This window comes from Pseudomonas sp. PS02288 (assembly GCF_029959715.1).
Taxonomy (GTDB): domain Bacteria; phylum Pseudomonadota; class Gammaproteobacteria; order Pseudomonadales; family Pseudomonadaceae; genus Pseudomonas_O; species Pseudomonas_O kuykendallii.
The window spans coordinates 1-57,671 of record NZ_JASCPA010000002.1 but is presented as its reverse complement, the minus strand read 5'-3'; the positions used below and the strand labels follow the sequence as shown (position 1 = coordinate 57,671).

At 65.5% G+C, this 57,671-nt stretch carries 37 protein-coding genes; 21 read left to right on the top strand and 16 right to left on the bottom strand.

Annotation, left to right across the window (positions count from 1 at the left end):
* The first annotated feature begins 233 nt into the window (after window positions 1–233).
* A complete protein-coding gene (locus QMX85_RS01725; RefSeq protein WP_282338457.1) occupies window positions 234–1,922 on the top strand; it encodes an EAL domain-containing response regulator in 1,689 nt (562 codons plus the stop codon).
* 39 nt (window positions 1,923–1,961) lie between these two features.
* Window positions 1,962–6,824, top strand: a complete 4,863-nt coding sequence (locus QMX85_RS01720; RefSeq protein ID WP_282338456.1) for a PAS domain S-box protein — start codon at window positions 1,962–1,964, stop codon at window positions 6,822–6,824.
* Window positions 6,825–6,845: 21 nt separating this feature from the next.
* Here the strand turns inward: QMX85_RS01720 and cysW are convergent, their stop codons facing one another.
* From cysW to QMX85_RS01685, 7 genes are all read right to left on the bottom strand, one after another.
* Window positions 6,846–7,676, bottom strand: a complete 831-nt coding sequence (gene cysW / locus QMX85_RS01715) for a sulfate ABC transporter permease subunit CysW (RefSeq protein ID WP_282338455.1) — start codon at window positions 7,674–7,676, stop codon at window positions 6,846–6,848.
* Window positions 7,673–8,524: a sulfate ABC transporter permease subunit CysT gene (cysT, locus tag QMX85_RS01710; RefSeq protein WP_282338454.1), complete on the bottom strand. Its 852-nt coding sequence runs from the start codon at window positions 8,522–8,524 to the stop codon at window positions 7,673–7,675. The genes cysW and cysT overlap by 4 nt, the downstream gene beginning before the upstream one ends.
* 120 nt (window positions 8,525–8,644) lie before the next feature.
* Window positions 8,645–9,649, bottom strand: a complete 1,005-nt coding sequence (gene cysP / locus QMX85_RS01705) for a thiosulfate ABC transporter substrate-binding protein CysP (protein ID WP_282338453.1) — start codon at window positions 9,647–9,649, stop codon at window positions 8,645–8,647.
* Window positions 9,650–9,797: 148 nt separating this feature from the next.
* Window positions 9,798–10,739, bottom strand: a complete 942-nt coding sequence (gene epsC, locus QMX85_RS01700) for a serine O-acetyltransferase EpsC (RefSeq protein ID WP_282338451.1) — start codon at window positions 10,737–10,739, stop codon at window positions 9,798–9,800.
* A gap of 60 nt (window positions 10,740–10,799) precedes the next feature.
* On the bottom strand, window positions 10,800–10,910 hold the full coding sequence (locus QMX85_RS01695) for a DUF2474 family protein (protein WP_282338450.1): 111 nt from the start codon (window positions 10,908–10,910) through the stop codon (window positions 10,800–10,802).
* Window positions 10,910–11,914, bottom strand: coding sequence for a cytochrome d ubiquinol oxidase subunit II (gene cydB, locus QMX85_RS01690; RefSeq protein WP_282338448.1), 1,005 nt, complete (start codon window positions 11,912–11,914; stop codon window positions 10,910–10,912). The genes QMX85_RS01695 and cydB overlap by 1 nt, the downstream gene beginning before the upstream one ends.
* Entirely contained in the window at window positions 11,904–13,349 is a 1,446-nt protein-coding gene (locus QMX85_RS01685) for a cytochrome ubiquinol oxidase subunit I (protein WP_282338446.1), read from the bottom strand. Before QMX85_RS01685 ends, cydB begins: the two co-directional genes overlap by 11 nt.
* A gap of 744 nt (window positions 13,350–14,093) precedes the next feature.
* Here QMX85_RS01685 and glgA point away from each other — a divergent pair.
* The 14 genes from glgA to QMX85_RS01615 all read left to right on the top strand — a co-directional run bounded on the left by glgA (window position 14,094) and on the right by QMX85_RS01615 (window position 31,286).
* Window positions 14,094–15,581: a glycogen synthase GlgA gene (glgA, locus tag QMX85_RS01680; protein ID WP_282338581.1), complete on the top strand. Its 1,488-nt coding sequence runs from the start codon at window positions 14,094–14,096 to the stop codon at window positions 15,579–15,581.
* A 93-nt stretch (window positions 15,582–15,674) separates the two neighbouring features.
* Complete coding sequence (gene treZ / locus QMX85_RS01675) at window positions 15,675–17,453, top strand: malto-oligosyltrehalose trehalohydrolase (RefSeq protein ID WP_282338445.1); 1,779 nt, start codon at window positions 15,675–15,677, stop codon at window positions 17,451–17,453.
* Entirely contained in the window at window positions 17,450–19,522 is a 2,073-nt protein-coding gene (gene malQ / locus QMX85_RS01670) for a 4-alpha-glucanotransferase (protein WP_282338444.1), read from the top strand. The genes treZ and malQ overlap by 4 nt, the downstream gene beginning before the upstream one ends.
* Entirely contained in the window at window positions 19,523–22,312 is a 2,790-nt protein-coding gene (locus QMX85_RS01665) for a malto-oligosyltrehalose synthase (RefSeq protein WP_282338443.1), read from the top strand.
* 17 nt (window positions 22,313–22,329) lie between these two features.
* A complete protein-coding gene (locus QMX85_RS01660) occupies window positions 22,330–22,698 on the top strand; it encodes a DUF2934 domain-containing protein (RefSeq protein WP_282338442.1) in 369 nt (122 codons plus the stop codon).
* A 42-nt stretch (window positions 22,699–22,740) separates the two neighbouring features.
* Window positions 22,741–24,897 (top strand): glycogen debranching protein GlgX, encoded by a 2,157-nt coding sequence (gene glgX / locus QMX85_RS01655; protein ID WP_282338441.1) that lies wholly within the window; start codon window positions 22,741–22,743, stop codon window positions 24,895–24,897.
* Between the two features lie 14 nt (window positions 24,898–24,911).
* Entirely contained in the window at window positions 24,912–25,919 is a 1,008-nt protein-coding gene (locus tag QMX85_RS01650) for an acyl-CoA dehydrogenase (RefSeq protein ID WP_282338580.1), read from the top strand.
* Window positions 25,916–26,674 (top strand): PIG-L family deacetylase, encoded by a 759-nt coding sequence (locus QMX85_RS01645; RefSeq protein WP_282338440.1) that lies wholly within the window; start codon window positions 25,916–25,918, stop codon window positions 26,672–26,674. The genes QMX85_RS01650 and QMX85_RS01645 overlap by 4 nt, the downstream gene beginning before the upstream one ends.
* Window positions 26,671–27,270 carry an SAM-dependent methyltransferase gene (locus QMX85_RS01640; RefSeq protein ID WP_282338439.1) on the top strand — a complete coding sequence of 200 codons (600 nt, stop codon included), beginning with the start codon at window positions 26,671–26,673 and terminating at the stop codon, window positions 27,268–27,270. The genes QMX85_RS01645 and QMX85_RS01640 overlap by 4 nt, the downstream gene beginning before the upstream one ends.
* 180 nt (window positions 27,271–27,450) lie before the next feature.
* Window positions 27,451–27,864, top strand: coding sequence for a CBS domain-containing protein (locus QMX85_RS01635; RefSeq protein WP_282338438.1), 414 nt, complete (start codon window positions 27,451–27,453; stop codon window positions 27,862–27,864).
* Window positions 27,865–27,901: 37 nt separating this feature from the next.
* Entirely contained in the window at window positions 27,902–28,687 is a 786-nt protein-coding gene (locus QMX85_RS01630; RefSeq protein WP_282338437.1) for an endonuclease/exonuclease/phosphatase family protein, read from the top strand.
* A complete protein-coding gene (clsB, locus tag QMX85_RS01625) occupies window positions 28,684–29,919 on the top strand; it encodes a cardiolipin synthase ClsB (RefSeq protein WP_282338435.1) in 1,236 nt (411 codons plus the stop codon). Before QMX85_RS01630 ends, clsB begins: the two co-directional genes overlap by 4 nt.
* Window positions 29,916–30,908: a lysylphosphatidylglycerol synthase domain-containing protein gene (locus QMX85_RS01620; RefSeq protein ID WP_282338434.1), complete on the top strand. Its 993-nt coding sequence runs from the start codon at window positions 29,916–29,918 to the stop codon at window positions 30,906–30,908. The genes clsB and QMX85_RS01620 overlap by 4 nt, the downstream gene beginning before the upstream one ends.
* A 120-nt stretch (window positions 30,909–31,028) precedes the next feature.
* Entirely contained in the window at window positions 31,029–31,286 is a 258-nt protein-coding gene (locus QMX85_RS01615; protein ID WP_090230768.1) for a DUF1652 domain-containing protein, read from the top strand.
* Between the two features lie 123 nt (window positions 31,287–31,409).
* Here the strand turns inward: QMX85_RS01615 and glgB are convergent, their stop codons facing one another.
* The 5 genes from glgB to QMX85_RS01590 all read right to left on the bottom strand — a co-directional run bounded on the left by glgB (window position 31,410) and on the right by QMX85_RS01590 (window position 41,366).
* Window positions 31,410–33,623, bottom strand: coding sequence for a 1,4-alpha-glucan branching protein GlgB (gene glgB, locus QMX85_RS01610; protein WP_282338433.1), 2,214 nt, complete (start codon window positions 33,621–33,623; stop codon window positions 31,410–31,412).
* A complete protein-coding gene (gene treS / locus QMX85_RS01605; protein WP_282338432.1) occupies window positions 33,620–36,952 on the bottom strand; it encodes a maltose alpha-D-glucosyltransferase in 3,333 nt (1,110 codons plus the stop codon). Before treS ends, glgB begins: the two co-directional genes overlap by 4 nt.
* 61 nt (window positions 36,953–37,013) lie before the next feature.
* Window positions 37,014–39,017 carry an alpha-1,4-glucan--maltose-1-phosphate maltosyltransferase gene (locus QMX85_RS01600; RefSeq protein ID WP_282338431.1) on the bottom strand — a complete coding sequence of 668 codons (2,004 nt, stop codon included), beginning with the start codon at window positions 39,015–39,017 and terminating at the stop codon, window positions 37,014–37,016.
* A gap of 238 nt (window positions 39,018–39,255) precedes the next feature.
* Window positions 39,256–40,191: a Ku protein gene (locus tag QMX85_RS01595; protein WP_282338430.1), complete on the bottom strand. Its 936-nt coding sequence runs from the start codon at window positions 40,189–40,191 to the stop codon at window positions 39,256–39,258.
* A gap of 161 nt (window positions 40,192–40,352) precedes the next feature.
* The gene (locus QMX85_RS01590; RefSeq protein WP_282338429.1) at window positions 40,353–41,366 is read right to left on the bottom strand and encodes a zinc-dependent alcohol dehydrogenase family protein; all 1,014 of its coding nucleotides are present in this window, start codon (window positions 41,364–41,366) and stop codon (window positions 40,353–40,355) included.
* Between the two features lie 226 nt (window positions 41,367–41,592).
* On the opposite strand from QMX85_RS01590, the gene QMX85_RS01585 reads away from it, so the two are divergent.
* The 4 genes from QMX85_RS01585 (at window position 41,593) to QMX85_RS01570 (ending at window position 48,606) form a co-directional block, all read left to right on the top strand.
* A complete protein-coding gene (locus QMX85_RS01585; protein WP_090230784.1) occupies window positions 41,593–42,510 on the top strand; it encodes a LysR family transcriptional regulator in 918 nt (305 codons plus the stop codon).
* Between the two features lie 173 nt (window positions 42,511–42,683).
* Window positions 42,684–43,907 carry a multidrug efflux RND transporter periplasmic adaptor subunit MexE gene (mexE, locus tag QMX85_RS01580; protein WP_282338428.1) on the top strand — a complete coding sequence of 408 codons (1,224 nt, stop codon included), beginning with the start codon at window positions 42,684–42,686 and terminating at the stop codon, window positions 43,905–43,907.
* A gap of 134 nt (window positions 43,908–44,041) precedes the next feature.
* On the top strand, window positions 44,042–47,218 hold the full coding sequence (locus QMX85_RS01575; protein ID WP_282338426.1) for an efflux RND transporter permease subunit: 3,177 nt from the start codon (window positions 44,042–44,044) through the stop codon (window positions 47,216–47,218).
* Window positions 47,215–48,606 (top strand): TolC family protein, encoded by a 1,392-nt coding sequence (locus QMX85_RS01570; protein ID WP_282338424.1) that lies wholly within the window; start codon window positions 47,215–47,217, stop codon window positions 48,604–48,606. The genes QMX85_RS01575 and QMX85_RS01570 overlap by 4 nt, the downstream gene beginning before the upstream one ends.
* Before the next feature lie 381 nt (window positions 48,607–48,987).
* Here QMX85_RS01570 and QMX85_RS01565 read toward each other — a convergent pair whose 3' ends face one another.
* The gene (locus QMX85_RS01565) at window positions 48,988–49,425 is read right to left on the bottom strand and encodes a PACE efflux transporter (protein ID WP_282338423.1); all 438 of its coding nucleotides are present in this window, start codon (window positions 49,423–49,425) and stop codon (window positions 48,988–48,990) included.
* Between the two features lie 132 nt (window positions 49,426–49,557).
* Between QMX85_RS01565 and QMX85_RS01560 the strand changes: the two genes are divergently transcribed.
* Window positions 49,558–50,445 carry a LysR substrate-binding domain-containing protein gene (locus QMX85_RS01560; RefSeq protein ID WP_282338422.1) on the top strand — a complete coding sequence of 296 codons (888 nt, stop codon included), beginning with the start codon at window positions 49,558–49,560 and terminating at the stop codon, window positions 50,443–50,445.
* Window positions 50,446–50,495: 50 nt separating this feature from the next.
* Here QMX85_RS01560 and QMX85_RS01555 read toward each other — a convergent pair whose 3' ends face one another.
* The 3 genes from QMX85_RS01555 to QMX85_RS01545 all read right to left on the bottom strand — a co-directional run.
* Entirely contained in the window at window positions 50,496–51,968 is a 1,473-nt protein-coding gene (locus tag QMX85_RS01555) for an efflux transporter outer membrane subunit (RefSeq protein ID WP_282338421.1), read from the bottom strand.
* Complete coding sequence (locus tag QMX85_RS01550; RefSeq protein ID WP_282338420.1) at window positions 51,965–55,069, bottom strand: efflux RND transporter permease subunit; 3,105 nt, start codon at window positions 55,067–55,069, stop codon at window positions 51,965–51,967. The genes QMX85_RS01555 and QMX85_RS01550 overlap by 4 nt, the downstream gene beginning before the upstream one ends.
* A gap of 37 nt (window positions 55,070–55,106) precedes the next feature.
* On the bottom strand, window positions 55,107–57,671 hold a 2,565-nt coding region (locus QMX85_RS01545; protein ID WP_282338418.1), incomplete at its 5' end, for an efflux RND transporter permease subunit.

Genomic DNA, 57,671 nt, shown 5'->3' with positions numbered 1-57,671 from the left:
GCTGCATCAGGGGCTGGTCATTAATAACGGGCAAAGCCAGATGACGCAGCCCCTCTGATGCACGACCCGATCACATATAGACCGCAACCAGTAAATCATTCCGTCGCTCATGCCTGCAGGGCGTCGCCGAGGCCGCAGGTCATCGGCGTTTCGGAAATTCTCCGTGACGCGCCCCAGCGCTGGGCTAGCCTGTTGAATACAGGCGCCGCCACGGGTTGGCCACAGGAGAAACAATGTTCAGCCAGGAACCGGTAATACTCATCATCGACGATGCGGTCAGCGGCGTTCGGGTGCTCAGCGAAACGGTTCGTGGATTAGGCCAAGTCTACTTTGCCACGGACGGCCCGGGCGCGCTCAACACGGCGCGCCAGTGCCGTCCGGATCTGGTGCTGCTGGATATCGAGATGCCGGATATGGATGGCTACGAGGTCTGCGCGGCACTGAAGTCCGACCCGGAAATCTGCGATGCCTCGGTCATCTTCGTCACCTCCCACGCCCAGGTCGAGAATGAGCTACGAGCGCTCCGCTGCGGGGGGGTCGATTTTCTGCACAAGCCGCTCAACGTACTGGTGGCCAGGGCCCGGATCAGGGCGCACCTGACGCTGCGCAACGAAGCCAAGCGCCTGGCCAACCACGATGCGCTGACCAACCTTCCCAACCGCCTGCTCCTTCAGGACCGTGCCAATCAGGCGCTGCGTCAGGCCATCGGCACCCAGGGACGCGTGGGCATGCTGTTGCTCGATCTGGACAATTTCAAATCGATCAACGATTCGGTGAGCCATGCGGTAGGCGATGCGGTGCTCATGGAAGTTGGCCGGCGGCTCGTCAGGTCGGGTCGGGTGATGGATACCATCAGCCGCAACGGCGGCGACGAGTTCATTATCCTAATGCCGGATATCCGTAGCCTGGAAACCGTCGGAAGCTTCGCCGCCCGGCTGCTCAGTGAGATGACCGTTCCTTTCGTGACCCCCTCCGGTCGCTACACCCTCACCGCTAGCATCGGTATCAGCGTGTTTCCCGACGACAGTGCCGACATGGACTCCCTCTATCGCCACGCCGAAGCCGCCATGTATCAGGCCAAGCGCGACGGGCGTAATCGCTACGGGTTCTTCTCGTCACGCATCGAGGACAGCATCCGCGCGCGCCATCGGCTCGACCAGCACATGCGCAGCGCGCTCGAGCAAGGCGTCTTCGAGGTGTTCTACCAGGCGAAGGTCAATGTGCTGCAACGCGACATCGTCGGGGTCGAGGCGCTGATCCGCTGGCGCGACGCGGACGGCAAACGGGTGCAGCCGTCGGACTTCATTCCCCTCGCCGAGGAAACCGGGCTGATCATTCCCATCGGCCGCTACGTGCTCCTGCAGGCCTGCAAGGATGCGCGTGTCTGGCGCGAGCGGGGCCATGAGATTTGCGTCAGCGTGAACATCTCGGCGGTCCAGTTCAAGGAAGACGACTTCCTCGAGACGGTGAAGAACGTACTGGAAATTACCGGTGCCGAGGCGCGGATGCTCGAGCTCGAGATTACCGAGGGCGTGCTCGCCCGCGACGTCGACAAGTCCCGGAAGACCCTGGCCGCGCTCAAGGAGCTGGGTATTCGCGTCGCGATCGACGACTTCGGTATCGGCTACTCCAGCCTCGCCTACCTCAAGCGGTTTCCCATCGACGTGCTAAAGATCGACCGCAGCTTCGTTCAGGACATGCTCACCGAGAAACTCGACTCGGCAATCATCGACGCCATCATCAAGCTGGGACAGGTGCTGAACCTGGAGCTGGTCGCCGAGGGTGTCGAACTGCCGGAACAGGCGGCGGCACTGCGGGACAAGGGGTGCCTGGTTATGCAGGGCTATCTCTACTCGCGCCCTGCCCCCTTCGCGCAAATGAGCGAAATGTTGGAGAACGGGCCGGATATCGGCGAGCCGTAGTGCCGGGGCGGAGCCCCTTGGGCTCCCAGGAAGAGTGACGTGACCGACAAGAGCAAGTTCTTCCCGTTCTACCGCAGCGCGACCGTCACCCTCGTTGTGTGTCTGCTGGTGACCGCGGCGGCCGCATGGTGGACCGCGAAGGGCAATGACCAGCAGGCGAGCCGCGCGGTCGCGGCCCAGGCAGACCAGTGGAGCAGAGAGGTGCTCGAGCGCATCCGCCTGTATCAGTATGGCCTGCGGGGCGTGCGCGGTGCGGTGCTCACCGCCGGCGAGAACGGCATGACCCGGAGGCTGTTCCACAACTACAGCCTCACCCGAGACCTCCCCTACGAATTTCCCGGCGCAAGGGGCTTCGGCTTCATTCGCCGGGTCAGCGAGCGCGACGAGCCCGCTTTCCTGGCGCGAGCCCGCTCCGACGGCCCGGCGGACTTTTCTGTCCACCCGTTCGCCCCCCATTCCGGTGAGCGCTTCGTCATCCAGTACATCGAGCCCACCCGGCGCCAGGCCAATGTCGTCGGCCTGGATATAGCGTCGGAAAGCAATCGTCGCGAAGCGGCGCTGAGCGCCATGCGCTCCGGCGAGGTACGCCTGACCGCGCCCATCACGCTCGCCCAGGAAACCGGAAAACCGCTGCAGTCGGTGCTGATGCTGCTACCGATCTACCGCAGCGGCGTCACCCCGGACAGCGAGGCCGAACGGGAGGCACAGGCCTTCGGCTGGAGCTATGCCCCGCTGCTGATCGAGGACGTGCTCAAAGGGCTGGCCGTGGAGAGCGAGGCGCTGCACCTGAGCCTGCGGGACGTCACGGCTGGCGGCGACGGTGTGTCCTTTTACTCCAGCGCCCGCCACGCTAGCGCGGAACCAGAGCTCTTCACCCAACGATTCGAGCGCGAGATGTTCGGCCGACGCTGGCAGTTCGAGCTCAGCGCTCATCCGCGGTTCGTGGCGAATCTCAACCTGCCCTCGGTATCGCTGATCCTGCTGCTGGGTTCGCTGGCGAGCCTGATCCTCGCTGCACTCGCCGGTGCGTTCAGTGTCAGCCGCCAACAGCAACAGCGGATCGCCCATACCCAGGCGCAACTGGCGGCGATCGTCGAGAGTTCGGCCGACGGCATCATCGGCAAGACCCTCGATGGCGTGGTGACAAGCTGGAACAAGGGCGCCGAGCAGTTATTCGGCTATAGCGCGAAGCAGGCTCTGGGCAGGCGACTCGCGGATCTGGTGGTTCCGCCCGAGCTGGCGCAGGAGGAGGCCAACATCCTTGCCCGCGTTCGGCGCGGCGAGCGAGTTCCGCATTTCGATACCCGGCGCTCGCGCAGCGATGGCAGCACCTTCGACGTATCGATCACCGTTTCGCCGATTCGCAATACCGAAGGAACGGTGGTGGGCGCCTCCAAGACCGTACGCGACATCTCCGAGCAGAAGGCCTTTGCCGCGCGCATCATCGAGCTCAATCTCAGCCTCGAGGAACAAGTGGCCCGCCGCACGGCCGAACTCGAGCAACTCAATGTGCTGCTGGAGAGCGTGCTTAACGCGGCCACCGAGGTCTCGATCATCGCCACCGACTTGGACGGCACCATCCGCATCTTCAACCGTGGCGCCGAACGCCTGCTTGGCTACGCCGCCGACGAGGTCGTCGGTAAGAGCACCCCGCTCCCCTTCCATATGCCGGCGGAGCTGCACGCGCGCGCGGCCGAGTTGAGCGTTCAGCTGGGCGAACGGGTCGAGGGCATGCAGACCTTCACCCTGATGCCTGATGCCGGCGGCGCGGAAATGCGCGAATGGACCTACGTGCGCAAGGACGGCTCGCTTTTCCCGGTGACGCTGGTGGTTACCGCGATGCGTTCGCCCGGCGGAAAACCCAGCGGATACCTGGGCATCGCCCTCGACGTCACCCAGCGCAAGGCCGCGGAGCGAGACCGAGAAGTCAGCCTGGAGATGACCCGGGCTATCCTCAATACCGCGGTGAACCCGATCATCAGCATCGATGCCACGGGCACGGTGGTGTCGTTCAACCCCGCCGGCGAGCGCGTGTTCGGCTACAGCGAAGAGGAAATGCTGGGACGCAGCGTCAGGCGCCTGGTGCCGGAGTCGCAATGGGCCGCGGCCCAGGTCTTCCTAGAGCAGCTGGAGCGCCAGGAACTGCCCGGCGCGATCAGGAACCGGGACATGTCCGGGTTGCGCAAGGACGGTTCGGAGTTCCCGCTGCAACTGTCGATCGGCTCGGTGCAGATGGCCGAACGCCGGCTGTTCGTATGCATCATCAGCGACATCACCCAGCTGCGGATGCAGCAGAACGAGCTGATGGGCGCTCGCGACCAGTTGCTGCTGGCCGCCGAGGCGGCCGAACTGGGCATCTTCGCCTGGGATTTGCGGAGCAACCGGTTGCAATGGAACGAGCGGATGCTGCAGATTTACGGGCTGCCGCTCGAACTCCGTGACGAGCTGACCTATTCGCACTGGCGCGAACGGGTGCACCCGGACGACCGGGATACCGCGGAAGCCGGTCTTACGGCGCTGATCAAGCATGACGAGGCGTTCAACGCGGTCTTTCGTGCGGTACTGCCGGATGGGCAGATCCGTTACGTCCAGGCTGCCGCCCGGGTCGAGCGCGCCGCGGACGGCAGCCCGATCCACATGACCGGCATCAACCGCGACATCACCGCTCAGCGCGAACTGGAGTCGAGCCTGCTGTACGCCAGGGACCTGGCGGACTCGGCGAACGCCGCGAAATCCTCGTTCCTGGCGAACATGAGCCATGAGATCCGCACACCGATGAATGCGGTGCTGGGAATGCTGCAACTGGTCCAGCGCACCGAGCTGCTTCCGCGCCAGCTTGATTACGTGGTGAAGGCCGAAAGCGCCGCCCGCTCCCTGCTCGGCCTGCTCAACGACATTCTCGACTACTCCAAGATCGAGGCCCGCAGGATGACGCTCGAACAATCGCCGTTCGAGCTGGAAGGCTTTCTCCAGGACCTGTCGATCGTGCTGGCCGGCAACCTGGGCGAGAAGGACGTCGAGGTGCTCTACGACGTCGACCCGCAGTTGCCCGGTGCGCTGATCGGCGATGGCTTCAGGTTGCAGCAGATTCTCATCAATCTCGCCGGTAATGCGCTGAAATTCACCCTGCAGGGGCATGTGGTCGTCGCCATGCAGCTTCTTCAGCGCCACGACGCCTTGGTGCTGGTGCGGATTTCGGTGTCAGACAGCGGGATCGGCATCAGCGACGAGCAGCAGCAGCGAATCTTCGAGGGATTCAGCCAGGCGGAGGCCTCCACCACGCGCCGTTTCGGCGGCACCGGGCTGGGGCTGGTGATCTGCAAGCGCCTGGTAAGCCTGATGGGCGGCGAGTTGCTGGTGCGCAGCGAACTTGGCGTGGGCAGTACCTTCTGGTTCGATGTGGCTCTGGAGGTGCAGAAGCCCAATACGCTGCGCGCCGATTGTGCGTTGACCGATCGCCCGCTGCGCCTGCTGGTCGCCGACGACAACGCCATCGCCGCCGAGGTACTGGTGCGCATGGTGGGGGCGCTGGGTTGGTACGCCGACAGTGTAGGCGGTGGCGAAGCGGCGGTCGCCCGGGTCAACCAGGCGCTAAAGGATGGTGAGCGCTACGACGTGGTTCTGATGGACTGGCGTATGCCCGACCGCGACGGGCTTAGCGCGGCGCGCATGATCAGCCGTCAACAGGGCGACGTCAGCCCGCCGATGGTGATCATGGTTACCGCGCACGGCCGCGAGGCCCTGGTGGACGCCCAGCAGGAGGGCCACCCCGCTTTCGTCGACTTCCTGACCAAACCGGTCACGCCGGTACAACTGGCCGCCAGCATCGAGCGGGCGCTCCGCGGCATCCCGGCGCCGAACGCGTCCGGCAATAACGCCCCACGTCCGCAGCGCCTGGCCGGCATGCGCCTTTTGGTGGTCGAGGACAACGCGCTCAACCGCCAGGTGGCCAGCGAGCTGCTGATTGCGGAAGGCGCGCAGCTCGAGCTTGCCGAAGGCGGTCTATCCGGCGTCGACATGGTCATGCGCCGCGCGCCCTTCGACGCCGTGCTGATGGACGTGCAGATGCCCGACATCGATGGCCTGGAAGCGACCCGGAGGATTCGCCTGGACCCACGTTGGGCGACATTGCCGATCATCGCGATGACCGCCAACGCGTCCGATGAGGACCGCAGCGCCTGTCTGGCGGCGGGGATGACCGAGCATGTCGGGAAGCCGATCAATCTGGAACAACTGGTCGCGACCCTGCTTGGCTCGGCACCGGTTAAACGTCGGCAGGGGCCGTCGGCGACCGTCGAAAACGACTCGCTCATCGAGGCGGCTGCGTCGATCAGCGCGCGCTTTGGCGACAATAAGGCGCTGATCCGCCGGGTGCTCGTCGATTTCGAGGGGGATATGGCCAGGCAACTGCCGCTGCTCGCCGCTGCCATACAGGCGGACGACAGCGGTGCCGCCAGCGCGGTGCTGCACGCCATCAAGGGCAGCGCCGGCACGGTTGGTGCCCTAGCATTAGCCGGTCGGGTCAGCGGACTGGAGATCGAACTGGTTCACCGCGGCGCGCGCCTGACCGACCTTGTCGATGCGGCCTGCCTGGCCGAGCTAGAGCGGAGCGTGCAGCTCAGTCTCGACCAGCTGCGCGCGGTCTTTGGCGAGGAGCCCGACGACTTGGCCGAGCCGCAGACGCACGAGGCGTTGCCCGACGATGAGTGGCACGAGAGGCTGAGCGCGCTGTTGGCGCTGGTGGATAGCGCCAACCTGCGCGCCATCGATGAGGCCAGGGCGCTCCTGCCCCACGTGCCTGGCGCCTATCGTGAGGTGTTCGCCGAAGCGACGGCGCAGCTGACCCGCTATGCGTTCAAGGCCGCCGCGGCCCGGCTCCGCAGTCTGTTCCCGGAGGAATGACCGCCCGCGCGCGGTGGTCGCCTAGGCCGTTGCGGCGCGTGCCAGGTTTTCCCGCTGGCGCCATTCCATGTAGGTCTTCAGCAGCAGCGTGATCAACGCCATGCAGGCCAGCAGAGCGGCGGCGGTGAAGGCCGCGGCAGTCTTGTAGTCGTTGTTAAGCTGTTCGACCAGCAGCGGCAGCGTCAGCGTCTGGTTGATGATGGTGCCCGACACCACCGAAACCGCGCCGAACTCACCCACCGCCCGGGCGTTGGTGACCACCACGCCATACAGCAGCGCCCATTTGATCTTCGGCAGCGTGATGTGGCGGAAGATCTGCCAGCCATTGGCACCCAGGCACAGCGCAGCAGACTCCTCTTCGCTGCCCTGCGCCTGCATCACCGGGATGAGGATGCGCGCGACATAGGGCGAGGTGACGAACACCGTGACCATAAGGATGCCCGGCCAGGCGAACATCAGCTGGACGCCCTGGGCGGAAATCCACTGCCCGAGGCTGCTTTCGACGCCGTAGACCACCAGGTAGCAGAGCCCCGCCACCACCGGCGAGACGGCGAAGGGAATGTCCACCAGGGTCGAAAGCAGCTTGCGACCGCGGAAGTCGTAATGGGTCAGGCACCAGGCCAGCATGATGCCGAAGAGCATATTGATCGGCACCGTGAGCACGGTGACGAACAGCGTCAGGCCGATGGCGTGAAGCATGAAGTCCTGCGAGAGGTTCTCCACCAGCAGGTCCCAGCCGCCGCTAAGCGCCTTGCCGAAGATCAGCGCCAGCGGAACGATGAGGATCAGTCCGACCAGCGCCAGGCCGAGGACGATGAGCAGCCGTTGATGCCATTGCGTGGGCTTTTTCATGAGGTCTTGCGCTGCCAGCGAAGCAGGCGCCCTTGTACGAGCTGGAGAACGAAGAGCAGCGCCAGCGACGCCAGCAGGATCACCGAGGCGATGGCTGCCGCGGCCGGATAGTTGAACTCCTGCAGGCGGACAAAAATCATCAGCGAGGACACCTCGGTTTTGAACGGGATGTTCCCGGCGATCATGATCACCGCGCCGAACTCGCCGAGGCTGCGGATGAACGCCTGCGACGAGCCCGTTACCAGGGCCGGCACCAGGGTCGGGAACACCACGTAGCAGAAGGTCTGCAGCTTGCTCGCGCCGAGCGTGCGCGCGGCTTCCTCGTATTCGTTGCCCAGGTCCTGCAGCACCGGCTGCACGGTGCGCACCACGAACGGCAGGCTGGTGAAGGTCATCGCCACCACGATGCCGGGATAGGCATAGGAAACCTTGAGCCCCAGCGGCGCCAGCCACTGGCCAAGCCAGCCGCCGGGCACCAGCAGCGTCGCCAGGGTCAGCCCGGCGACCGAGGTGGGCAAGGCGAATGGCAGATCGACCAGCGCGTCGACCAGGCGCCGGCCGGGGAACTCGTAGCGGGTGATGATCCAGGCCAGCAGCAGGCCGATCAGCGTCGCCGCAAGCGTCGAGTAGAACGCGCCGCTGAGCGTCACCCGGTAGCTGCCGAGTACGCGCCGATCGGTGATCGCCTGCCAGTACTGCGCCCAGGACATGTCGCTGACGTACACCAGCAAGGCGGAAATCGGGAAAAGGATGACCAGCGACAGGTAGAAGGCACTGAAGCCGAAGCTGGGTGCGAATCCGGGGATGGTCGGGGATTGGAAGAAGAACAGCGCAGTCTTTCTAGTCACAGGAGCCTGCCGGCGGAACGGCGTTTTAGTCGACGGGATCTGGCGAACGATCGGGGCGCGCCGCGAGGGCGGCGGCGCTCCGCTGCAGGCGCGCCACGAGCGTGGCGCGCAACGGTCGGTTTACTCGGCCAGGAGCTGGTCGAGGATAGCATTGGCGGCGAAGTGATTGTTCTGGATGTCGGTCCAGGAGCCCAGCACCTTGGTCGGATCGATCAGTTCGACCTTGGCGAACTGCCCCTCCGTCGCCTTGACCACCGACGGCTCGTGCACGCGCAGGTGGTAGGACGCGATCAGCGTCTGCACCTCCTTGCTGTACTCGAAGTTGAGGTACTCGGTGGCCTGCTTGCGGGTGCCTTTCTGGTCGACCACCTTGTCCACCACGGCGACCGGGAATTCGGCCAAGACGCTGATCGGCGGGATCACAACCTCGAAACCCTCGGCCTTGAATTCGTCGCCCTTGGCGATGTTCACCACTTCCGACTCGAAGGTCAGCAGCACATCGCCCTGCCCGTTCTGCGCGAACGCCACGGTGGCGCCACGGCCGCCGGTGGGAAAACTCTCGACGTTGTGCAGCAGCTTGCCGACAAACTGCCGGGTCTTGGCATCGTCACCCTTGAACTTCTCGTTGGCGTAGAGCCAGGCGCCCAGGTATGTGTAGCGCGCGTTGCCGGACGTCTTGGGGTTGGGGAACACCAGTTTCACATCGTCACGAACCAGGTCGTCCCAGGTCTTGATGTTCTTCGGATTGCCCTTGCGCACGAGGAAACCGATGGTGCTGTAGTACGGCGAGCTGTTGTTGGGGAATTTCGACGCCCAGTCCTTGCTCACCAGCCCGCGTTCGGCGAGGACGTTCACGTCGGAGACCTGATTGAAGGTCACGGTGTCGACCTTCTTGCCCTGGATGATGTCCTGCGCCTGCCGGGAAGTGCCGGCGAAGGATTGATCGATCTTCAGTTCTTCGCCGGTCTGCTCTTTCCAGTGCTTGATGAACAACGGGTTGATTTCGGTGAAGAGTTCGCGTGCCACGTCGTAGGACGCGTTCAGCAACGGCGGGCTGTCGGCGAGCGCGGCGGCGCTGCCGAAAGTGGTCGTCAGGGCAGTCGCCAACAAGAGTTTCTTCAACATGATGCTTCCTTTCCTCGCACGTTTAGCCCGCCGTGGCGGATCGAGTTCTAGTTCGCCAGCGCGATGGATGCTGGCGTGCTTATTCTTTTTAAAGATTTTACCGATAAATGCTAATACTAAAAAAGAATTAGCTTGGGCATAAGGTCCTTCAGCAATCGCCGCCTACCTGGCTCTGCAGGTTCGCCTGGGTGACGTTGCTGTCCGCCGGCACGCTGCGGGTCAGCCAGACGTTGCCACCGATGGTCGAGCCCTGGCCGATGGTTATGCGCCCGAGGATCGTCGCGCCCGCGTAGATCACCACATCGTCTTCGACGATCGGGTGGCGCGGCTGGCCCTTCTGCAGGTTGCCGGATTCGTCGGCGGGGAAGCGCTTGGCCCCCAGCGTGACGGCCTGATAGATGCGTACCCGCTGGCCGATGATCGCGGTTTCGCCAATCACCACACCCGTGCCGTGATCGATGAAGAAACTCGGGCCGATCTGCGCGCCTGGGTGGATGTCTATGCCGGTCAGCGAATGGGCGATCTCCGCGACTATCCGCGCCAGCAGCGTAAGCCCGGCCTTGTAGAGGTGATGGGCGAGACGGTGGTGGATGATCGCGAGGATGCCGGGATAGCAGACCAGCACCTCGTCGACGCTGCGCGCCGCGGGGTCGCCCTGGTAGGCGGCCAGCACGTCGGTATCGAGCAGCCGCCGCAGCGCCGGCAACGCGGCGGCGAACTCACGTACCAGTTCAACCGCGCGGGCGCTCTCGTTGATCGCCTCGTGTCCATGCTGGCGGGCCTGATAACGCAGCTCGCGCTGCACTTCCAGGCGCAGCGCGTTGAGCGCGACGTCCAGCGTGTGGCCGACGTAGAAATCCTCGCTTTCTTCGCGCAGATCGGTCGGCCCTAGTCGCATCGGGAACAGCGCGCCGCTGATCGCCTCGATCACCTGGGCGACCCGCTCGCGGGACGGCAATTCGCGGCATTGCTTGTCGTTGGCTCGGCCGTGGCTGCTGCGCCAGTCGATGCGCGCGCTGCGCAGCTCGCCGACGATGCGCTCGAGTTCCCAATGCAGGGGCCGCGAAGCGTTGGAAGAATCCTGGTTCATCGCATGTCGTTCCAGTCAATCGGAACGCCGATGTTAACCCCAACGCCGGCCGCTTGGCTCTCAGTCGATGCCCATCGCCAGCCGAATGCCGTAGGCCATCAGCGTCACCGCCAGCACCCCGGCGCACCACAGGCCGACGAACCAGGCCAGTCGCTTCAGGCGGCCGGGCATCAGTGATAGCCCTCGCCGACGTTGATCTTCCCGCGGAAGACCCAGTAGCTGTAGAAGGTGTAGGCGAGGATCACCGGGACCAGGATCAACACCCCGACCAGGGTGAACGACTGGCTTTTGGCCGGTGCCGCCGCCTGCCAGATGGAGATGTCCGGCGGCACGATGTTGGGCCACAGGCTGATGGCCAGCCCCGTGTAGGCCAGGAAGATCAGCACCAGGGTCAGCACGAACGGCTGTATCTCCCTGTGCCGGATGACTGCCCGGACCAGCGCGAACACGGTAAGCGCCACCAGCAGTGGCACCGGCAGGAAGTAGAACAGGTTGGGCAAGGTGAACCAGCGCTCGGCGATGGCGTCGTGCGCCAGCGGCGTCCACAGGCTGACGATGGCGATGGTCGCCAGCAGTACCAGGGTCAGCGGGGTCATCAGGCGGAACATTCGTTGCTGCAGCTCACCGCTGGTCTTCATGATCAGCCAGCCGCAACCGAGCATCGCGTAGCCGGCCACCAGGGCCAGCCCGGTGAACACCGGGAACGGCGCCAGCCAGTCCAGCGGCCCACCCGCGAAGCTGCGCCCCTCGACCGGAATGCCGTCGATGAAGGCACCCAGCACCACGCCCTGGCTGAAGGTCGCCAGCACCGAACCGCCGATGAAGGCCTTGTCCCACCAATGCTTGCTGCGCTTGGCCTTGAAGCGGAACTCAAAGGCCACGCCGCGGAAGATCAGCGCCACCAGCATGAGTATCAACGGCAGATAGAGCGCGGTCAGCACCACCGAATAGGCCAGCGGAAAGGCGGCGAACAGCCCTGCCCCGCCGAGCACCAGCCAGGTTTCGTTGCCGTCCCAGATCGGCGCCACGGTGTTCATCATCACGTCGCGGTTCTCTTCCTCGCGAATGAACGGGAAAAGGATGCCGATGCCCAGGTCGAAGCCGTCCATGACCACGTACATGAAGATGCCGAAGGCGATGATGCCGGCCCATACCAGTGGAAGATCAATGCTCATCGCGGTCTCCTTTGCCTGACTGGCGTTCGTCGCCGTCGATGTCCGGTTCGGCGCCGGACAGCGGCCGCATCGGCTGTCGCGAATGACCAGGACCGGCGTCTTCCACGGGCGGCGCGTCGCCCAGCAGCTTCGGTCCCTTGCGCATCAGGCGCAGCAGGTAGGTGATGCCGACGCCGAAGACCAGGAAGTAGACGACGAAGAACAGGCTCATGCTGACGCCCATCTCCTTGGCTCCATGCCCGGACACCGCATCGCTGGTGCGCAGCAGGCCGTAGATCACCCACGGCTGACGACCGACCTCGGTGGTTATCCAGCCGGCGAGAATCGCGATGGTCCCGGCCGGGCCCAGCAACAGCACGAAGCGGTGGAACCAGCGCGACTCGTACAGTCGCCCGCGTAATCTCAGGTAGGCGCTCCAGACGCCGGCGAGGATCATCAGCAGGCCCAGCCCGACCATGACGCGAAAGCTCCAGAACACGATCAGCGAATTCGGCCGGTCTTCCTTCGGCCAGGCCTTCAGTCCCTTGATTTCGCCGTCCCAGTCGTGGGCGAGGATCAGGCTGCCGAGGCGCGGAACGCCGAGTGCGAAATGCGTGGTCTCGGCTTCCATATCGGGAATGCCGAACAGCAGCAGGGGAATTCCGCGCTCGGTTTCCCAGTGTCCCTCGATGGCGGCGATCTTCGCTGGCTGGTGCTTGAGCGTATTCAGGCCATGAAAGTCTCCTACCACGGCCTGCACGGGCGCCACGATCAGTGCCATCCACATGGCCATCGAGAACATCCGCCGGATACCGGGTTCGCGATTGCCCTTGAGCAGGTGCCAGGCGCCGGTGGCGCCGACGATGAAGGCGGTGGCGATGAACGCCGCTATCGCCATGTGCGCCAGGCGATAGGGGAACGATGGGTTGAAAACGATCTGCCACCAGTCCGCCGGCTCGAAGATGCCGTTGACAATCGCGTAGCCCTGCGGCGTGTGCATCCAGCTGTTGGACGAGAGAATCCAGAAGGTCGAGATGAGCGTACCGATGGCCACCATCAGCGTTGCGAAGAAGTGCAGCCCGCGCCCAACCTTGTTCCAGCCGAACAGCATGATGCCGAGGAAGCCGGCCTCGAGGAAAAACGCGGTGAGCACCTCGTAGGTGAGCAACGGGCCCATGATGCTGCCGGCCTTCTCCGAGAGTCCCGCCCAGTTGGTGCCGAACTGGTAGCTCATGACCACGCCGGAGACCACGCCCATGGCGAAGGTGACCGCGAATATCTGTAACCAGAACCGGTAAAGCTGTCGGTAGCTTTCGTCGCATGTACGCAGCCACAGGCCTTCGAGCACCGCTAGGTAGCTGGCCAGGCCGATGCTGAACGCCGGGAAGATGATGTGGAAGGAGATGGTGAAGGCGAACTGGATACGAGCCAGTTCCAGAGCGTCCAGGCCAAACATTGCAATCCTCTCGGGCACGGTAGGCAGGGTCGCCTACAGGTCGGAACGTGGCGGTATCTGTCGTACCGCTGGACGGAACGCCTCAAGGGCGATCGACGTAGGCTTAGTTGTGACGGGGCAAGTCGCGCTTTAGTTTGCTCTTGAGGGCAGTATTAACTGCGTCGGTTCGTCGCAGAGCATTAAAGACCATGCGCCAAAGGGTGTAACGGTGTTTTACAACGCATGTAGCCGCCTTCGAACAGGCTGCCGGGCGACCGAGATCGAGGTCCGCTCCCGGCGTAACAAGCCGACCGGCGGTAGGGTGCTTAAGGGACGTGTTCTGATGTTAAAAAACAGCGTTGAAATTCAGATAGATAACGTTTTTTCTCGCGTGTTTTTCATGCTGGCGGCCTAGGGGTTTAGCGAGGCCATTTCAGATTGGCGCGCGAGCAACTCCTTATTCCGCGAAATTGATGCTTCCGCGCAGAACTAAAGATTGCTGTCCGGGGTCAGGATAACTAGGCCGTGCAACGCACCGATAACAGCTGGCGTCACGGTCAATTCTGATTTTCGCAGTCATTCTAATAGTGTTGCCGAACCCGGACCTGCTGCGATTCTTGCATCGCTGCGATGAAGGTTGCGTGTTTCGTAGTTGGGGAATGCGACCCTGCCAGGTCGCTGCTGGATTTCATCGGAGGGCTACACATGGGTGACGCGGCATTGAAAACGGTGTTTAGAAGCATGGCCAGGACGGCCGGTGTGCCTATGGTTATCCGACCGACACTTGAGGTCCGTAGTATTCAGGACAGCAAGAAGAAAGTGCTCTTCGTTACTTCGGAACTCGCCGACCTCGTCAAGACGGGTGGCCTGGGCGATGTTTCCGCCGCTCTACCTCGGGCTTTGTCGAACCTTCACGATGTTCGCGTTCTGATTCCGGGCTACCCTCAAGTGATCAACAGCGGCCATACCATTCGGGTGATCGGCGAGGTCAGCGGGCATGCCGCCCTGCCGCCGAGCAAGATCGGCCGGATCGATCTGGACGATGGCCTGATCATCTACGTATTGCTCTGCCCGGAGCTATACGACCGCGACGGCAGTCCCTATGGCGACAACAACGGCCGCGACTGGCCGGACAACCACATCCGCTTCGCCCGCCTGGGCCTGGCCGCCGCAGAGTTTGCCGCTGGTGCAGCAGGTATTCGTTGGTGCCCCGACCTGGTGCATGCCAATGACTGGCCCGCCGGACTGGCGCCGGCCTACATGCACTGGCGTGGCCAGAAGACCCCCAGCGTCTTCACCATCCATAACCTCGCGTACCAGGGGACACTGCCGTTCGAGTGCAGCCCGGAGCTGGACATCCCCGCCTCGGCCTGCACCCCGGAACGCATGGAATTCCACGGTCGCCTGTCCATGCTCAAGGCCGGCATCGCTTACGCCAGCCACGTGACGACGGTCAGCGCCACCTACGCCCAGGAAATCACCACCCCCGAATTCGGTTGCGGGCTCGAAGGCTTCCTCGCCAGCACCGCGCGTTCCGGTCGCCTCAGCGGCATCATCAATGGCATCGACGAGAGCTGGGAGCCGGAAACCGATCCGCACCTGGTTCAGCGCTTCGCCCTCCACGATTGGGAAGGCAAGGCGGTCAACGCGCAGCACGTGCGCGACCTGTTCGGTCTGCAGCCCTCCTCCGGCCCGTTGTTCGCCGTGGTTTCGCGCCTGGTCTATCAGAAAGGTCTCGACCTCACCCTGGAAGTCGCCCACGACATCGTTGCCGCCGGTGGCCAGATTGCCATCATTGGCCGCGGCGAGCCGCACATCGAGAACGCCATGCGCGATCTGGGCCGGCGTTATCCGGGGCAGATCGGCGTGCACATCGGTTTCAACGAAACCGACGCCCGCCGCATGTTCGCCGGGAGCGACTTCCTGTTGATGCCCTCTCGCTACGAGCCCTGCGGCCTCAGCCAGATGTATGCGCAACGCTTCGGTTCGCTGCCGGTCGCGCGGCGTACCGGCGGACTCGCCGACAGTATCGAGGACGGCGTCACCGGTTTCCTGTTCAACGAATCGACCATCCATAGCTATCAGGAGGCAGTACAGCGCGCGCTGCATGTCTTCGCCCAACCCGGGCTGCTCAATGCCATGCGCTGTCGCGCCATGGCATCACCCTTCTACTGGCATCAGTCGATCGCTCCTTACGCCCACCTCTACGAACAGTTGTTGGAAGGTCGTAGCGAGGCTGCAGCGGTCAACTGAAACCACCATCTCCGGCACTCCGGTAGCCACCTGTGGATGCGTCGATACGCTGAAACCGTTGGCTACCGCCATCGCCGGTAAGGCGAAAATGCAATGGCTCCCGAAGTGATCGACAGCGGGCGGCACGGCGCCGTGTTGCTCGAACAAGGCAAAACCCGCTTTTCCCTCTGGGCACCGGACGCCCGCAGCGTGGCCGTCGAACTGGACGGCGGACATCGTCATCCGCTGGAGAAATCCGCCGATGGCTGGTTCCTCGCCGAGCTTCCGGTAGGCGCCGGTACACGCTACCAGTACCGCATCGATGACGACCTGCTGGTGCCCGATCCCGCGTCGCGGGCGCAATCGGGTGACGTCCATTCGCCGAGCGTGGTGGTCGACCCGCAGGCCTATGCCTGGCAATCCACCGACTGGCTGGGTCGCCCCTGGCGCGAGACGGTGCTCTACGAACTCCATGTGGGACTGCTGGGCGGTTACGCCGGCGTCGAGAAGCACCTGCCGCGTCTGGTCGAGCTGGGCGTCACCGCGATCGAGCTGATGCCGCTCAACGAGTTTCCCGGCGCACGCAACTGGGGCTATGACGGCGTCCTGCCCTACGCACCCGAGGCCTCCTACGGCACGCCGGACGAGCTCAAGCACCTGATCGACACGGCCCACGGGCTCGGCCTGATGGTCTTTCTCGATGTCGTCTACAACCACTTCGGCCCGGACGGCAACTACCTCGGCGCCTACGCCAAGGACTTCTTCAACCACGACCTGCATACGCCATGGGGCGACGCCATCGACTTCCGCCGCAGCGAGGTGCGCGACTTCTTCATCGACAACGCGCTGATGTGGGTGAACGATTACCGCTTCGACGGCCTGCGCCTGGACGCCGTGCATGCGATCTCCGAGCGTGACTTCCTCGTCGAGCTGTCCAAGCGCGTGCGCGCCTCGCTGCAACCCGGCCGCCATGTGCACCTGGTGCTGGAAAACGAGAACAACGCCTCCAGCTTGCTGGAGAACGCTTTCGAGGCGCAGTGGAACGACGACGGGCATAACGTCCTGCACGTGCTGCTCACCGGCGAGCACCAGGGTTACTACGCCGACTACGCCAGCGACGCCACCGCCAAGCTGGCCCGCTGCCTCGGCCAGGGCTTCATCTATCAGGGCAACGCCAACCGTCACGGCAAGTCGCGCGGCGAGCCCAGCGGCCACCTGTCGCCAACGGCCTTCGTGCTGTTCCTGCAGAACCACGACCAGACCGGCAACCGTGCCTTCGGCGACCGTCTGGTCGGCCTGGTGGAAGAACCTCGTGCACTGCGCGCGGCGACCGCTGTGCTGCTGCTTTCGCCGATGATCCCGATGCTGTTCATGGGCGAGGAATGGGGCGCGAAGCAGCCCTTCCTGTTCTTCACCGATCATCACGGCGAACTGGCCGAGGCGGTGCGTGAAGGACGCCGTGGCGAGTTTTCCGAGTTCGCGGAATTCAACGACGAACGCAAGCGCGCGCTGATTCCCGATCCGAACGCCGAAAGCACCTTCGAGGCGTCCCGTCCCGATTTCGCCGCAGTCGGGGAACCGGAGCATGCCGAGTGGCATGCGCTGTACAAGTCGTTGCTCGCGCTGCGCCATGCGCAGATCGTCCCTAACCTGGCGCAGGCGAAGATGCTCGGTGCCGAGGTGGTCGGCGACAAGGCCGTGGTCGCGCGCTGGCAGCTGGGTGAGCGGGTGCTGCGCATCGAGCTCAACCTGGGCGCCGAGGCGCTGTCGCTGGCGGATTCCTGCGCCGCTTTCGAGCCGATCCACGAGAGCGTCGACAGCGCCTTCGACGCACGCGCACAGGGACAATTGCAAGGTCTCGCGGCCTTGGTCTTCTGGGAGAACCGAACATGAGTGCCCTGCTTCACAAGCTGGCCCGCGCCGCCGGCGTGGCGATCGACTGGGTGGATGCCGACGGCCGTGCGCAGAGCGTGACCGACGAGGTCCTGCGTTCGGTGCTGGGCGGGCTCGAGTTGCCCGCCGAGGACGACGAGCAGGTGCTCGACAGCCTCGAAAAGCTCCGCCGCATCCTCGGTTCGGGCAACCTGCCGCCGCTGCTCACCGTCGATCGAGGCCAGTGGCTCGACCTGTCCCACTACTTTTCGCCCAACGCCTTGTGCGAAGTCGAGCTGGAGAATGGCGGGCGCCTCGCCCTGCACCTGAGCGACCACGGCTGGCTGCCGGCGCTGGACGAAATCGGCTATCACACGCTGCGTTTCGCCGGCGAACAGTGCGTGCTGGCCGTGGCGCCGCAGCGCTGCTTCAACATGAGCGATGCCACGGGAAGCCGTCATCCACGTGCCTGGGGCATCGGCGTGCAGCTGTATTCCCTGCGCCGCGCCGGCGACGGCGGAATTGGCGATACCCAGGCGCTGGAGGTCCTCGCCCGCTCGGCTGCGGCGCATGGCGCCGACGCGCTGGGCATCAGCCCGGTGCACGCCATGTTCAGCGCCGACAGCAACCGCTACAGCCCCTATTCGCCGTCGAGTCGTCTGTTCAACAACGTGCTCTACAGCGCGCCGGGCAGCATCCTCGGCGAGCGAGCGGTACGCCAGGCGATAGAGTCGGCCGGGCTGGAAGCCGAAATGCAGCGCCTGGAGCAGCTCGAACTGATCGACTGGCCCGCCGCTGCCGCCGCTAAGCAGCGCCTGTTGCGGGCGCTCTACGAGGATTTTCGCACCGGCGGAAATCCCCTGGCCGAAGACTTCGCCAGCTTCCGCCGGCATGCCGGCGAGGCGCTGGAAAACCACTGCCGCTTCGAGGCGCTGCACGCCTTCCACATCCGCGAAGGCGACATCTGGGACTGGCGTCACTGGCCGCAGGAGTACCGCAACCCGCACAGCGCCGCTGTCAGCGACTTCGCCCGCGAGCACGCCGAGGAAATCGGCTACCACGCGTTCTGCCAGTGGCTGATCGACCGCGGCCTGGATCGCACGCAGACTGCAGCGCGCTCCGCCGGCATGCACATCGGCCTGATCAGCGACCTCGCCGTCGGCGCGGATGGCGGCGGCAGCCAGGCCTGGAGCCGGCAGGCGCAGCTGCTCTCGCAGCTCACCGTCGGCGCGCCGCCGGACATCCTCAACCGCTCGGGGCAGAGCTGGGGCATCTCCGCCTTCTCGCCCTGGGGGCTGAAGGCGCACGGATTCTCCGCCTTCATCGAGATGCTGCGGGCGAACCTCGCCCACGCCGGCGGCATGCGTATCGACCATGTCATGGGGCTGCATCGCCTGTGGGTGATGCCCGCCGGCGCCAGCTCCGATCAAGGCGCCTACCTGCATTACCCGGAAGAGGACCTGCTACGCCTGCTGGCCCTGGAATCGGTGCGCCACCATGCCATTGTCCTCGGCGAAGACCTCGGCACCGTGCCCGAAGGCCTGCGCGAGCGCCTGGCCGCGCGCGGCATCCTCGGCATGCGCGTGCTGCTGTTCGAGCAGGACCACGGCCAGCGTTTCTTCGCCCCGCAGCAATGGCCGGAGACCTCCATCGCCACCACCAGCACCCACGATCTGCCGCCGATCCCGGCGTGGTGGAAAGGCGGCGACATCGAATGGCGCGCCCGCATCGACGGGCTCGCCGAGGACAAGCTCGAAGAGCAGCGCCGCGCCCGCGCCCGCGAGCGCGAGGGCCTGCGCGCCGCACTATCGCTCGCCTGCGATTTGCCCGCCGATGTCACGGCGCAGTCCCCCGCGCTGGGTGACGCCGCGGCCGCCTTCATCGGCCTGACGCCCGCGCCGCTGGCGTTGCTGCCGATGGAGGACGTGCTCGGCCTGGAAGAGCAACCCAACCTCCCCGGCACCACCGACGAACACCCAAACTGGCGACGCCGCTGGGAAGGCGACTGCGCCGACCTGCTCGACGCCCCGGTACCCCGCCAGCGCTTGCTGGTTCTCCACAAGGCCCGCCACCAAACGGAGCAAAACTAGATGAAGCCACTCAGCGCCACGCTGCGCTTGCAGTTCCATAAAGGCTTCACGTTGGACGATGCCGTCCCGCTGGTCGACTACTTCGCCAGCCTCGGTATCAGCCACCTTTATGCCTCGCCCCTGCTTACAGCCCGCCCTGGTTCGATGCACGGCTACGACGTCGTCGACCCCACCGCGATCAACCCGGAACTCGGCGGCGAAGCCGCGCTGCATCGCCTGGTCGCGGCGCTGCGCGAGCGCGGCATGGGGCTGATCCTCGACATCGTGTCCAACCACATGGCCGTGGGCGGATCGAACAATCCCTGGTGGCTCGACGTGCTCGAGTGGGGCACCCGCAGCCCGTACGCGCAGTTCTTCGACATCCAGTGGAATTCGCCCGATCCGTTGCTAGAGGGGCAGTTGCTGGTGCCCTTCCTGCGCTCAGACTACGGCGAAGTGCTGCAGGCCGGCGAGATCGTCCTGCGGTTCGACGCCGACAGCGGCGCGTTCTACGCGGAGCACTACGAGCACCGCTTTCCGATCAGCCCGCCCAGCTATGTCGAGCTGCTGAGCGGCAGCGGTAACCCCGAGCTGATCGCGCTGGGCGCGCGCTTCGCCACCCTGCGTGAGCAGGAAAATCCCTACCAGTGCGCCAAGGAACTGCGCGCCGAGCTGGCCGAGGCCGCGAGTCGGGGCGATGCCAGCGAGGATATCCAGCGCATGCTGGCGCGCTTCGACGCCACCCAGCCAGAAGGCTTCCAGCGCCTGCATGCCCTGCTCGAACGCCAGCACTACCGCCTGGCGAGCTGGCGCACGGCCGGCGACGACATCAACTGGCGGCGCTTCTTCGACATCAACGAGCTTGGCGGCCTGCGCGTCGAGCGGCCGGTGGTGTTCGAGGAAACCCACGCGAAAATCTTCGAGCTCGTCGCCGACGGGCAGATCGACGGCCTGCGCATCGACCACGTCGACGGCCTGGCCAATCCTCGCGGCTACTGCCGTCAACTGCGCCGGCGTGTCGAACGGCTGATCGCCGGGCGCTCGTCAGAGACTGCCCTGGAGCACTTCCCGATCTACGTCGAGAAGATCCTCGGCCCCGAGGAGCAGCTGCAACGCGACTGGGGCGTGGACGGCACCACCGGCTATGAGTTCATGAACCAGGTATCGCTGCTGCAACACGACCCGGCTGGCGCGGGGGTCCTCGGCGAACTGTGGAGCCGGGTGAGCGAGCGCACGGCGGATTTCATGGAGGAAGTGCGCGCCGCCAAGCAACTGGTGGTCACCGGTTCCCTGGCCGGCGACTACGAGACGGTCGCGCAGCTGCTGCTGCAGGTCGCCCGTGGCGACCTGATGACCCGCGACCTTACGCTTGGCGCCATCCGCCGCGCGTTGCTCGAACTGATCGTGCATTTCCCGGTGTACCGCACCTACATCGGCGCCACCGGCCGCCGTGAGTCGGACGAGCCGTTCTTCCAGCAGGCACTGGAAGGCGCGCGCAGCACGCTCGGCGAGGCCGACTGGCCGCTGCTCGCCCACCTGGAGCGCTGGCTCGGCGGCGAACCGCTGCGCGACGTACCGCCGGGGCCGATCCGGGCCGCACGCAAGCAGGCCTGCGTGCGCTTCCAGCAGCTCACCTCGCCGGCGGCGGCCAAGGCGGTGGAAGACACCGCCTGCTACCGCAGCGCCGTGCTGCTCTCGCGCAACGACGTCGGCTTCGACCCGCAGCTGTTCAGCGCCCCGCCCCAGGCCTTCCACGCCGCCGCGCTGGAACGTGCGGAGGCCTTCCCGCGCAACCTGCTGACCACCGCCACCCACGACCACAAACGGGGCGAGGACACCCGGGCGCGGATCACCGTGATCAGCGAGCGTGCGTCCTGGTTCGCCGAGCAGGCGGACCGCTGGCTGGAAATGGCCGCACCGCTGCGCGCGGACCTCGCCGATGGCGCCGCGCCGTCGCGCGGTGACGAGCTGATGCTGATGCAGATCCTGCTCGGCAGCTGGCCGCTGGACCTCGATGCCGACGACGCTGCCGGCATGCAGGAGTACGCCAAGCGGATCGGCCAGTGGCAGGAGAAGGCCGTTCGCGAAGCCAAGCTGCGCAGCACTTGGAGCGCGCCCAACGAGGCTTACGAAAGCGCCTGCCGCGCCTATCTGGAACGCCTGTTGCTGCAGGACGAAGGCGCGCAGCTGCGTCGCGAGATCGCCGCGGCTGCGATGAGCATCGCCCCGGCCGGCGCGCTCAACGGTCTGGTCCAGACCTTGCTGCGGATGACCGCGCCCGGCGTGCCCGACCTGTACCAGGGCGCCGAGTTCTGGGACTTCAGCCTGGTCGACCCGGACAACCGCCGTCCGGTCGACTTCGCCGCCCGCCGCGAGGCGCTCGCCGCCGAGCGGAATCCCGCCGAACTGATTGCCAGCTGGCGCGACGGACGTATCAAACAGTGGCTGATCGGCCAGACGTTGCAGCTGCGTGCAGAGCTGCCGGAACTGTTCACGGCCGGTGATTACCTGCCGCTGGAAGTGCATGGCGAACAGGCGGTGCGCGTTCTCGCGTTCGCCCGCCGCCATGAAGGGAGGAGCGTCGTGGTCATAGTGCCGCGGCTGACGTTCACGCTGCTCGGAGGTGGTGACAATCCGGCCATAGCGCCCGATAACTGGGGAGATACCTATGTGCAACTGCCTGAAAGTCTGGCGAATCAGGGGCTGAGGGGACTTTTTGACGGTGGCGCAGTCACACACAACGAGCAGGTGCGGCTTGCCGAGGTCCTGGCTGCGTTTCCGCTAGGCATTTTGCGATCTGAACCAACGTAAAACATGGAGACTTCAAAATGAGTGCTAAAGACGAGCGTATACGCGAATTCGCCTACCAGATCTGGGAATCGGAAGGCCGCCCAGATGGTCAGGAGCAGCGGCACTGGGAGATGGCCCGCAAGCTGGCCGCCGCCGAGTCGCTGCCCGCGAGCAAGGCCAAGGCTCCGGCCAAGCCGCGCAAGGCAAGCAAGCCGAAGGCGGCACCGGAACCCGCAGCCCCCGCACCCGCTGCCGGCGCCAGCGACAAGCCTGCCCTGGTGAAGAAGCCGCGCAAACCGGCCGAGCCCAAGTCGAGCGCGCCGAATGAGTCCAAACCGGCTGCGCCGAAGTCCGCCGCGTCCAAACCCGCCAAGCCGGCTACCAAGCCAACCGCCCCGAAAGCCTGAACGTCCCTTGCAGTGCGCTTGCCATTGCGCATAGGAGAAAGCATGAGTACTGAGCGTAAAGCCGCTGCATCCGTGACCAACCCCTCGCGAATACGCGAGGGGTTGCCCCATCCTCTCGGCGCGACCTGGGATGGATTGGGCGTGAATTTCGCGATATTTTCCGCGCACGCCACCAAGGTCGAGCTCTGCCTGTTCGACGAAGCCGGCGAGGTGGAGCTCGAACGCATCGAACTGCCCGAGTACACCGACGAGATCTGGCACGGTTATCTGCCGGATGCGCATCCCGGCCAGATCTACGGCTACCGCGTGCACGGCCCCTACGCGCCGAGCGAAGGCCACCGTTTCAACCCCAACAAATTGCTCATCGACCCCTACGCCAAGCAGCTCATCGGCGAGCTGAAATGGTCGGAGTCGCTGTTTGGCTACACCATCGGCCACAAGGATGGAGACCTCAGCTTCGACGAGCGCGACAGCGCGCCCTTCGTGCCTAAGTGCAAGGTCGTAGACCCCGCCTTCACCTGGGGCGACGATCGCCCGGTGCGGGTGCCGTGGGACCATACCATCGTCTACGAAACCCACGTTCGAGGCTTCACCAAGCGTCACCCGGACGTGCCGGAAAACCTCCAGGGTACCTTCGCCGGGCTGATGCACGAGTCGGTGATCAAGTACATCCGCAAGCTCGGCGTGTCCTCGGTGGAGCTGCTGCCGATCCACGGTTTCGTGCAGGACCAGCATCTTCTCGAAAAAGGCATGTCCAACTACTGGGGCTACAACAGCATCGCGTTCTTCGCGCCGCATGCGAAGTATCTGGCGGGCAGCAGCATCAGCGAGTTCAAGCAGATGGTCGCGCACCTCCACGATGCCGGCCTCGAAGTCATCCTCGACGTGGTCTACAACCACACCGCCGAGGGCAACGAGCTCGGCCCGACGCTATCGATGCGTGGTATCGACAACGCCAGCTACTACCGGCTGATGCCGGACGACAAGCGCTACTACATCAACGATTCGGGCACCGGCAACACCCTGGACCTCTCGCACCCCTGCGTACTGCAGATGGTCACCGACTCGTTGCGCTACTGGGCCGGTGAAATGCACGTGGACGGTTTCCGCTTCGACCTGGCGACCATTCTGGGGCGCGAGCACGATGGCTTCGACGAGCGCCACGGCTTCCTGGTCGCCTGTCGCCAGGACCCGCTGCTGAGCCAGACCAAGCTGATCGCCGAGCCGTGGGATTGCGGCCCCGGCGGCTATCAGGTGGGCGGCTTCCCGCCGGGCTGGATGGAGTGGAACGACCGCTTCCGCGATACCGTGCGCTCGTTCTGGAAAGGCGACGAAGACAAGCTCTCCGAGTTCGCCAAGCGCATCACCGCCTCCGGCGACATGTACAACCAGCGCGGGCGCCGGCCATTCGCCTCGGTCAACTTCGTCACCGCCCACGATGGCTTCACGCTGCACGACCTGGTGTCGTACAACGACAAGCACAACGAGGACAACGACGAGAACAACCAGGACGGCAGCAACAACAACCTGTCCTGGAACCACGGCGTCGAAGGCCCCACCGACGATCCGGAAATCCGCGCGCTGCGGCTGCGCCAGATGCGCAACTTCATGGCCACCCTGTTGTTCTCGCAAGGCACGCCGATGCTGGTCGCCGGTGACGAATTCGCCCGCACCCAGCATGGCAACAACAACGCCTACTGCCAGGACAGCGAGATTGGCTGGATCGACTGGAACCTCGACGAAGACGGTGAAGCCCTGCTCGCCTTCGTTCGCCAGGCCATCCAGTTGCGCCTGAAGTACCCGATGCTGCGTCGGGGGCGTTTCCTGGTCGGCGCCTACAACGAGGAACTGGGCGTCAAGGACGTCACCTGGCTGGCGCCGAACGGTGAGGAAATGACAGTCGAGCAATGGCACGACCCGCACGGCAAATGCCTCGGCATGCTGCTGGACGGCCGCGCGCAGCCGACCGGCATTCGCCGCGCCGGCGCCGACGTCACCCTACTGCTGATCTTCAACTCGCACTTCGACGTGGTGAATTTCCGCCTGCCGGCGGTGCCCGAGGGCGAGCACTGGACCTGCCTGGTGGATACCAACCGTGCGGACGCCGCCGGCGATGAACTCTTCGAGTTCGATACCGAGTACGGCATCACCGGCCGCTCGCTGTTGCTCTTCGAATTGCAGAAGGTGAAGTCGGAGTGAGTGAGCGGGCTCTGCTGCCCGCAGCGCTGGGCGAATGGCTGAACGGTCGCGAGGATGGCCACGCGGGGCTGGGCGAGCTGATCGCCTGCCTGCGCGAGCTGCGACTCGCCGGCCTGGACGATCTCCCTCTGCCCGGCTCCGGGCAGACCCTGCAACGCTGGCGCGCGCTCTCCTGCGTCGCCAGCCATGACCTCAACCTGTGCAAGCTCTACGAAGGCCACACCGACGCGCTGGCGGTAATGGCCGAGCTGGGCGCGCCGGCACCTGCGGAAGATTCGCTGTGGGGCATGTGGGCGGCCGAACCGCCGCAGGCCAAGGTGCGCATCGTTGCCGAGTCCGGCGGCGAAGTGCGCCTGGACGGCACCAAGGCCTGGTGCTCGGGGGCCGACCAGCTAACCCACGGACTGCTCACTGCCTGGAACGCCAACGGGGAGCAGCAGTTGGTGGCGGTGAAGATGGACCAGCCCGGCGTCAGCACCAACAGTGGTAGCTGGCAGGCGATCGGCATGGGTGCCACGCAGAGCGTCGAGGTCAGTTTCCGTCGTGCCCATGGCGTGCTCGTCGGGGGACCGGGCGATTACCTTCGTCGTCCCGGATTCTGGCAAGGCGGTGGCGGCATCGCGGCCTGCTGGCACGGTGCGGCCCAGGCCCTGGCGGAGTACCTGCGTGGCCAGGGGCGTCGTGGCGAGCCGCATACGCTGGCTCACCTGGGCGCGGTGGACGCGGCCTTGCAGGCCAGCGCCGCGCTGCTGCGCGACTGCGCCGAGTGGATCGATCGCAACCCCACCGCCAGTGCCGAATTGGCGGTCCGCCGTTCCCGTGCCGTGTGCGAGGACGCCGCGGAGTCGCTGCTGCGGCACGTCGGCCGTGCGCTCGGCGCTGCGCCGCTGTGCCTGAACCGGCGCTACGCCCGGCTGGCCACCGATCTGCCGGTGTTCCTGCGCCAGAGCCATGCCGAACGTGACCTGGCCGCACTCGGCGAACTGGTGGTGAGGGATCCGGCGGGCAGCTGGCTGCTATGAAGGCCAATCCCATCGTCGGCAGCGGCACCTCGATCGAGGCCTGGGCCGGGTCCCGGCACCTGGCGGAAGTGGAAGAAATCGATCTGCAGCGCCTGGTCCCGACCGGCAGTCGCGCGGTGATCGTCGCGCCGCATCCGGACGACGAGGTGTTGGGGTGCGGCGGCCTGTTGCAGGCGCTGTCCCGCGCCGGCAATCCGCTGCTGCTGATTTCCGTCACCGACGGCGATGCCAGCCATCCCGGCTCGCGGCGCTGGCCAGTGGAACGGCTGGTCCAGGCCCGCCCGCTGGAAAGCGCCGAGGCGTTGCGTCGGCTGCAGATCGATGTCGACGCGTTGCCGTGGATTCGCGCGGCATTGCCCGACAGCGCCGTGGCCTCCCGGGAAGACAAGCTGCAAGCCCTCATCGCCGAGACCTTGCAGCCGGGCGACGTGGTTTTCGCTACCTGGCGCGAGGACGGCCACTGTGACCACGAAGCGGTAGGTCGCGCCGCGTCGGCGGCTGCGCGCGCGGCAGGCGCCCGTTTGGTGGAAGTACCTATCTGGGCCTGGCACTGGGCCGACCCGGAGGACCCACGCCTGCCCTGGCAACGCGCCCGCAAACTGGTTCTCGACGAGGCCATGCTCGCGCGCAAACGCCAGGCCATGCAGGCGCACGCCAGCCAGTTGGAGGGCGACCCGGACATTCATCTGCCACCGGTACTGGACGCGCATGCGCTCGAGCGCCTGTTGCGACCCTTCGAGGTGTTCTTCCTATGAGCGTGGGCGATGCCTATTTCGATGAGCTATTTGCCGGCAACGACGATCCCTGGGCGTTTCGCCAGCGCTGGTACGAGCGTCGCAAGCGCGCCCTGACCCTGGCTGCCCTGCCCCGCGACCGCTTCGCCGCGGCCTTCGAGCCCGGCTGCGCCAACGGAGAACTGAGCGCGGAGCTGGCCGAGCGCTGCGACAGCCTGCTCTGCGGCGATACCTCGGCCGCCGCCGTCCGACTGGCGCGGCAGCGTCTGGAAGGGTTTCCCCACGCCCGCGTCGAGCAGATGCGCCTGCCCCAAGGCTGGCCGGAGCAGCGTTTCGACCTGATCGTTCTCAGCGAGGTCGGCTACTACCTGGCGCAGGACGATCTTCTGGCCCTGGCCGAGTGCATGCGCTCGTCGCTCACCGACGACGGGATTCTCGTCGCCTGCCACTGGCGGCATCCCATCGACGGCTGCCCGCTGATGGGCGACCAAGTGCACCGGCTGCTGGGCGACGCCCTGCAAATGGAATGCCTGATGACCCATCTCGAGCCGGATTTCGTCATGCAGTCGTGGTCGCGCGACGGCACCAGCGTGGCCGCACGCGAGGGCCTGGCCTGATTCAGGTTCGGCGGCGCTGATCCTCGTCGCCGAATCGCCGCGCCTCCCGTCATCGCGCTCTGGCACTTCTTGTGCCGGAACCCTCCTCCTCCTGATCAGTCGGAATAACTAGGCGCCCATTGCGGGCGCAGCCTGCGCCCTTGCGGCTGCAGCGCCGGTTTTTTGCAAAGGAGCCAGCCCATGAAGATCAACCAGATCATGACCCGCAACGTGCAGACGCTGCGTCCGGATCAGAGCATTCGCGATGCGGCGACGCTGATGGCGAGGATCGATACCGGCGCCCTTCTGGTTCACGAGAACGGCCGCCTGGTGGGCATGGTCACCGACCGCGACATAACCCTGCGCGCCGTCGCCGAAGGTCTCGACGCCGACACGCCGGTACGCCGGATCATGAGCTCGGGGGTGCGGTACTGCTTCGACGACGAAGACGTGCAGCAGGTCGCCCGCAACATGGCGCACAACCAGATGCGCCGGCTGCCGGTGCTTAATCGCGAGAAACGCCTGGTCGGCGTGGTGTCGCTCGGCAACATCGCCAGCACCTTCAATGATCGCGCCCAGAGCACCGTGCTGCTCGGTGTGGCCCAGGCCCACTGAGCGCCCCGCCCCGGCAAAGACGCCAAGGAGTTCGGATTTGAATTTGCAAAGCTCTCAACTGGATGCGCACCTGGCGAGTTCGGTGCATTCGCTGAAGGTGCTGACGGTGAACACGCACAAGGGTTTCACGCTGTTCAACCGGCGCTTCATCCTGCCCGAGCTGCGCGATGCGGTGCGCAGCATTTCCGCCGATATCGTATTTCTGCAGGAAGTCCACGGCACCCATGAGAAGCACGCGTTGAGGTTTCCCGACTGGCCGGCCACCTCGCAGTATGAGTTTCTCGCCGACAGCATGTGGAGCGACTTCGCCTACGGCCGCAATGCGGTCTACCAGGATGGCGACCACGGCAACGCGCTGCTCTCCAAGTTTCCGATCCTGCGTTACCAGAACCTCGACGTGTCCATCAGCGGTCCGGAGCGGCGCGGGCTGCTGCACTGCGAGTTGCAGGTGCCCGGTCACGACGCCTTCCACGCCATCTGCGTTCACCTCGGCCTGCGCGAAGCGCACCGCCAGCAGCAGCTGGGCCTGCTCTGCGACCTGATCGCCAGTCTGCCGCCGGACGCCCCGGTGGTGGTGGCCGGCGACTTCAACGACTGGCGGCTCAAGGCCAGCCCAGTGCTGGAGCGCGGCGCGAACATGCACGAGGCCTTCGCCCAGGCGCACGGCATCGTCGCCCGGAGCTTCCCGGCGCACTGGCCGCTGCTGCGCCTGGACCGCGTCTACGTGCGCAACGCCACCACGCGCAACCCGCAGGTTCTGTCGAACCGGCCCTGGTCGCACTTGTCAGACCATGTACCCCTGGCCGTGGAGATCCACCTATGAAATTCAGCTGGCGTGATGGAAACCGCCTGCAGTTGCTGGAAAACGGTGAGGAATTCTTCCCACGCGTATTCGAGATGATTCGTCAGGCGAAGAAGGAAGTCCTGCTGGAGACCTTCATCGTCTATCAGGACAAGGTCGGTAATGAACTGCGTGACGTGTTGATCGACGCCGCCCAGCGTGGCGTACGTGTCGACATCACGCTGGACGGCTACGGTTGCGCGGACCTGACCCCGGACTACATCGCCGGGCTGACCTCCGCTGGAGTGCGCCTGCACCTGTTCGACCCACAGCCCAAGTTCCTTGGCATGCGCACCAACCTGTTCCGCCGCCTGCACCGCAAGATCGTGGTGATCGACGGGGAGCGCGCGTTCATCGGCGGGATCAACTACTCCGCCGATCATCTCGCCGACTTCGGCCCGGAAGCCAAGCAGGACTATGCCGTGGAGATCGAAGGCCCGGCCGTCGACGACATCCATCGCTTCGCGCTGAAGACCATCGCCCCCCGCGAGCATCCGAAGCGCTGGTGGCAGCGCCGCGTACAGGAGTCCATCGGGCGAACCTACAACCACAGCCGCGGCAACGCCCGCATACTCTTGGTCACTCGCGACAACGAGAACCATCGCAACGACATCGAGGAACACTACCTCGAGGCTATCCGTTCGGCGCGCAGCCACCTGCTGATCGCCAACGCCTACTTCTTCCCCGGTTATCGTGTGCTCCGGGAAATTCGCAATGCGGCCCGCCGCGGCGTGCGGGTTCGCCTGATTCTGCAGGGCCAGCCGGACATGCCGATCGCCAAGCTCGCCGCACGGATGCTCTACAACTACCTGCTGCGCGACGGCGTGCAGATTTTCGAATATTGCCGGCGTCCGCTGCACGGCAAGGTGGCCCTGGCCGACCACGATTGGTCCACCGTGGGGTCCAGCAACCTCGATCCGCTGAGCCTGTCGCTGAACCTTGAAGCCAACGTGATCGTCCGCGACCCGGTGTTCAATCGGCACCTGCACGAACGGCTGGACCTGCTGATCCAGCACCACTGCAAGACGGTTCCCCTTGAGCGGATGGTGCGCGGGTATTTCTGGCGTGCGCCACTGGTGTTCCTGATATTCCACTTCCTGCGCTATTTCCCCTCGATGATCGCCAAGCTCCCGGCCAGTAAGCCACGCCTTGCGCTCGTCGAGCCACCGGCGGACTCCCCCGCCGTCGCCAACCTGCAGCGAGACGGCCAATGAGCGCATCCAGTCAAACCCGGCACTCTTCGTTCGCCGAACGTCATCGATGGTGGCCGATCGCCAAAAAGCTGCTGACCTATGCCTTCTTCATCATGGTGGTGGTGCTGCTCGTCGCGCTGGCCAAGAAGGTGGACTGGGATGAGGTAATCACCACGCTGCGCGCGTACAGCATGAAGACGCTGGCTTTCGCCGGCCTCGCAACCTTGGGCAGTTACCTGGTCTATACCAGCTTCGACTTGCTCGGGAGGCGCTACACACGGCATAGCCTGCCGGCGTCGCAAATACTGCCGGTGACCTTTGTCTGCTATGCCTTCAACCTCAACCTCAGCGCCTGGGTCGGCGGCATCGCCTTTCGCTACCGCCTGTATTCGCGGCTCGGCCTAAAGAATTCGGTGATCACCCAGATCTTCACCCTGAGCCTGATGACCAACTGGCTCGGCTACATGGCGTTGGGCGGAACGGTATTCGCTCTGGGCTGGGTGAAGATGCCGGAAAGCTGGTCCATCGGCACGGGCACGCTGCGACTGATCGGTGTACTGCTGGTCGCGGTGACGCTGATCTACCTCGGCCTATGCGCCTTCTCCAAGCGCCGTGCCTGGACGATCCGTGGCCATGAGATCGGCCTGCCGTCCATGCGCATGGCAGCCAGCCAACTGGTGCTGGGTGGCTGCAACTGGGGGCTGATGGCGCTGGTGGTGTACATCATGCTGCAGCAGAAGGTTGATTATCCGACCGTGCTGGGCGTCCTGCTGATCAGCAGCATCGCCGGGGTCGTCACGCACATTCCGGCCGGGTTGGGGGTGCTGGAGACGGTGTTCGTGACCCTGCTGCAGGGGCAAGTTTCCAAGGGCAGCATGCTCGCCGCGCTGATTGGCTATCGCGTGCTCTACTTCCTGATCCCGCTGTTGCTCGCCTCGCTGGTGTACCTCCTGCTGGAGTCCCAGGCGAAGAAACTGCGCAACATGAACAGCGACAAACAGGCCGACTGATCCTCGCCTGGAACGTTTCGCCCGGCCCGTGCGCTACCGGGCGGAATGCCACTTCGCTTCGTTGAAATGTCACCAAATCCGGCTAGCCTTGTTGGACACTACAAACGTGGGTGAGCCAACATGATGACGATCTCTTTTCAGGAGGCTCGGCAAATCATCGAGCTGTCCTTCGTACCGCTTGCCTGCGAATGCAAGGAAGAGGAACAGGGCATTACTGTCCGTCTGTTCCACGCGCAGAGCGGCGAACCGCAACTGGTGGTCACGGCCATCGCGCCCGAGCGCTACGCCAGCATCCGTGCGATTTCCCAGCTGGTCCTGGAAATTCGCCAGGAGCTTTCCGTCGCCAAACTCCGCAAGCAGATGAGCTACAGCCTTTGAGCCCCAGCCCTGCCATGTTCGGCCGGGCTTTCGCCCTTCCCGTCCCGACCCATCCGTGAATGCAAAACGCCGGACGATCAGGTCCGGCGTTTGCTTTTCAGGGAAGGCGCGCGAGGCGGCCGATCAGGCGGGGCGCAGGATCAGCACGCCAAGCGGTGGCAGGTTGAGGGACAGCGACTGCTTCTCGCCGTGGCTATCGATGCTCTCGGCAAGGATCGCGCCGGAATTGCCCAGGTTTGAGCCGGCGTAGCATTCGGCGTCACTGTTGAACAGCTCCTGCCAGTTGCCCTCACGCGGCACGCCGATTCGATAACCGTGACGAGGCACCGGCGTGAAGTTGGCGACCACCAGCAAGGGCTCGCCCGCCAGGCTCCAGCGCAACCAGGCGTAGACACTATTCCCCGAGTCGTCGCCGATCAGCCACTGGAAGCCTTCCGCATCGCAGTCGCGCTCGTGCAGCGCGGGCTGCTCGCGATACAGCCGGTTGAGGTCGCTGACCAAGCGCTGCACGCCCTGGTGATCGGCGTACTTCGTCAGGTACCAGTCCAGTTCGCGGTCATGGCTCCATTCGCGCCACTGGCCGAACTCGCAGCCCATGAACAGCAGCTTCTTGCCCGGATGCGTCCACATGAACGACAGGTAGGCACGCAGGTTGGCGAATTTTTGCCAGCGATCGCCGGGCATCTTGTCGATCAGCGAGTGCTTGCCGTGCACCACTTCATCGTGGGAAATCGGCAGCACGAAGCGCTCGGAGAAGGCGTACAGCAGGCCGAACGTCAGCTTGTCGTGGTGATAGCGGCGGTTGATGGAGTCTTCTTCGATGTACTTGAGGCTGTCATGCATCCAGCCCATGTTCCATTTGTAATCGAAGCCCAGTCCGCCTTCCGAGGTCGGCTTGCTTACGCCCGGCCAGGCGGTGGATTCCTCGGCGATCACCAGGGCGCCGGGCGCCTCGACGTTGACCACATCGTTCAGGTGACGGAGGAAGTCGATGGCTTCGAGGTTCTCGCGCCCGCCGAAGCGGTTCGGAACCCATTCGCCCTGCTTGCGCGAATAGTCGCGGTAGAGCATCGAGGCCACCGCATCCACGCGCAACGCGTCGATGTGGAAATCCTTCAGCCAGTGCAGCGCCGAAGCGATCATGAAACCGTGCACTTCGGTGCGGCCGAGGTTGTAGATGTAGGTTTCCCAATCCTGATGGAAGCCTTCGAGCGGGTTTTCGTACTCGTACAGCGCGGTGCCGTCGAAGCGCGCCAGGCCGTGCGGGTCGGTGGGGAAATGCGCGGGCACCCAGTCGAGAATCACCCCGATGCCGGCACCGTGACAGGCGTCGACGAAGGCGGCGAAATCCTGCGGCGTGCCGAAGCGTCCGCTCGGGGCGAACTGCGACAGCGGCTGGTAACCCCAGGAACCGCCGAACGGGTGCTCCATGATCGGCAGCAATTCGATGTGGGTGAAGCCCATTTCCTGGACGTAGGGAATCAGCCGCTCGGCCAGTTCCCGCCAGTTGTAGAGGCGCCCTTCGTCACCGCCCTCGCGGCGCCAGGAGGCGGCGTGCAGCTCGTAGATCGACAACGGCGCGCTCAGCGCCTGGCGCTGCCCGCGCTGTTCCATCCACGCGCGGTCCTGCCAGTCGTGGCGCAGCGGCGCGGCCACGATGGACGCAGTGCTGGGCGGCGTTTCGGTGGACAGCGCCATCGGGTCCGCCTTCAGCGGCAGCACGCCGTCCTGGCCGAGCAGCTCGAACTTGTACGGTTCACCGGGCTGCAGCCGCGGGATGAAGATCTCCCACACCCCGCTCGGGTGGCGCAGGCGCATCGGGTGGCGGCGACCGTCCCAGCCGTTGAAGGCGCCGACCACCGAGACCCGCCGGGCATTCGGAGCCCATACAGCGAAGCGCACGCCCTCGACATCGCCCAGCGTGACCACCTGCGCGCCGAGGCAGCGCCCCAGATCGCGGTGATTGCCTTCGGCGAACAGGTAGAGGTCCATCTCACCCAGCAGCTCGCCGTAGCTGTAGGGGTCTTCGGTGATCTGCTCGCCGGTCGCCCAGCGGATGTGCAGCAGGTACGGCTGGGCGATGTCGAGGCGACAGAAATACAGGCCGGGCGCCTGCGCCTGGTCCATCGCGCAGATGCGGTTGCCGGTGTCGCGCTCGAGAACATCCACCCCCAGCGCGTTGGGCAGGTAGGCGCGGATGATCAGCCCGTCGCGGTCCGGGTGGGGGCCGAGAATCGAGAACGGGTCGCCATGCTCGGCGCGAATCAGCGCTTCGACAGCGGAATCGTCGGGCAGCAGGCCGACCCCTGGAAGGGAAATGGCCGGGCGGTCACTCATGAGTTGGTGTCTCCATCGGATAGCTGTTGCGCCAGGTCGAGCAGGCCCTGCACCGGCACGCTCAACCAGGCCGGGCGGTTTTCGGCTTCGTAGGCGATCTCGTAAGCGGCCTTCTCGAGGCTGAACAATACCAGTGCAGCCTCGTCTCCACCCTCCTCTGACCACTTGTGCGGCAAATCGGCAGCGGCGGCTCGATAGGCTTCGAGGAAAACCAGCCCAGCCGTCTGCCGATAGGTCTTGGCGATCTTGCGCCGGGCGGCATCCGCCTCGGCGGAGACGTCCGCCGTATGGGTGTTGCGAATCGCCATCGCGGCGGCGTAGTCGAACGAGCGCAGGATGCCGCTGACGTCCTTATACGGGCTGTGCTTGGCGCGACGCTCCGCCAGCGAACGGGCCGGCTCGCCCTCGAAGTCGATGAAGTAGGCATCGCCCTTCACCACCAGCACCTGGCCGAGGTGCAGGTCGCCGTGCACCCGGATACGCAGGCCGCCAACCGCCCGCTTGGCCAGCGTATCGACGGCGCCGAGCAGCTCCTTGCGCCGCGCGAGCAGCGCGGCGATGGCCTCGCCGGTCGCGGCATCGACAGCGCTGCGGCCTTCGAGCAGCGAAAACGCATGTTCGAGCTGCTGGCGGATGCTTTTCGCCAGCGCCACGCCATCCTTCTTGCTGGTCGGCTCCGCCTTGAAGTCGGCGTTGTCGGTCGGCTTGGCGAGTACCTTGTGCATCTCGCCCAGCCGCTGCCCGAGCAGGCGCGAGAAGTCCTGCAGCTCCGCGAGGGTGCTGTACTGGTTCTCGTGGCCCGAGACCCCGCCGGCGATCTCGTCGCGGATCGCCCGTTCCAGGCTGTTCTGCGTCCATTCCCAGGCATCGCCCTGGTTGGCCATGTAGCGCTGCAGGATCATCAGCACGTGGCCTTCGCCGTTGGCGTCGATGCGCTGCACTTCGCCCAGCACGGCGGCGATGTTGGGGAACTCACCGGCGGTGAGATACAGGCCCATCTCCAGTTCCGGGTGCACACCGGCGGACACGCGGCGCAACAGCTTGAGCACCATCGAGTCGCCGATCACCACCGAGCTGTTGGATTGCTCGGCGGACAGGTAGCGCACGCCGGACTCGGCGGGCTCCTCGATGGCCGCCAGTTGCGCCGTGGGCACGAAGCAAATCTCACCGGCGTCGCTGCTCACCGTCTGCTCGCTGCGCAAGGCCTGGAGCACCGAGCGGACGAAACTCTCCAGCGTGAAGGCGTCGGTCAGCAGACCCACCTGGCGACCGCGGCGTACTCGCGCCAACGCGAGTTGCTGCGGCAGCGCGGCGCCGAATTCCTCTTCCGGGAGGAAGCCCAGCGGCAGCTGGAAGCGGCTGGTGGCGGTATCGGTTTCCACCTCGATCTCGCTGAGCAGCATCGGCCGCGGGCCGTCGTTCAGGCGCGTCGCATAGGCGATCCTGACGTTCCTGATCACCGAGTCCTTGCCCGGGAACCAGCGCCGCTTGGGCAGATACGCCGGCAGCGACGTGCCTTCCAGCACGCCACGCGACGGTTCTTCGAGCAGTTCCTCGACGCGGCGCTTGAGCACCAGCGTCGGAAAGTCCGGCATGGTTTCGACCGGAACCTGGTGCCAGCTCGGCATGGTCGCCTCGGAGGCCAACAGGAACCAGTAGAAGCCGTAGGGCGGCAGCGTCAGCAGGTACGGCAGCTGACCGATGGGCGGGAAGGCGCTGCCGCCGAGCATTTCCACCGGCACCCGGCCTTCCAGCGCAGAAAGGTCCAGCTCCACGGCCTGGGCGGCGCGGGATACGTTGGCCACGCAGAGGATGGTTTCGTGTTCGCCGTTGGGGCCGTCGAACTCGCGCAGGTAGGCGAGGATGCGCCGGTTGCTCGGCGCGAGCATTTTCAGCGTGCCGCGGCCGAAGGCCTTCTGCTGCTTGCGCACGGCGAGCATGCGCCGCGTCCAGTTGAGCAGCGAATGCGGATCGCGCGACTGCGCCTCGACGTTGATCGACTGGTAGCCGTACAGCGAATCCATGATCGCGGGCAGCACCAGGCTGGCCGGGTCGGCGCGCGAGAAGCCTCCGTTGCGGTCCACCGACCACTGCATCGGCGTGCGCACGCCGTCACGGTCACCCAGGTGGATGTTGTCGCCCATTCCGATCTCGTCGCCGTAGTACAGCGTCGGTGTGCCCGGCATCGACAGCAGCAGGCTGTTGAGCAGTTCGATGCGCCGGCGGTCGCGCTCCAGCAGCGGCGCCAGGCGGCGGCGGATGCCCAGGTTGATGCGTGCGCGGCGGTCGGCAGCGTAGTAGTTCCAGAGGTAGTCGCGCTCCCGGTCGGTGACCATCTCCAGGGTCAGCTCATCGTGGTTGCGCAGGAAGATTGACCATTGGCAGTTGGCCGGGATTTCCGGGGTCTGGCGAAGGATGTCGGTGATCGGGAAACGGTCTTCCTGGGCGATCGCCATGTACATGCGCGGCATCAGCGGGAAGTGGAACGCCATGTGGCACTCGTCGCCGTCGCCGAAGTACAGCTGGGTGTCTTCCGGCCACTGGTTGGCTTCGGCCAGCAGCATGCGGTCCGGATAGTTGGCGTCGATCTCGGCGCGGATCTGCTTGAGCACCGCGTGGGTCTCCGGCAGGTTCTCGTTGTTGGTGCCGTCGCGCTCGATCAGGTAGGGAATCGCGTCCAGGCGCAGGCCGTCGATACCCATGTCCAGCCAGTAGCGCATGATCGAGATCACCGCCTTCATCACCTGCGGGTTGTCGAAGTTCAGATCCGGCTGGTGCGAATAGAAACGGTGCCAGAAGTACTGCTGGGCGACCGGGTCCCAGGTCCAGTTTGACTTCTCGGTATCGAGGAAGATGATCCGCGTGCCGTCGTACTTCTGGTCGGTATCGGACCAAACGTAGAAGTCGCGGGCCTTGGAGCCCTTCTTCGCCTTGCGCGCGCGCTGGAACCACGGGTGCTGGTCCGAGGTGTGGTTGATGACCAGTTCGGTGATCACCCGCAGCCCGCGGGCATGCGCCTCGGCGATGAAGCGGCGGGCGTCGGCCATGGTCCCGTAGTCGGGATGGATGCCGCGGTATTCAGCGATGTCGTAGCCATCGTCGCGGCGCGGCGATGGGTAGAACGGCAGCAGCCAGATGGTGTTCACGCCGAGTTCGGCGATGTAGTCGAGCTTCTCGATCAGGCCGGGGAAATCGCCGATCCCATCGTTGTTGGAGTCGTAGAAGGATTTCACATGGACCTGGTAGATGACCGCGTCCTTGTACCAGAGCGGATCGTCGATGAACGCGGCAGGCTTGCGGGAACGTGGGCTTTTCTTGGGCTTCGCCATCGTGGCTTTCCTTCTTGGCCGGGCGCGCGGCGCCCGAAATATCGCTGTGAGGCGGTTGGGTTCAGTTCGCGCTGATGCGCCAGATTCCGAACGGCTGGTGCCACGGCTCGATGCGCATCCACTGGTTCTTGCCGTGCCAGGTCCAGCGGTGGCCGGTCATCAGGTCTTCGCCATGGGTGTCGGCATGGTCGGGCAGGCCCAGCTCCCAGAGCGGCAATTCGAAGTGCGCTTCCTGGGCGTTGAACGGATCGAGGCAGACGGCGACCAAGATGAAATTGGAGCGATCCGCCGTGCGCTTGCCGAAGTAGAAGATGTTGTCGTTCCAGGCGGTGTAGGCCTGGAAGCCCAGGTGCGTCTGCAGCGCGGGGTTCTGCCGGCGAATGCGGTTGAGCTGGGCGATCTCGGCGCTGATGTTGCCGGGCGCGGTGTAGTCGCGCGGGCGCAGCTGGTACTTCTCGGAGTCCAGGTACTCTTCCTTACCCGGTATCGGCGCGGCCTCGCACAGCTCGAAGCCGGAATACATGCCCCACAGGCCGGAGCCCATGGTCGCCAGGGCGGCGCGGATGAGAAATCCGGCGCGCCCGCTTTCATGCAGGAACACCGGGTTGATGTCCGGTGTGTTGACGAAGAAATTCGGTCGGTAGCAGTCGCGCAACGGCGGCTGGTTCAGCTCGGTGTAGTAGCTGGTCAGCTCGTCCTTGGTGGTGCGCCAGGTGAAGTAGGTGTAGCTCTGGTTGAAGCCGGCCTTGCCCAGGCGCGCCATCATCGCCGGCTTGGTGAAGGCCTCGGCGAGGAACAGCACCTCGGGATGCTTGTGGCGGATGTCGGCGATCAGCCATTCCCAGAAGGGCAGCGGCTTGGTGTGCGGGTTGTCGACGCGGAAAATCTTGACGCCCTCTTCCACCCAGCCGGCCACCACGTCGCGTAGGGCTATCCACAGGTCGGGCATGGCGTCATCGGCATAGAAGTCGACGTTGACGATGTCCTGGTACTTCTTCGGCGGGTTCTCCGCATAGCGGATGGTCCCGTCCGGACGCCAGGCGAACCAGCCCGGATGCTCCTTGAGCCAGGGATGGTCCTGGGAACATTGGATGGCGAAATCCAGAGCGATCTCCAGGCCGTGCTCGGCCGCCGCGGCCACCAGCTCGCGGAAATCCTCGCGGGTGCCGAGTTGCGGATGGATCGCCTCGTGGCCACCGTCGGCGCTACCGATGGCATACGGGCTGCCGGGATCGTCCGGCCCGGCGAACAGGGAGTTGTTCGGGCCCTTGCGATGCGCCCGGCCAATCGGATGGATCGGCGGGAAATACAGCACGTCGAAGCCCATGTCGCGGATGCGCGGCAACTGGCCGATGACATCGTTGAAGGTGCCGTGGCGCGCGGGGTCGTCGGTCTGCGAGCGGGGGAACAGCTCGTACCAGCTGGCGAACTGGCTCTGTGTGCGCTCCACCTCGAGCGGGAACATGTTGCTGCGAACCAGGTGCTTTTTCTCGTCCGCCTCGGCCATCGCCTGCGCCGCCTCGTCGGAGAGCAGCACCGCGACCTTGGCGGTCTGGTCCGGCGCCGTGCCAAATTTGTCCAGCAGCCCGCTGATCACGTCGCGGGCCTGGCCCTGGGCCAAGCCGAACACGCGCATCAAGTGCGTGCGACCTTCCTCGATCTCCAGGTCGATGGACACGCCGGCCGCGTGCTTCTTGCTCAACTCGTAGCGATAGGACTCGAACAGATCCCACCAGGCTTCGACGACGAAATGGTGGCGACAGACGCGGATCGGCGTGAAGCGCCCTTGCCAGGCGTCGTTGCCCAGCTCGGCCAGCGGCACCCGGTGCCACTCGGCTTCGTCCTCGGCGCGCCAGGCGATGCAGGCGCCGAGCTTGTCGTGGCCATCGGCGAAAATCTTCGCGTCGACGATCACCGGTTGTCCGGCGATGGTCTTAGCGGCGAAGCGGCCCTCATCGAGGGTGGGCTGACACGCTTCGATGGCGATTCGTGGCAGTTGCAGGGCGCGATCCAGCGTCAGCAGCGTGCCCTGTTCGCGTGGATCGTGGATGGGAGCATCTGGCATCGGGCGACTCCTGAATGGCGCATCGGGTGACTGCTTCCCCTGCTGCCCTGGCAAGAAGCTGATCGTTGAAGGCGGTAGGAGAGGCTGAAAAGAGACGGCCGCGGTGCGCTGCGACCCTGTTAATTCCGAACGGGAGGCATCCCAAAAGTTCCTCCCGCGCGACGCCCGTCGCCGCCACCGATGAATCGGCGAGGCCTCTGCGACGCGGGCGTTCGGCCATTCTCCGACAGCCGCCCGCTCAACTGGCCTTTTTCTTCGTTGTACGGCTGGCGGCCGGTTTCGTCGCCGTCTTGGCAGCCGGTTTGCGCGCCGGTTTTTCGGCCTTCTCGGTCTTCTCGGTTTTCTTTGGCGCAGCCTTCGCCGCCTGCTTGCTCGCGGCGGGCTTGGCGCCGAGGCTGCGCTTGAGCAGTTCGGTCAGATCGATCACGTCCGCACTGCGACGCTCGCCACCGTCGTCGTCGGGCTCACTGACGGCTTCCACCTTGCCCTCCTTCGCCTTCTGCTCCACCAGCGCCATGATCTGTTCCTGGAAGGTGTCCTTGTACTGTTCTGGCTGCCAGTCCTCGCTCATTTCCTCGATGAGCCGGGTCGCCATGTCCAGTTCACGCTTGGCCAGGTCGGGCTTGATCGCCTCGTCCTTCAGTTCGAGTGCCTCGATCCCGCGGACCTCGTCGGCCCAGCGCAGGGTGTTGAGCACCAGCGCCTCGCCCAGTGGCATGACCACGGCCAGGTGCTGCTTGGTGTGCAGCACGACATTCGCCAGCCCGACCTTGCCGGTGGCTACCAGCGCCTCGCGCAGCAGCGCGTAAACCTTCTCGCCGCGGCGGTCGGGTGTCAGGTAGTACGGCGTATCGATGAACAGGAAGGGGATTTTCTCGGCATCGACGAAGGCGACGATATCTACCGTCTGGGTGGCTTTCGGGTGCGCGGCGCGGATTTCCTCCTCGCTGATCACCACGTAGTGGCCCTTCTCCAACTCGACGCCCTTGACGATGTTTTCCTTCTCGATGTCCTTGCCGGTGACCTTGTTGATTCGTTTGTAGCCCACCGGGTCCATGCTGCGCTTGTCCAGCCAGTCGAAGTCGACGCCCTGGCGCGTGGTCGCCGGCACCAGCGCCACGGGAATATGCACCAGGCCGAAACTCACCGCGCCCTTCCAGATTACCCTCGGCATGTCGCTCTCCTCGTCTCTCACGTCCTATGAGGAGTGGGCCGGGCGAAAAAAAGTTTCCCCCGGACGACCAGCCGTCAGGCGCCGCCGTCCGGGCCACCGCGGCTTCCGGCGCGCAAAAAAAATGCCGCCCGAAGGCGGCATTCTGCGTCAGGAAACGCGTATCAGACCTTCAGCACGACCCGGCCACGGCAGTCGCCGCTTTCCAGGTACTGGTGCGCCGCGACCACATCCTCGAACGCGAAGACCTTGTCGATGTTCGCCCGCAGCAGCCCGTCGCGGGTCAGCTGGTTGATCTGCGCCAGCGCCCGCTCGACCACCTCGTGGTCCGGCTGGATGCCCAGCTCCGGGCTGCCGGTGAAGTCCACCAGGCAGTGCACGAAGAACTTGAAGTTCTTCTCGAACGCCGCACAGGCCGGAAACGGTGTCTGGTTGCCGCCGTTCAGTCCATAGAGGATCAGCTTGCCGCGCGGCGCCATGATGTCGCCGAGCAGTCCCATCTGCGGGCCGCCGCAGGCATCCAGCACCACATCCACACCGTGCCCGTCGGTGAGTTTCTTGAGGCGTCCGACCAGATCTTCCTCCTCGGTGGCGATGACCTTGTCGGCGCCGAGGCCGATCAGGTAGTCGCGATCGTCCGAGGTGTCGCTGGTGGCGAACACCTGGGCACCCAGCGCCTTGGCCATCTGGAGCGAGGATGGCCCTGAACAGTGGCTGGCATCGGTGATCAGTACCCGCTGGCCGGCCTTCATTCGCGCCAGCTCGGTGAAGCCCAGGTAGGCGATCAGCAGCGGCATGTAATGCACTGCGGCCTGCTCGGCGCTGAGCACGTCCGGATAATGGGTCAGCGAAGTGCTCGGCATCAGCATGCATTCGCCATACGCCGGATACTCGTTGACGCTGTGGCCCAGGAAGCTCGCGACACGGTCGCCGACCTTGAAACGAGTGACTTCACTACCGATTGCGATGACCTCGCCGGCCAGCTCGCTGCCGAGCCCCGCGGGGAGTTGCGCATGCTGCGGTGCCAGGTCCTGGCGCCAGAGCACATCGCCCCAATTGACGCCGATCGCCTCGACACGCACCATCACTTCACCGGCATTCGGCTGGCGAACAGACTGTTCTTCGATCCTCAGCACATCGGCCGGACCGAACTGGTGGAAACGGATCACGCGGTTCATCGCATACCTCGAATTCACTCTCAATGCCTACGGACTTTATCCGTTGAAGGGCGGCAACTCTACCTGTCGGCATCGATAGTGGTCATGCCTGGCAGTGATTCGGTGTGCAGACACGCTGCAAAAAAGCCTTCAAATCCAGACCCGGCTGAGTAAGATGCCGGAACGAAAAAAACTCCCGGCGTACGTCCGGGAGCCCCGCCTAGACCCCGTGCCGCGAGTGAAGGGAATGAACCGCAACGACTTGCGTCGCCTCGACCTCAACCTGCTGATCGTCTTCGAGACGCTGATGCACGAGCGCAGTGTGACCCGCGCCGCGGAGAAGCTGTTTCTCGGTCAGCCGGCGATCAGCGCGGCGCTTTCGCGCCTGCGCAGCCTGTTCGACGACGCCTTGTTCGTGCGCACCGGACGCAGCATGGAACCGACCGCGCGGGCGCAGGAAATCTTCGCCCTGCTCTCGCCGGCGCTGGATTCGATTTCCACTGCGGTCAGCCGCGCCAGCGAGTTCGAGCCGTCCACCAGCAACCTGGTGTTCCGCATCGGCCTCTCCGATGAAGTCGAGTTCGCCCTGCTGCCGCCGCTGCTGCGGCGCATCCGAACCGAGGCGCCAGGCGTGGTGCTGGTGGTGCGTCGCGCCAACTACCTGTTGATGCCGAATCTGCTGGCCTCCGGCGAGATTTCCGTCGGCGTCAGCTACACCGACGAGCTGCCGGCCAATGCCAAGCGCAAGGTCCTGCGCCGTAGCAAGCCCAAGGTACTGCGCGCCGACTCGATTCCCGGCCCGCTGACGCTGGAGGATTTCTGCTCGCGGCCGCACGCGATGGTCTCGTTTGCCGGCGACCTCAACGGCTTCATCGACGAGGAACTCGAACTGGTCGACTGCAAGCGCCGCGTGGTGCTCGCCGTGCCTCAGTTCAACGGCCTGAGTACGCTGATCGCCGGCACCGACATCATCGCCACCGTGCCGGACTACGCCGCGGACGTGATGGCCGCCGGTGGCGGGCTGCGCGTCGAGCCGCTGCCGTTCGACAGCACCCGCTCCTTCGAGCTGTCGATGGCCTGGCGTGGCGCCCAGGACAACGACCCGGCCGAACGCTGGCTGCGTTCGCGCATCCAGATGTTCATCGGCGATCCGGACAGCCTCTGACCGGCAACCGCGGCGATTCGACGCGCGCGGGAACACCTGTGATGGAACTATCGATATTGCGAGATGTATCCATCAGCCATATCGATAATCACATTCGGCTCGTTCGATTCGCCTAGCCGTGGCCTCCGAAGCAGACTCCGCTCCATTCAGCAATCGTCTGGCGGAGCAACCCTATGGAACAGTCAATCAATTCACTCTGGCGTCTGCCGTTGAGCCTCGCGGCTCTGCTGGTATTGACTGCCTGTGGCAAGAACACGGAAACCGCCCAGCAGATGCCGGTGCCGAAAGTCAGCGTCGCCGAGGTGATCGAACAACCGGTCAACGAGTGGGACGAATTCACCGGTCGCCTGGAAGCCCCCGAGTCGGTGGAAATCCGCCCGCGCGTTTCCGGTTACGTCGACAAGGTGGCCTTCGAGGAAGGCTCGCTGGTGAAGAAAGGCGACCTGCTGTTCCAGATCGATCCGCGCCCCTTCCAGGCCGAGGTCGAACGCCTGCAGGCGCAACTGCAACAAGCCCGCGCCGCGCTGAGCCGCGCCGATAACGAAGCCCGTCGCGGCGACCGTCTGCGCCAGAGCAACGCGATTTCCGCCGAGCTCGCCGACGCCCGCACCAGCACCGCTGCCGAGGCCAAGGCCGCGGTCGCGGCCATACAGGCGCAACTGGAAAACGCCCGCCTTGATCTCGGTTTCACCCGTGTCACCGCGCCCATCGACGGTCGCGTCGGTCGCGCCGAGATCACCGCGGGCAACCTGGTCAATGCCGGTCAGTCACTGCTCACCTCGCTGGTCTCGACCGACAAGGTGTATGCCTACTTCGACGCCGACGAACGCGCCTTCCTCAAGTATTCCGCCCTCGCCCGCAGCCGTGGTGCCGAAACCCGCGATGCCAGCCCGGTCTACCTGGGACTGACCAGCGAAGACGGCACCCCGCATCTGGGCCAGCTGGACTTCCTCGACAACCAGGTCAACCCGCGCACGGGCACCATCCGCGGTCGCGCCGTGTTCGACAACAAGGACGGCCAGTTCACTCCGGGCCTCTATGCGCGGCTCAAGCTGGTGGGTAGCAACACCTACGACGCCATGCTGATCCAGGATGTCGCCGTGGGCACCGACCTTGGCAAGAAATTCGTCCTGGTGCTCGATGCCGACAGCAAGGTCGCCTACCGGCCGGTCGAGCTGGGCCCCAAGCTGGAAGGTCTGCGGATCGTCCGCAAGGGCCTGGAAAAGGGTGAGCGGATCGTCGTCAACGGCCTGCAGCGGGCATTCCCCGGTGCACCGGTGGACCCGGAAACCGTGCCGATGGCCAGCGAGCAGACACTCTCCGCGCTGAAAGAGCAACGCGAAGCTCTGGCCCAGCGGCCAGGCAAGCCGGAAGCAATAAAGGTCAGCCTGAAGTAAGCCGTTCTGCCTCTCTTCGGAGAGGTCCGGACGGGTCGCCCGTCCGTTAACCACCTGGAATGCCTCCACCCGTTCTCTCTATCCGAGGGGGCGGGGAACGGCTGTGCCTGTTCGTTTCACAAAGGAATACCCCGATGAACTTCTCCCAGTTCTTCATCCAGCGGCCGATCTTCGCCGCGGTGCTGTCGCTGATCATCCTGATCGGCGGCGCCATCTCGCTGTTCCAGCTGCCGATCAGCGAGTACCCGGAAGTCGTGCCGCCCACTGTCGTGGTGCGCGCCAACTTCCCGGGCGCCAACCCCAAGGTGATCGGCGAAACCGTCGCCGCGCCGCTGGAACAGGCGATCACCGGCGTCGAAGGCATGCTCTACATGTCGTCCCAGGCCACCGCCGACGGCAAGATGACGCTGACCGTGACCTTCGCCCTCGGCACCGACCTGGACAACGCCCAGGTGCAGGTGCAGAACCGCGTGACGCGGACCCAGCCCAAGCTGCCCGAGGAAGTCACCCGGATCGGTATCACCGTGGACAAGAGCTCGCCCGAGCTGACCATGGTGGTCCACCTGACCTCGCCGGATGACCGCTACGACATGCTCTACCTGTCGAACTACGCGGTGCTCAACGTGAAGGACGAACTGGCCCGCCTCGGCGGCGTCGGTGACGTGCAGCTGTTCGGCCTTGGCGAGTACTCCCTGCGCGTGTGGCTCGATCCGGCCAAGGTCGCCCAGCGCAACCTCACGGCCACCGATGTGGTCACCGCGATTCGCGAGCAGAACCGTCAGGTCGCCGCCGGCCAGCTCGGCGCGCCGCCGTCGCCCAGCGACACCAGCTTCCAGCTGTCGGTGAACACCCAGGGTCGCTTGGTCAGCGAGGAAGAGTTCGAGAACATCATCATCCGCAGCGGCCCGAACGGCGAGATCACCCGCCTGCGCGACATCGCACGGGTCGAGCTGGGTTCCGCCCAGTACGCCCTGCGCTCGCTGCTGGACAACCAGCCGGCGGTCGCCATCCCGATCTTCCAGCGTCCGGGCTCGAACGCCATCGAGGTGTCCAATCAGGTTCGCGCGAAAATGGCCGAACTGAAGAAATCCTTCCCGCAGGGCATGGACTATTCGATCGTCTACGACCCGACCATCTTCGTTCGTGGTTCCATCGAGGCGGTGGTGCACACGCTGTTCGAAGCGCTGCTGCTGGTGGTGCTGGTGGTGATCCTGTTCCTGCAGACCTGGCGTGCCTCGATCATCCCGCTGGCCGCCGTGCCGGTTTCCCTGATCGGCACCTTCGCGGTCATGCACATGTTCGGCTTCTCGCTCAACGCGCTGTCGCTGTTCGGCCTGGTGCTGGCGATCGGCATCGTGGTGGACGACGCCATCGTGGTGGTGGAAAACGTCGAGCGGAATATCGGCCTCGGGCTGAAACCGGTCGAAGCGACCAAGAAAGCCATGGGGGAAGTCACCGGGCCGATCATCGCCACCGCGCTGGTGCTCTGTGCCGTGTTCGTGCCGACCGCGTTCATTTCCGGCCTCACCGGGCAGTTCTACAAGCAGTTCGCGCTGACCATCGCCATCTCGACGATTATCTCGGCGTTCAACTCGCTGACGCTCTCGCCGGCCCTGGCCGCGGTGCTGCTGCGTGACCACGACGCGCCGAAGGACCGCTTTTCGCGTGTGCTGGACACGATCTTCGGTGGCTGGCTGTTCCGTCCTTTCAACCGCTTCTTCGACCGCGCCAGCAACGGCTACGTCGGCACCGTGAAGCGCGTATTGCGCGGCAGCGGCATCGCCCTGGTGGTCTACCTCGGGCTGCTCGGCCTCGGCTGGGCGGGTTTCGCCAGCACGCCGACCGGTTTCGTGCCGCAGCAGGACAAGCAGTACCTGGTGGCCTTCGCCCAGTTGCCCGATGCGGCGAGCCTCGACCGCACCGAGTCGGTGATCCGCAAGATGTCCGAGCTGGCGCTGAAGAACCCCGGCATCGACCACAGCGTTGCCTTCCCCGGCCTGAACATCAACGGCTTCACCAACAGCCCGAACAGCGGCGTGGTGTTCTTCGCGCTCAAGGATTTCGACCAGCGCAAGGACCCTTCGCTGTCCGCCGCCTCGATCGTCGCCGACATGAACGCGCAGTACGGCGGGATTCAGGACGCCTACATCGCGATCTTCCCGCCGCCGCCGGTCATGGGCCTGGGCACCATCGGGGGCTTCCGCCTGCAGGTGCAGGACCGCGGCAACCTCGGCTACGACGAGCTGTACAAGCAGACCCAGAACGTCATCAACAAGGCCCGTCAGCTGCCTGAACTGGCGCCCATGTCGGTGTTCTCCAGCTATCAGGTGAACGTGCCGCAGGTCGAGGCCGCGATCGACCGCGACAAGGCCAAGACCCACGGCGTGGCGATCAGCGACATCTTCGACACCCTGCAGGTCTACCTCGGTTCGCTGTACGCCAACGACTTCAACCGTTTTGGCCGGACCTACCAGGTCAACGTGCAGGCCGAGCAGCAGTTCCGCCTCGAGCCTGAGCAGATCGGCCAACTGAAGGTGCGCAACGACCGTGGCGAGATGATCCCGCTGTCCAGCTTCGTCAAGGTCGACGGTACCTCCGGTCCCGACCGGGTCATGCACTACAACGGTTTCGTCACCGCCGAGATCAACGGTGCACCTGCGCCGGGCTACAGCTCCGGCCAGGCGGAAGCGGCGATCAGTCGCCTGCTCAAGGAAGAACTGCCGATCGGCATCACCTACGAGTGGACCGACCTGACCTACCAGCAGATCCTCGCCGGCAATACCGCGCTGTTCGTCTTCCCGCTCTGCGTGCTGCTGGCGTTCCTGGTGCTCGCCGCGCAGTACGAAAGCTGGAGCCTGCCGCTGGCGGTGATCCTGATCGTGCCGATGACGCTGGTCTCGGCGATCAGCGGGGTGATCCTTTCCGGTGGCGACAACAACATCTTCACCCAGATCGGATTGATCGTACTGGTGGGCCTGGCGTGCAAGAACGCGATCCTCATCGTCGAGTTCGCCAAGGACAAGCAGGAAGAAGGCATGGACTGCATGGCGGCGATCCTGGAAGCCTGCCGCCTGCGTCTGCGGCCGATCCTGATGACCTCCATCGCCTTCATCATGGGTGTGGTGCCGTTAGTGCTTTCCTCCGGCGCCGGCGCCGAGATGCGCCATGCCATGGGTGTCGCGGTGTTCTCCGGGATGCTCGGCGTGACCTTCTTCGGCCTGCTGCTGACCCCGGTGTTCTATGTACTGATCCGCGCCTTCGTCGAGAAGCGCGAGGCCCGCAAGGCCCGTTCGCAGGAGCTGCACGCATGAAAGCGATCTTCGTCCCTACCCTGCTCGTCCTCGCGCTGAGCGCCTGTGCGGTGGGCCCGGACTACCAGGCGCCGCAGACCGAGGCGGCGCTGGTCACCGCCGCGCAGAGCACGGACTATGACCACAGCCGTTTCGAGGCCGCCTGGTGGCAGCAGTTCGAGGACCCGATCCTCGATTCGCTGGTCACCGCGGCGCTCGACCAGAACCGCGAGCTGCGCGTCGCCTTCGCCCGCCTCAAGGCGGCCCGGGCGATCCGCGACGACGTCGCCAACGACAACCTGCCCACAGTCACCAGCCGCGCCAGCTCGGAAATCGGCAAGGGCCAGCAGCCCGGGCAGACCTCCGACCGGGCCAACCTCGAGCGCTACGACCTGGGGCTGGACATGGCCTGGGAGGTCGACCTGTTCGGCCGTATCCAGCGCCAGCTGGAAGCCAGCGAAGCGCAGATCGAGGTCTCCGAGGCGGAGCTGTACCAGTTGCAGGTCAGCCTGATCGCCGAACTGGTGGATGCCTACGGCGACCTGCGCGGTGCCCAGCTGCGCGAACAGATCGCCAGCGACAACCTGAAGAACCAGCGCGCCTCGCGCGGCGTCACCGTCGATTTACGCGACGCCGGCGTCGGCAACGAGCTGGACGTGTTGCGTTCCGATGCGCGGGTCGCCGCCGTCGAGGCCAGCCTGCCGGTGCTGCAGGCCGAACAGGTCCGCGCGCGCAACCGCATCGCCACCCTGCTCGGCCAGCGTCCTGCCGAGCTGACCGTGGACCTCTCGCCGAAGAACCTGCCGAGCATTTCCAAGGCGCTGCCGGTAGGCGATCCGGCCGAGCTGCTGCGCCGTCGTCCGGACGTGCGTGCCGCCGAGCGCCAGTTGGCGGCCTCCACCGCCAACATCGGCGTGGCCACCGCGGACCTGTTCCCGCGGGTCAGCCTGTCCGGGTTCCTCGGCTTCACCGCCGGGCGTGGCTCGCAGATCGGCTCCAGCGCGGCGCAGGCCTGGGGCCTCGGCCCGACGATCACCTGGGCGGCCTTCGACCTCGGCAGCGTGCGTGCACGTCTGCGCGGCGCCAAGGCCGACAGCGAAGGCGCGCTGGCCAACTACGAGCAGCAGGTACTGCTGGCGCTGGAAGAGTCGGAAAACGCCTTCAGCGACTACGGCAAGACCCAGCAACGCCTGCTCGCGCTGATCCGCCAGTCCGAAGCCAGCCGCGCGGCGGCCGAGCAGGCCGGCATTCGCTACCGCGAAGGGACCGTCGACTTTCTCGTGCTGCTGGATGCCGAACGCGAGCGCCTGGCCGCCGAAGACGCGCAGGCGCAGGCCGAGATCGACCTCTATCGCGGCATCGTTTCCATCTACAAGGCCCTCGGCGGCGGGTGGCAATTGCAGGGCTGATCGAGCTCCTCCGAGCCGGCTGCCCCTGGCCGGCTTTTTCCAACCTCACGGATACCGCTCCTGGCCGTGGGGTTTTTTTTGGGCTTGGGAAAGGTGATGCCTGCTGGGCGTGATTCGGTGCGCACGGCGCACCCTACGGGCAGCGGAGAACCAGACGTAGGGTGCGCCATGCGCACCAGCGACCACTTCGCATGAATCGGTGCGCACGGCGAACCCTACGGGCAGCGGAGAGCCAGACGTAGGGTGCGCCATGCGCACCAGGGACCACTTCGCATGATTCGGTGCGCACGGCGCACCCTACGGGCAGCGGAGAACCGGACGTAGGGTGCGCCATGCGCACCAGGGGACCACTTCGCATGATTCGGTGCGCATGGCGGACGCTCAGGCACACCCCGGCACGGCGCGCGCCGAATCCGGCACGCCGAACAGGCGGTCGAAACACCACTGGAAGACGAACGCGTAGACGAAGAAGAACGCCAGCAGACCAATATCGGTGAACAGCGCGGCGACCAGGCTGATCTCCAGCCACCAGGCCATCACCGGGACCAGCAGCAGGGTCAGGCCGCCCTCGAAACCCAGCGAATGCAGCAGGCGCCGGCGCAGGGTGCGTTCGCGACTCGGCTGGCGCGCTTCCCAGCGCTCGAACAGGGCGTTGAACAGCATGTTCCAGGACATCGCGATGGACGACAGCATCACCGCCAGAATCCCCGAATAACTCATGCTGCAGTCGAAGGCGAGCGCGATGGCGGGCGACACGAAACCCATCGCGCAAAGCTCGTAAAGCATCGCCTGGACGACCTTTCGTTTGGTGCCTTGCATGATTTCATCTCCACGTTAGGTGCGGCGCGGCGAATCGGCTGCGCACATGTACGAGACTCTATGCAGTCGGTGCGCGAGGGACAAATGAGCTGTAGTCTCTTCAGATGAATTAAAATCATCCGAGGGATTGCCGTGTTCGCCCGCTTGCCGCTCACCGCCCTGCGCACCTTCGAGTCCGCCGCGCGCCTTGCCAGCTTCAAGGGCGCCGCCGAAGAGCTCTGCGTCACGCCCACCGCGGTCTCCCACCAGATTCGTGCGCTGGAGGAACTGCTCGGGGTTTCCCTGTTCGAGCGTCTTGGTCGGCGCGTCAACCTCAGCGCCGACGGCGAGCGCCTGCAGCGCAGCCTGCACGGCGCCTTTCTGGAGATCAGTCGCAGCCTGGAAAGCTTCCAGCGGGTGGGCCGCGACGACAGTCTGAGCCTGACCACCACCCCGGCGTTCGCCGCGCTCTGGCTGATTCCCCGCCTCGGACGCTTCTACCGCCAGTACCCGCAGATCCGTGTGCGCATCGAGACCAGCAACGGCCTCGCCGACCTGCAGCGCGATGCCAGCATCGACCTGGCGATCCGCTGCGGTTTCGAGGAGGTCCCGCAGTTGCTGCGCTTCCCGCTGATGAGCGAACACTTCTGCGCCTACGGTACCCCGCAGTTGCTGGCGAGCCTGCCGGAAGCCGGGGTGGAGCTGATCAATGTGGCATGGACCACGCCGCAGGTCGGCGAGCTGCCGAGCTGGGAAGACTGGAACGCGGCCATCGGCGAGGACTGGGTGGCACAGGCCGCGCGGCGCGATTACCCGGATGAGCACTATGCGCTGCAGGCGGCGATCTCTGGTCAGGGCCTGGTGCTGGCCAGCTCGGTGCTGGCCTCGGACAGCGTCGCCACCGGCTTGCTGAAGCCCTATCGCAGCGACGTCACCCTGCCCGGCCCGCAGTACCGGGCGGTGTGCGTACCCGGACGGGAGCGGCAACCGGCAGTGCAGGCGTTCCTGCGCTGGATCGAGAAGGAAGCGGCGGAGGGCTGAAGTGCGGGTGGTGGGCTTCAGCCCACCGCTGCCCCTGCAGAGGTTTCCCGTTACTTCGCCGCCGGCTGTTCGTTCAATTGGTCCGAACTCCAGCCGCCACCCAGCGCGGCGATCAGTTGCACGCTGGCGGTGAGCCGGCTGCCCAACAGGGTCAGGTTGCTGCGCTCGTTGGAAAGCTTGGTCGCCTGCACGCTGACGACATCGTTGTAATCCACGGTGCCGGCCTTGTACTGGTTTTCGATCAGGCGGAGGGATTCGCGGGCGGCGTCGAGGGCCTCGCGCTGGTAGCCGGATTCGCGCTCGAGCACCTGCAGCTGCACCAGGTAGTCCTCCACCTCGCGGAAGCCGTCGAGCACGGCCTGGCGGTACTCGGCGACGGTCTGGTCATAGCCGGCGCGGCTGCGTTCCAGCTCGGCGGCGCGGGCGCCGCCGTCGAACAGGGTCAGCGCCAGGGACGGGCCGAGCGACCAGAAGCGGTTCGGCACGTTGATCCAGTCGGCGAAACTGTCGTTGCGGTAGCCGCCGTTGGCGGACAGGCTCAGGTCGGGGAAGTAGGCGGCCTTGGCCACGCCGATCTGCGCGTTGGCGGCGATCACGCTGCGTTCGGCGGAGGCGATGTCCGGGCGTCGCTCGAGCAGCTCCGAGGGCAACTCCAGGGGAACCGCCGGCAGTTCGGGAATCGACTCGTGCACGGCGATGGAAAACTCCGCCGGCGGCGCGCCGGTCAGCACGGCGATGGCGTGTTCCAGCTGCGCGCGTTGCCAGTCGAGGTCGATGGACTGCGCCTGGGTACTTTTCAGCTGGGTCAGCGCCTGGCTGACGTCGGACTTCGGCACGATACCGGCGTTGTACTGGTTCTGGGTCAGCCGCAGCGAGCGTTGATAGGCCGCCACGGTGGCGTTCAGCAGGCGCTTCTGTTCATCCATCACGCGCAGTTGCAGGTAGTTCTGCACGAGTTCCGATTGCAGGCTCAGGCGCGCCGCCGCGAGGTCGGCGAGGCTCGCCTCGGCGCTCGCACGGTCGGCCTCCAGGCCACGGCGCAGGCGGCCCCAGACGTCCAGTTCCCAGCTCACGCCGAGGTTGGCGTTGTAGCTCTTGGAGATGCCACCGCCGCCCGAGCTGGTAATGACCGAACCGTCGGAGGTGCGCACGGTGCTGCTGCCGCCGCCCTGCCCCGAGCGCGTCACGTCGGTATTGGCCGAAACCGTCGGGTAGAACGCCGCGCGGGCGCTGCGCACCAGGGCGCGCGCCTGGCGATAGGCCGCTTCGGAGGCGGCGACGTTCTGGTTGGAGACGTTGAGCTTCTCCACCAGCGCGTTCAGCTCGGCATCGCCATACAGCTCCCACCAGGCGCCTCGCTCCAGCGCATCGGCCGGCACGGCGGCTTTCCAGCCCTGTGCCTGCTTGAACTGTACCGGGGTGTCCACGGACGGCCGCTGGTAATCCGGTCCCAGGGCGCAGCCGGACAGCAGTACGAACAGGGCGAGCGCGACGGGACGAAGCGGCGGGTGCGAATGGCTCATAGCGGAGTATCCAGGGCGGCATCGGTACGCACGCCGCGCCAGCGGTTGAAACGGTGGCGCAGGCGGTCGAGGGACAGGTAGACCACCGGGGTGGTGTAGAGGGTGAGGATCTGGCTCAGCACCAGACCGCCGACGATGGTGACACCCAGAGGCTGGCGCATTTCCGCGCCCTCGGTGCCGCCGATCAGCAGCGGCAAGGCGCCGAGGATCGCCGCCAGCGTGGTCATCAGGATCGGCCGCAGGCGCAGTAGGCAGGCCTGGCGGATCGACTCCGCCGGCGACTGCCCCTCGCGTTCCAGTTGCAGCGCGAGGTCGATCATCATGATCGCGTTCTTCTTGACGATGCCGATCAGCAGAAACAGCCCCAGCAGCGAGATCAGGCTGAACTGGCCGCGGATCAGGATGATCGTCAGCAGCGCGCCGACCCCGGCCGACGGCAGCGTCGAGAGGATGGTCAGCGGGTGGATGTAGCTTTCATAGAGGATGCCGAGCACCAGGTAGACCAGTACCAGCGAGGCCAGGATCATCCACGGCTGGTTCTGCTGGGTGCTCTTGAAGGCGTCGCCGGCGCCGCCGAGGCGGCCGATCACTTCGGTGGGCATGCCGATCGCCGCCACCGCCTTGTCGATGGCGACGGTGGCCGCATCCAGGCTGACGCCGGGTGCCAGGTCGAAGGAAATCGCTTCCGAGGCGAACTGGCCCTCGTGGTTGACCCGGTCGTCCGCCAGGCTGTTGGAGTAGCTGGCCACCGCCGACAGCGGCACGCGCCCACCCTCCGCGGTAACCAGATAGACCTGTTCCAGTGTCTTCGGGTCCTGGGCGTATTTCGGGTTGACCTCCATCACCACCTGGTATTGGTTGAGGCTGTCGTAGATGGTGGAAATCTGCCGCTGGCTGTAGGCGTTGTTCAGCGCGGCGCTGACCATCGCCATGTCCACGCCCAGGCGCCGGGCTTCGTCGCGATTGACCTGCAGGGTCACCTGCTGGGTGCCGCCGCCGTCGTTGGCGTCGATCGCGGTGAGTTCGGGCAGCGCCTTGAGCGCCGCGGCGACCTGCGGCAGCCATTTGCGCAGCAGGCTCAGCTCGTCGGTCTGCAGCAGGTACTGGTACTGCGAACTGTCCTGCTCGCGCGAGCCGCCGAACATCAGGTCCTGGTCCGCCATCAGCATCAGCCGGCCGCCCGGCACCTTGGGCATGTTCTTGCGCAGCCGCTCGATGACCTGCTGCGCGGACAGCGAACGTTCCTTCATCGGTTTCAGCCGGACGATCATGAAGGCGTTGTTGGTCCCGCCGTTGCCGCCGATGAAGCCGGCGACGCTTTCCACCGCGGGGTCGTTGAGCAGTGAGCGGCGGAAGGTTTCCATCTTCGGCTGCATGACGCTGAACGAGAGGCCGTCGTCGCCTCGGATGAAACCGGTCAGCTGGCCGGTGTCCTGCTGCGGCATGAAGGTCTTCGGCACCGCGACGTACAGGTAGACGTTGAGCACCACCGTGGCCAGCAGGCTCAACAGCGTCAGCTTCGGATGGCGCAGTACCCAGCCCAGCGTGCGGTCGTAGAAGCGCACCAGGCGCTGGTGCTGCGCCTCGCTCCAGCGTTGCAGGCGGCTTTGCCGCGCCGGGTCGTGGGGTTTCAGCCAGCGCGCGCAGAGCATCGGCGTGAGCGTCAGCGAAACCACCAACGAGACGATGATCGCCGCCGCAAGGGTGATCGAGAACTCCTTGAACAACTGGCCGACGATGCCGCCCATGAACAGAATCGAGACGAACACCGCGACCAGCGACAGGTTCATCGACAACAGGGTGAAACCGACTTCCTTGGTGCCCAGCAGCGCCGCGCGAAACGGCGGCTCGCCGTTGTCGATGTGCCGGGCGATGTTCTCCAGCACCACGATGGCGTCATCCACCACCAGCCCGGCGGCGAGGATCAGCGCCATCAGCGATAGGGTGTTCAGCGAGAAGCCGGCCAGGTGCATCACGGCGAAGGTGCCGATCAGCGACACCGGCACGGCCAGCGCCGGAATCAGCGAGGCGCGCAGGTTGCCCAACGACAGGAAGACCACCAGGATCACCAGCGCCACGGCGATCAGCAGGGTGCGCTCGGCTTCGTGCAGGGTCGCGCGAATGGTCGCCGAGCGGTCCATCGCCAGGTTCAGCTTTACACTCGCCGGGAGCACGGCCTGCAACGCCGGGAGCTGGTCCTTGATCGACCGGATGGTCTCGATGATGTTCGCCCCGGCCTGCCGGTTGACCACCAGCAGCACAGCCGATTCGTCGTTGTAGAAGCCACTGTTGTAGCGGTCCTCGACGCCGTCGCTGACCTTCGCCACATCGCGCAGGCGCAGCGCCGCGCCGTCCTGGTAATGGATGATCACCGGCTCGTAGTCGGCGGCGCGCTCGAGCTGGTCGTTGGCCTGGATCTGCCAGTTGTGCTGGTCGTTCTCCACCGCGCCGACCGGCCGCCGCACGTTGGCGGCGGTGATTGCGCTGCGCACCTCATCGAGGGAAACCCCGTACTGATAGAGCAGCTGCGGCTCCAGTTCGATGCGCACCGCCGGCAGCGAGCTGCCGCCGATCTGCACTTCGCCGACGCCGGTCACCTGCGACAGGCTCTGCGCCAGGATGGTCGAGGCCAGGTCGTACAGCTGGCCCTTCTGCAGCACGTCGGAGGTCAGCGAGAGCACCATGATCGGCGCCTGCGAAGGGTTCACCTTGCGGTAGGTGGGCATGCTGCGCATGCCGCTGGGCAACAGGTTGCGCGAGGCGTTGATGGCCGCTTGCACGTCGCGCGCCGCGCCGTTGATGTCCCGGTCCGCCTCGAACTGCAGGATGATCCGCGTCGAGCCCTGGCTGGTGCGGCTGGTCATCTGGGTGATGCCGGCAATGCTGCCGAACGAGCGCTCCAGCGGCGTGGTGACGCTGGACGCCATGATCTCCGGGCTCGCCCCCGCCAGGTTGGCCTGCACGGTGATCACCGGGAAGTCGATCTGCGGCAGCGGCGCGACCGGCAGCAGGCCGAAGCTGAGGCTGCCGAGCAGGAGGATCGCCAGGCTCAGCAACATGGTCGCGACCGGCCGGCGGATGAAGGGCGCGGAGAGATTCATCGCGGCGCCTGCCCTGCGCGCAACGCGTCCCGCGCCGTCATACCAGCACCTCGCCCTCTTCGCCTCGTGGCCGGCGGAAACGCGTGGCCAGGCGGTCGAAGTACAGGTAGATCACCGGCGTGGTGAACAGCGTCAGCACCTGACTGACCAGCAGCCCGCCGACCATCACCAGCCCCAGCGGCTGGCGCAGCTCCGCGCCCGAACCGCTGGCGAGCATCAGCGGCACCGCGCCGAACAGCGCTGCCAGGGTAGTCATGAGGATCGGTCGGAAGCGCAGAAGCGCGGCCTGGTAGATCGCCGCCTCCGGTGCCATGCCCTGGTGGCGTTCGGCGTCGAGGGCGAAGTCGATCATCATGATCGCGTTCTTCTTGACGATGCCGATCAGCAGGATGATGCCGATGATCGCGATCAGTCCGAGGTCGTTGCCGGTCAGCAGCAGCGCGAGCAACGCGCCGACACCGGCCGACGGCAGTGTCGAGAGGATGGTGATCGGATGCACGTAGCTCTCGTAGAGCACGCCGAGCACGATGTACATGGTCACCACCGCCGCCAGGATCAGCAGCAGGGTCGACGACAGCGAGGCGCGGAACGCTTCGGCGGCTCCCTGAAAGCGGCTCTGCACGCCGGCCGGCATGCCGATTTCCTGCTGGGTGCGCTCGATCACTTCCACCGCCTTGCCCAGCGATACGCCGTCGGCGAGGTTGAACGACAGCGTGCTGGAGGGGAACTGGCCGATGTGGTTGATCACCAGTGGCGCCTGCCGCTCCTCGATCCGCGCCAGGCTCGACAGCGGCACCTGGGTGCCCTCGCGGGTGGCGACGTGGATCTGCCCCAGTGCCTGCGGGCCGATCTGCTCGCCGGCGGCCGCCTGCAGCACCACGCGGTACTGGCTGGACTGGGTGAAGATGGTGGAGATCTGCCGCTGGCCGAAGGCGTCGTAAAGCGCATCGGTGATCGCGCTCATGCTCACCCCGAGCCGGCTGGCGAGGTCGCGATCGACGTTCAGGTAGACCTGCAGCCCTTTGCCCTGCAGGTCGCTGGCGACATCGGTGAGTTCGGGCTGGCGGCGCAACGCGTCCACCAGCTTGCCGTTCCATTCGCTGAGCAGCTCGGTGTCCGGTGACTCCAGGCTGAACTGGAACTGGGTGCGGCTGACCCGGTCCTCGATGGTCAGGTCCTGGACCGGTTGCAGGTACAGGCGGATGTCGCTGAGCCGCGCCAGCTTCGGTTGCAGGCGCTCGATCACCTGGGTGGCGCTGACGTCGCGCTCGGCGTGCGGTTTCAGGTTGATCAGCAGGCGACCGCTGTTCAGCGTGACATTGTCGCCGTCGACGCCGATGTAGGACGACAGGCTGGCCACCGCCGGGTCCTCGAGGATCAGCCGCGACAGCTCCTGCTGGCGCTCGCTCATGGCGCGGAACGACACCGACTGCGGCGCCTCGGAAATGCCCTGGATGACCCCGGTGTCCTGCACCGGGAAGAAGCCCTTGGGCACCGCCAGGTAGAGCACCACGGTCAGCCCGAGGGTGCCCACGGCCACCAGCAGGGTCAGCGGCTGATGCCTGAGCACCCAGCGCAGGCCGCCGGAATAGCGCTCGATCAGCCACTCGATCCAGGCACCGCTGGCGCGGTAGAAGCGGCCCTGCTCGGCTTCCGGCGGTTCGCGCCTGAGCAGGCGTGCGCACATCATCGGCGTCAGCGTCAGCGAGACCACCAGGGAGATCAGGATCGCCACCGCCAGCGTGATGGCGAACTCGCGGAACAGCCGGCCGACCACGTCGGCCATGAACAGCAGCGGAATCAGCACGGCGATCAGCGAGAAGGTCAGCGAGATCAGGGTGAAGCCGATCTGCCGCGCGCCCTTCAGCGCCGCTTGCAGGGGCGAGTCGCCCTCCTCCACGAATCGCGCGATGTTCTCCAGCATGACGATGGCGTCGTCCACCACGAAACCGGTGGCGATGGTCAGCGCCATCAGCGTCAGGTTGTTTACCGAGAAGCCGGCGAGGTACATCACGCCGAAGGTGCCGACCAGCGACAGCGGCACGGCGATCGACGGGATGATGGTCGCCGAGAAGCGCCGCAGGAAAAGGAAGGTGACCATCACTACCAGCGCGATGGACAGCAGCATCTCGTGCTGCACGTCCCTGACCGCCGTGCGCACGGTCTGCGTGCGGTCGGTGAGCACGACGACGTCGAGCCCTGAAGGCAGGGTCGAGGTGATCGCCGGCAGCAGCGCCTTGATCCGGTCGACCACCTGGATGACGTTGGCGCCAGGCTGGCGCTGGATGTTGATCAGCACGGCCTGGTTCTGGTTGGCCCAGGCGGCGAGGCGCTCGTTCTCCGCGCCACTGACGACCTCCGCCACGTCGCGCAGGCGCAACGCGGCGCCGGCGTTGTAGCCGAGAATCAGGTTGGCGTATTCCTCGGGCGAGCGCAGCTGGTCGTTGGCATCGAGCATCGAGGTGCGCGTGGGGCCGTCGAAGTTGCCCTTCGGCTGGTTGACGTTGGACGAGGTGATCAGCGTGCGCACGTCGGACAGGTTCAGCCCGGCGGCGGCCAGCGCCTGCGCGTTGACCTTCACCCGCACCGCCTGGCGCTGGCC

Bases quoted from the DNA above. Each gene is read 5' to 3' on its own strand.
- QMX85_RS01615 (WP_090230768.1), top strand. From the start codon at position 31,029: ATGATGACGATCTCTTTTCAGGAGGCTCGGCAAATCATCGAGCTGTCC.
- QMX85_RS01725 (WP_282338457.1), top strand. From the start codon at position 234: ATGTTCAGCCAGGAACCGGTAATACTCATCATCGACGATGCGGTCAGC.
- QMX85_RS01640 (WP_282338439.1), top strand. From the start codon at position 26,671: ATGAGCGTGGGCGATGCCTATTTCGATGAGCTATTTGCCGGCAACGAC.
- QMX85_RS01620 (WP_282338434.1), top strand. From the start codon at position 29,916: ATGAGCGCATCCAGTCAAACCCGGCACTCTTCGTTCGCCGAACGTCAT.
- treS (WP_282338432.1), bottom strand. From the start codon at position 36,952: ATGGCGAAGCCCAAGAAAAGCCCACGTTCCCGCAAGCCTGCCGCGTTC.
- QMX85_RS01600 (WP_282338431.1), bottom strand. From the start codon at position 39,017: ATGCCAGATGCTCCCATCCACGATCCACGCGAACAGGGCACGCTGCTG.
- QMX85_RS01685 (WP_282338446.1), bottom strand. From the start codon at position 13,349: ATGTTTGGCCTGGACGCTCTGGAACTGGCTCGTATCCAGTTCGCCTTC.
- QMX85_RS01585 (WP_090230784.1), top strand. From the start codon at position 41,593: ATGAACCGCAACGACTTGCGTCGCCTCGACCTCAACCTGCTGATCGTC.
- malQ (WP_282338444.1), top strand. From the start codon at position 17,450: ATGAGTGCCCTGCTTCACAAGCTGGCCCGCGCCGCCGGCGTGGCGATC.
- cydB (WP_282338448.1), bottom strand. From the start codon at position 11,914: ATGAGCATTGATCTTCCACTGGTATGGGCCGGCATCATCGCCTTCGGC.
- treZ (WP_282338445.1), top strand. From the start codon at position 15,675: ATGGCTCCCGAAGTGATCGACAGCGGGCGGCACGGCGCCGTGTTGCTC.
- QMX85_RS01565 (WP_282338423.1), bottom strand. From the start codon at position 49,425: ATGCAAGGCACCAAACGAAAGGTCGTCCAGGCGATGCTTTACGAGCTT.
- epsC (WP_282338451.1), bottom strand. From the start codon at position 10,739: ATGAACCAGGATTCTTCCAACGCTTCGCGGCCCCTGCATTGGGAACTC.
- glgX (WP_282338441.1), top strand. From the start codon at position 22,741: ATGAGTACTGAGCGTAAAGCCGCTGCATCCGTGACCAACCCCTCGCGA.
- QMX85_RS01550 (WP_282338420.1), bottom strand. From the start codon at position 55,069: ATGAATCTCTCCGCGCCCTTCATCCGCCGGCCGGTCGCGACCATGTTG.
- cysP (WP_282338453.1), bottom strand. From the start codon at position 9,649: ATGTTGAAGAAACTCTTGTTGGCGACTGCCCTGACGACCACTTTCGGC.
- clsB (WP_282338435.1), top strand. From the start codon at position 28,684: ATGAAATTCAGCTGGCGTGATGGAAACCGCCTGCAGTTGCTGGAAAAC.
- QMX85_RS01645 (WP_282338440.1), top strand. From the start codon at position 25,916: ATGAAGGCCAATCCCATCGTCGGCAGCGGCACCTCGATCGAGGCCTGG.
- glgB (WP_282338433.1), bottom strand. From the start codon at position 33,623: ATGAGTGACCGCCCGGCCATTTCCCTTCCAGGGGTCGGCCTGCTGCCC.
- QMX85_RS01665 (WP_282338443.1), top strand. From the start codon at position 19,523: ATGAAGCCACTCAGCGCCACGCTGCGCTTGCAGTTCCATAAAGGCTTC.
- QMX85_RS01635 (WP_282338438.1), top strand. From the start codon at position 27,451: ATGAAGATCAACCAGATCATGACCCGCAACGTGCAGACGCTGCGTCCG.
- QMX85_RS01660 (WP_282338442.1), top strand. From the start codon at position 22,330: ATGAGTGCTAAAGACGAGCGTATACGCGAATTCGCCTACCAGATCTGG.
- QMX85_RS01555 (WP_282338421.1), bottom strand. From the start codon at position 51,968: ATGAGCCATTCGCACCCGCCGCTTCGTCCCGTCGCGCTCGCCCTGTTC.
- QMX85_RS01575 (WP_282338426.1), top strand. From the start codon at position 44,042: ATGAACTTCTCCCAGTTCTTCATCCAGCGGCCGATCTTCGCCGCGGTG.
- QMX85_RS01695 (WP_282338450.1), bottom strand. From the start codon at position 10,910: ATGCCCGGCCGCCTGAAGCGACTGGCCTGGTTCGTCGGCCTGTGGTGC.
- glgA (WP_282338581.1), top strand. From the start codon at position 14,094: ATGGTTATCCGACCGACACTTGAGGTCCGTAGTATTCAGGACAGCAAG.
- mexE (WP_282338428.1), top strand. From the start codon at position 42,684: ATGGAACAGTCAATCAATTCACTCTGGCGTCTGCCGTTGAGCCTCGCG.
- cysW (WP_282338455.1), bottom strand. From the start codon at position 7,676: ATGAAAAAGCCCACGCAATGGCATCAACGGCTGCTCATCGTCCTCGGC.
- QMX85_RS01590 (WP_282338429.1), bottom strand. From the start codon at position 41,366: ATGAACCGCGTGATCCGTTTCCACCAGTTCGGTCCGGCCGATGTGCTG.
- QMX85_RS01595 (WP_282338430.1), bottom strand. From the start codon at position 40,191: ATGCCGAGGGTAATCTGGAAGGGCGCGGTGAGTTTCGGCCTGGTGCAT.
- QMX85_RS01570 (WP_282338424.1), top strand. From the start codon at position 47,215: ATGAAAGCGATCTTCGTCCCTACCCTGCTCGTCCTCGCGCTGAGCGCC.